The following is a 51,297-nucleotide window of genomic DNA, read 5'->3' on the forward strand; positions in this document are numbered from 1 at the left end:
GAGGAGTTCGTCGACGTTTTTCGATTCGGGGACGTGTAGCGTCGGCTGGATGAGATCCGCGAGTTCGAGGTCGTCGGAACTGGTCTCGCCGTAGTTGAGATCCCGGACCAGATCGCGGATGTGGACGACGCCGAGGACGTTATCGAGACTGCCCTCGTAGACGGGAATCCGTGCGTGGCCGCTCTGGATACAGGTCTCGATCGCCTCGTCGATATCGGCGTCTTTCGGCACCGCCGTCATGTCGAGTCGCGGCGTCATCACCTCCTTGACGATCGTGTTGTTAAAGCGGAAGATACGCGTGAGCATCTCGTGTTCTTCTTCCTCCAAGACGCCCTCGCGTTCGCCGGACTCGATCATCTCCTGAATCTCGTCACGGGTGACGTACGGTGATTCGATCGCACCGGTCGAGCCGATGAGCCTGTTGACCTGCCGCGTGAGGTAATCGAAGAGGACGATCAGCGGGAACAGCAGGTACTCCGTGGCCTTCAACGGCTTCGAGATGCGAACCGCCCACGACTCGGTGTTCTCGACGGCGTAGGACTTGGGAACGCTCTCGCCGAACAGCAACACGAGCGCCGTGATCCCGAACGTCGCCAGCAACACCCCGGCCAGTCCGCCGAAGTGGATCGACAGGATCGCCGTCGCGATCGAGGACATCGCGATGTTGACGATGTTGTTGCCGACGAGGATCGTCACGAGCAACCGATGTGGGTCGTCCTTGAGCGTTTTGACCAGCCGTGCACCCCTTACCTCGTCCTCGATCATCCCCTCGAGACGGTGTTTCGGCAGGTTGAACATCGCGATTTCGGACGAGGAGAAAAACCCGGAGAGACCGATGAGGATGGCGACGGCGATCGCACCGAGTATCGTCACCATCGACTGGGCGACCTCGACACCCACGACCGGAACTTCGTAGGCGTCCAACGGAACCTCGAGCAGGGGAGCCAACGCCATTGATGTACAGCGTTATCACCCGATCGGTTAACCGTTTACCATTTTCGGGTCCGCTTTCCGCCGACGACACGTTTACCCGCGCGTTTCCCGAACGAACGTGTATGGAACCGTCCGCCGACCGCCCGATCACGTTTTACCGGCTGCAAGGCTGTCCGTACTGTGAACGCGTGACGCGGCTGTTAAACGAGTACGATCTCGAGTATCAGTCGCGGTTCGTCGAACCGATGCACTCGAAACGGGACGTCGTCAAACGCGTCGCCGGCGTCCGCACCGTCCCGGTCATCGTCGACGACAACACCGGGATCACGATGGCCGAGAGCGCGAACATCGTCGACTACCTCGAGTCGACCTACGGTTCGGCGGACGCCGAGCCCGACACTGCGGACACGCCTGCGGGGGGTGACGCCTGATGCCGGAGTTCGAGGTCGTCTCGCTCGAGTCGACGGACCACGTCGAACCGGGCGACGACGCGCCCGAGTTTACCCGACCGCTGGTCAACGACGAGTACTGGACGGACCGGTCGCTGTCGGGGCTGGTCGCCGAGGGACGAACCATCCTCGTTTTCACCCCGATGACCGGCTCGTTTCTCGCCAAGTACGTCTGGGACGAACTCCACGAGCGCGGCTGGGACGACCGCGAGGAGCGGGTCGTCGGTCTCACGGCGTCGACTCCCTACGGCGTCAAGCGATTTCTCGAGGCTAACGACTACCCCTTCGCCCTCTTTGCCGATCCCGGCAACGAGGTCGCACGCGCGTACGGGATCGCCCACGACCTCGACGGAATGGCAGGCATCAGCGAACCGCGGCTTGCCTTCTTTGCTATCGACGAGCAGCGAACGATCGAGGGCGCGTGGGTCGCGACCGAGTGGCCCGAGTTCCCCGAGTACGACGCCCTCGAGTCGGAACTCGGTCTCGAGTGACGACGGTACGTTTTTTCCCGTGCCGATGCGAGTCTCCGGTATGGGCGGAAACGCGGATGCGAACGTGGACGGTAACGTGAGCGAGACCGCCCTCGAGCGGGCCGCGACGGCGATCCGCGAGGGGGAGCCGGTCGTCTATCCGACCGAGACGGTCTACGGACTGGGCGTCGACGCCGTCGATCCCGACGCGGTCGAGCGCGCGTTCGAGATCAAGGGGCGCGACCGGTCGAAACCGATCTCGCTTGGGGTCCCGCGGTTCGAGACGGTCCGTAAGCAGTACGTTCACGCGACCGAGCGCGAGCGGGCCTTTGCCGAGCGGTTCCTTCCCGGCCCCGTCACGCTCCTCTGTGAACGCCGCGACGTCGTGCCCGACGTGCTCACCGCCGGCCGCGACCGGGTCGGGATCCGGATCCCGGACTGTAAGCCGGCATTGGAGTTGCTCGAGCGCGCCGAACGGCCGATCACGTCGACCAGCGCCAACGTCAGCGGCGAGCCAAGCGCCCGCCGGGTCGACGACATCGGCGAACGGGTACGCGAGGCGGCGGTCGTCGTCGACGGCGGCGAAACCCCGGGAACCGAGAGTACGGTCGTCGATCTCTCGACCGAGACGATCCACCGGCGGGGCGCGCTGGCCGACGAGATCGAGGACTGGCTCGATCGCCACTAGTCCGTGAACCCGAGCAGCGAGCGGAGCGTCCGGGTTCTGACGCCACAGTCGGAGGCGAACTCACAGGCGGTACACTTCGAGCGGTTGCTGGTCCGTGGCGGTGGGCCGTCCAGTTCCCGAACCGTCCGGAGCACGCTCCGGTACCTCGCTTTTCGTCGCGTCGTCAACTCGACGGATCGCACGACGCCGTAGGCAGGGTACTCGATCCAGGCCCGATCGATCGACGTTCGGTGCTCCCAGGCCAGCGCCTTGGCGGCCGCGACAGCATGGACCGACTGCGACGACCAGACCCCGTGTTCCGGCGGTTCGCCTGCGGACACGAGTGCGGGTTCGATCGGGTCCGCGAGTACCTTGTGGACGATCCCGCGACAGCGACGGCCGGTCACAAGCACGGCCTGTGCCCGGGGCTCGAGCAGTCGCGTCCAGTGGCCGTCGTCTTCGAGGGTCCGTTTGGTGGCCGCCAGCCGATCGCGGTACCGGGCCGGAGCGACGGCGATCGGTTCGTCCTCGAGTACGCCCGACGGGGAGTCGAGCAACCCCTCGTAGCGGGTTGCAAGCGCCCGGATCGCATCGACTTCCGGCGGCGGCTCCCGGTCCTCGTCGCGGGTCCGTCGATAGTACCACTTCCGCGGACAGTAGGCGGCGGTCCGGAGGTCACTGAACGAAACGCGGTCTACTGGCACGGGGCGTCTGGCCGCCCGTTCCTCCAAGAAGGTTCGGATCGCGTTCGGACGAGGTTTCCGGCCGGTTGAACGGGCCAGTCCGGGAACGAACTGCCGGAACCGAAGCCCGAATCCTCCAGTCGACGTCCCGGCTATCGTTTCGGAGCTAGAAATCGACGTCGGTCTCCATTCCCTCGGTCGCGTCCTCGAGTCCGTCCTCGCGGACGTCGGTCGTCATGCGGCCGGTGAGTTCGGCGTCCGCGAGGATGCTGTCGAACTCGTCGCGGTAGCGGTCGTTTGCGGTCCGTGACTGGTCTTCAGCCTGCGCGACGCGTCGGTACCGCCGGATCTGCTCCTCGCTGACGTCGTACTCGTCGGCGAGCGTGGCGTCGTCCTCGTCCCGGTCGCGGATCGCCGCGAGGTCGACCTCGTCGGCGTCGTCCTCGTCGAAGAGGTGCAATGACAGCCGCGCCTCGAAGACCTCGTCCGGATCGACGCCGAGTTCGTCGGCGACCGCCTCGTCGCTCGTTCCGTCGTAGAAGGCTCTCGCCACCTCGATCAACTCCTCGGTCGAAAGCGCCGTCTCGAACCCGTATCGCTCGCGCATCTGGGTCACGACGCTCTCGAGTCGCTCCTCGTCGGAGCGCTCGTCCCGCTCGAGGGAGCCGCGGGTGTTCTCCTGGGATTCGGTGACCGTTTCCTCCCCGTCGGTGACGTCGGTGAAGATATCCCGGAGCTCCTCGGTTTTTTCGTTCATGCGTGGACACTCCCGACGGGCGGCTATTTAAGCCTGTTGCCAGATAGCGTTGGGCGGGAATCGAACACGGATGACAATTATGAACTCGAAATCGCGCGAAAATTTTCGCGGGACGGCAACGGGGTCGACTGCGGGACGGGGTGACAAGAATTAAGTCACAGCCATGCACGTGCTTGTATATGAACGTGGTAGCCCAGACGGAGGTGGCGAGGGAGACGTACTGGGGGATCAGCGACACCGGGTACGCGGTGTTTTACCTGCTGGCGTTTACCGCCATCGCCGTGTTCCTCTACGGTGTCTATCAGCGGTTCAGCCGGTACGCCGAGGGCGACGACGACTCGTTCGCTCGGCTGGACGACCTCTCGAGTCGGATCGTCAACGCGTCCAAGATCGTCCTCTCGAACGAGAAACAGTTTAACAGGGACCTCTACGGCGGCCTGATGCACTCCTTTATTCTGTGGGGCTTCCTGACGCTGTTTATCGCGACGCTGATCCTGATGGCCGAGGAGTACGCCGCCAAGAAACTCCTGCACCTCTCGTTCTGGGACGGTGACTTCTACCTCGCCTACCAGTTCATCGTCGACGCGCTGGGGCTGCTTTTCGTCGTCGGTATCGGGATGGCGATCTACCGCCGGTACTGGGTCCGAAACCACCGCCTCTGGGGCCGTCATACCTCCACCGAGGACGACGTTTTCATCTGGACGCTGTTCGCGCTCGGGGTCGGTGGCTTCCTGCTCGAGGGACTGCGCGTGTACTCACAGGGACTGCCCGACCACGAGATCGTCAGTTTCGTCGCCTACGGGATGGCGCTTGGCTTCGAGGCGATCGGGCTACCGACGCTGGGTGCCGAACAGGCGGGCCTGAACGGTGCCGGTCTGAACGTCGAAAACCTCCACTGGCTGGCCTGGTGGTCCCACTCGCTGATCGCGTTTTTCTTCATCGCGTGGGTCCCTTACGCCAAGCCGTTCCACATGATCTCCTCGTTCGCGAACGTCGTCACGCGCGACGAGAATGCCGGTAATCGCCTGCCGAACGTTCCGTCCGACCTCGACGCGACCAACGCCGAGTCCATCGACGACTTCACCTGGAAGGAACTGCTCGATCAGGACGCCTGTACCAAGTGTGGCCGGTGTTCGTCGGTCTGTCCCGCGAAGGCGTCCGATCGCCCGCTGGATCCGCGCAACGTCATTCTCGACCTCAAACGGTACCGTGAGGAACTCGAGGCCGGCGGCGAGGAGAAGCCGATCATCGCCGACGGCGGCACGAGCGTCATCAACACGGAGACGATGGAGTCCTGTATGGCCTGTATGGCCTGTATGGATGCCTGTCCCGTCGAGATCGAGCACCTCAAGAGCTTCACCCGACTCAACCGCCAGATGACCGATCAGGGCGACGTCGCCCCCAGCATGCAGGACGTCTTCCAGAACGTCATGCAAAACGGCAACACCTTCGGCGATTCGCCCCGGGACCGCGGCGAGTGGACGGAGGAACTCGAGTTCGACGTGGCCGACGCCCGCGAGGAGGAGGTCGATTACCTCTGGTACGTCGGCGACTTCCCGAGCTACGACGAGCGCAACAAGCAGGTCGCCCGCTCGCTGGCGACCATTCTGCAGGAAGCCGACGTCAGCTTCGGCATCCTCTTCGACGACGAGAAGTACGACGGCAACGACATCCGCCGGGTCGGCGAGGAACTGCTCTACGTCGAACTCGCCGGCCACCACGTCGAGACCTGGGAGGAGTGTGAGTTCGACAAGATCGTCTGTACCGACCCTCACTCCTACAACACGTTCAAAAACGAGTATCCGGAACTCAACTTCGACGAGTTCGCCGACGATCCGATGATGCCCTTCGAGTACACCGACCAGTGGAACGCCGATGGAGAAATCGACGTCCTGCACTGGACGCAGGCCGTCGAGGAACTCGTCTCCGAGGGCAAACTCGACCTGAACGGCGACGAACTCGACTACACCGTCACGTACCACGATCCCTGTCATCTTGGCCGGTACAACGACGAGTACGAGGCTCCGCGTGAACTCATCAAAGCCACGGGCTGTGAGCTCGACGAGATGCCCCGTAACCGCGACGACTCCTTCTGTTGTGGCGGCGGCGGTGGCGGCCTCTGGATGGACTTCGAGGAAGAACCCAAACCGAGCGAGGAACGTATTCGCGAAGCGCTCGAGGACACCGACAACGGTCCCGACGTCGAGAAGTTCGTCGTCGCCTGTCCGATGTGCATGACGATGTACGAGGACGGCCGCAAGACCGGCGGCTACGAGGACGAAATCGAGATCGTCGACGTCGCCGAACTCATCGTCGAAGCGATCGGAAAGGAAACCGAGGCGAACCTCGAGGTCGCTGCCAACTGAGGGACCGGCTACGCGCCCGTTTCTCAGCCACTGGATTGTCCGGTCGGAGGGCATCTCCATCGTCGTTCTCGAACCGGCGTTTCCACGCTGTAGAATATATCTTCCCCTGAAAATTATGGGAAATAAATAGATGAAAAGTTATATCTCACTTGATTCTCATTTGTCGGCTGATGTCGGAGTTAGAAACCACGAGCGAGTTTACGGGAGACGCCATCTGGATCCTCATCGGGGTCCTCTGTTGTCTTCCCTACGGCGTGTACTACTATTTCAGCAACAAAGAGACCGTTTGGATCTGCCCGGACTGTCAGGAGACGGTCAAGGTCGGTGCCTCGACGTGTAAACACTGTAACGAGGACCTGAACCAGTACCAGTAGGATGTGGAATCCGATCCGGGTGGTCGTACAGCGACTCGGAGAACGCGATCCGCTGTTGTTAGCACACCATCCGACCTGTGAATACTACTCCCACCACACGTTCGAGCTCTACGGCCAGCGTGTGTGTATGGGCTGTTTTATCGTCTACCCGGTGGCGATCCTGTCGTTGCTCGCGTTGAGCGTCGTGCGACTCGTTCGACCGGCGCTGGGCCTGTTCGAGTTTCCGACGTCCGCGTTCTATCTCGCCGGGTTCGGCCTCGTGGCACCGATGGTCGTCGGCAAACTCCTTCCCGGAACGCGAACGGCGACCACTCGCATAGCCAGCAAGGCGTTGCTTGCCGTCGGACTCGCGGTGACCGCCTTTCCGTTCGTGTTCCGTCCGGACGCTCGACTCGTGACGGCCGGCCTGTTCGTCGCCTTCCTGCTCCCGTATATCGTCCACAAGGGGCTGACGGCGACCGACGACTGTCAGGGCTGTCCGGAGGCCGCGGACTTTCCCAACTGCTCGGGGATGTCGTTCGACGGGGAGTACCGCTATCAACCGGACGATACCGAGGAGTGAGTGATCGTCGGGTTCCGGCCGGCGATGCAGTCACAGACCCACCGGGGACGCGCCGATCAGTCCTCGATCTCGATCGCCGGCCTTCCGGGTTCGGCGTTTTTCAGCACGCTCTCGTCGGCCTCGTCGGCGCGAACCACCCGGACCGGCGCGTCGAACTCCCGTTCGAGCAGCCACGCGGCGGCCTCGAGCGCGTCGTGTTCTTCCTCGGGTGCGAGCGTCCGCTCGAGGGCTTCCCGCTCGACCTGCAGATCCTGTCCGAAACTGGCGGCGGCGTCGCCCTGCTCGCGGATGTGTGACTCGCCCATGAGTTCGCCGATCAGGTTGTCGGCGTCGCTTTCGATCGCGATCTCGAGGGCATCGTACTTCCAGTCGGGGGCGATGACGACGTCGATCCGCTGGGGATCCTCGATCCCGGCCACGTCGATGATGTCCCGCACGTCCTCGCGGGTGTTCTCGACCAGCCGCCGGCGCTTTTCGACGCGGTCGCGGTCGACGTCGGCGGTCGGCCACCCGGCGTCGACCACGAAGCCGTCGTGGCCGAGTTCGTCCCACAGCTCCTCGGTGAGGTGGGGTGCGACGGGCGCGAGCAGCCGAACCACGGCCGACAGTCCCCGCTCGTAGGTTTCCGCGTGGGGGTCAGTGTAGTCGGCGTACTGACGGAGCGTCCGCACGAGGTCCTGCGTCTCCCGCAGCGCGCGGTTGAACGTCAGGTCCGCGTACTCGTCGGTAGCGATGGCGACCGTCGCGTCGATTTCGGCGTCGACGTAGCTGGCGACGGCGTCGTCGTCGCCGTCCGGTTGCTCCGCGGCGGCGTCTTCGACCATCCCCTTCAGCCGAGCGAGGAAGGCGTAGGTCGAGCGGACGCCCTCCTCGCTCCAGTCGAAGTCGCGTTCGGGCTGGGCGGCCTGCATCATGAACAGCCGCGCGGTGTCCGCGCCGTACTCCTCGACGATGCGCTGGGGCGAGACGACGTTGCCCTTCGATTTGGACATCTTCTCGCCGTCCAACTGGACCATCCCCTGAGCCAGCAGGTTCGTAAAGGGCTCGCGGTGCTCGAGTCCCTCGTGGTCGGCAAGCACCTTGGTGAAAAACCGCGAGTACAGCAGGTGCATCACGGCGTGTTCGATGCCGCCGACGTACTGGTCGACCGGCATCCAGTCGTTGGCTCGCTCGCGGTCGAACGGCGCGTCATCGAGGTCCGGCGAGACGTACCGCAGGAAGTACCACGAGGAGTCGACGAAGGTGTCCATCGTGTCGGTCTCGCGGGTCGCGCCGGCCCCACACTCCGGACACGTCGTTTCCTTCCACTCCTCGGCGGCGTCTAACGGGTTCCCGGTCGTGTTGATGAAATCGGGCAGTTCGACCGGCAGCTCTTCCTCCGGGACCAGCACGGGACCACAGTCGTCGCAGTGAACGACCGGAATCGGCGTCCCCCAGTAGCGCTGGCGGGAGATCCCCCAGTCGCGAAGCTGGTACTGCGTGGCCGCCTCGGCGCTTGTGATCTCCTCGGTCAGGCGCTCGCGGGCCGTCTCGCTGTCCAGCCCGGAGTAGTCGCCGGAGTTGATCAGGACGCCGTCTTCGGTGTAAGCCGTCTCCTCGATGTCGGGTGCTTCGGGGTCCTCACCCGCCTCGGGTTCGGGGGCGATGACCGGGACGATGTCCAGATCGTGTTTCTCCGCGAAGGCGTGGTCGCGTTCGTCGTGCCCGGGCACGGCCATCAACGCGCCCGTGCCGACATCGGAAAGGACGAAGTCCGCGACGTAGACCGGAATCTCGTCGCCGGTGACGGGGTTCGTGGCCGTCAGTCCGGTCGCAACGCCGTTTGGCTCGTCGCCTTCGGGATCGGCCTCCGCCTCGATGAAGCGCCGAACGTCGTCGTCCTCCGTGGCGAGTTCCTCGCTGATCGGGTGGTCGGGCGCGAGCGCGAAGAAAGTCGCGCCGTGGATGGTGTCGATGCGGGTCGTAAAGGCCGTGACCGGACCGTACCCCTCCACATCGAACTCGACCTCGGTCCCGTGCTGGCGGCCGATCCAGTTGCGCTGCATCTGGCGCACCGAGTTTGGCCACCCCTCCAGATCGTCGATGTCCTCGAGCAATTCGTCGGCGTACGCGGTGATCTGCAGGAACCACTGGTCGAGTTCGCGCTGTTCGACCGGCGTATCACAGCGCCAGCACAGTTCCGCCTCGCCTTCGACCTGCTCGTCGGCGAGGACGGTCTCGCAGTGGGGACACCAGTTGACCTCGGCGTCGCGGCGCTCGACGAGATCCTCCTCGTAGAACCGCCTGAAGAGCCACTGGTTCCACCGGTAGTACTCCGGCTCGCAGGTAGTGACCTCGCGGTCCCAGTCGTAGCCAAAGCCCATCGCCTCCATCTGGTCGCGCATCGTCTCGATGCAGTCGAGCGTCCAGTCCCGCGGGTTGGTGTCGCGCTCTTTGGCCGCGTTCTCCGCGGGGAGACCGAACGCGTCCCAGCCCATCGGATGGAGGACGTCGTCGCCTTGCATCCGACGGAAGCGGGCGTACGCGTCCGTGATCGTGTAGTTTCGGACGTGGCCCATGTGGAGCTTTCCGGACGGGTAGGGGTACATCCCCAGGACGTAGGTCGGATCGTCGACCTCGTCGGGCGTCCGGTAGACGTCCGCGTCGTCCCACGCCTCTTGCCAGCGCCGTTCGACTGCCGCGTGGTCGTATCCCGCGTCGCTCATTAGTTAGGCGTGGGGGCGACGCCGCCCTATATTTTCGCATTACCGATCGGCGTGGCGGCGAAGAACCGGCTGTCTCACGGCCGACCGGGAAAACGGTCGCCGTCGTTACTCGAGGTGGATCGCCGGGCGGAACGGGCGGGCCTGGCCCGCCTTATCGTCGGGATCGACCGGCTCGCCGTCCTCGGCGTAGACCGCGATGTCGGCGTCGAACTCGCGGGCGAGGAAGGAGGCGGCGTCTTCGTAGACCGCACGCTCGTCGATCTCGCTCAGTGTCGCCAGCGTCCCCTCGTCGCGCTCGCGGACAAACTCCACGAGGTCGCCGACGAGATCGTTGACGGCGTCACCCTTCTCGCGCAGGTCGTCGTCTTGCATGATCTCGCTCATGACCGGCCCCCGATCCGGTCCGACGTCCGTCACGGTCTCGAGGGCGTCCCGCTTCCAGTCGGCAGCGACGTAGAGCCGGATCGCCTCGGGGTCGGTGTCGGTCACCGCGATGATCTCGCGGACGTCCTCGAGGACGTCCGCGACCAACCCCTCCTCGGCGACGACGGTCGGGTCCTCGAACTCCGGTATCGGCTCCGGCCACGGCACGGCTTCGGCGGGCTCGCCGGTCAGCCGCTCGTGAAGCTCGTTCGCCATGAACGGGATCACCGGTGCGAGCAGCCGCAGTCGCGTCTCGAGCACCGTCCGCAGCGTCCATCGTGCGCCCGGTCGATCGAGGTCGGTCCGGCGGCGGTACCACTTGAGGCGTTCCTCGAGACGATAGAAGGCGTTCTGGCTGGCGGTGCGGGTCTCGAAGCGGTCCATCGCGTCCGTGACCTCTCGGACCGTCTCCTGCAGTCTGGCGAGCAACCACCGGTCGATCTCCTCCAGTTCCCGCTTGCCGTCCGGACCCTCGATGACGTCGATCGCACGGTCCCAGAACCGCGCTAACTGATCGTGCGTCGAGCCGACCTCGTCGGCCCGCCAGTCGAAGTCCTGCCACGGCTCGGAGCTATTCAGGAGGAAAAAGCGCACGGTGTCGGCTCCGTACTCCTCGATCGCCTCGTCCGGGAGGACGACGTGGCCCTTCGAGGAGCTCATCATCTCGCCCTCGAGCAGCCCCATCCCCATGCTGGTGATCCCACGGGGCCATTGCTCCTCGTCGAACAGTTCCGCGTGGTGGTAGAGGGAGAACGTGAGATGGTTCGAGATCAGATCGTTCGCGGAACAGCGGTAGTCGACGGGGTACCAGTACTCCCACTCCTCGCGCAGTTCCAGCGCGCGTTCGTCGGGGTCGTCTACGGCGTCCGCGCCGTAGAACAGCGTCTCGAAGAAGTCCCGGTCCAGCTCCTCGGGTGGGACGTCCCCGAGCCGGTGGGCGACGGTGTAGTAGGCCATATAGATCGTCGAGTCGCTTAAGGGTTCGATGACGAATTCGTCGTCCCACGGCAGACGGGTTCCGAGGCCGTAGTTGCGGATACAGGGCCACTCCTCGAGCCAGTCGACGGTATTGACGTACTGCTCGCGGGTCGTCTCGGGGATCGCATCGAGGCTCTCGATCGCCCCCAACGCTCTCTCGCTCCAGTTCTCGTCATCGTACCGCAGGAACCACGTCTCCTGCTCGGCGACCTCGACGTCGCCGCCACAGCGACAGATCACCGACTCGTCGAGGTCGTACATCGCGTCGAAGTCGCCCCGCCGGCGGAAGTGGGAATCGAGGTCGTCGCGGACGTCCTCGACGATCTCTCCGGCGAACTCGCCGTAGGCCTCGAGCAGTTCGCCGCGATGAAACTCGCGGTTGTACAGCTCCTGTGTGGCCGCCTCGAGCGCGGGATCGCTCGCGGACTCGATGCCGTGTTCCTCGACGGCGTCTTTCGCGGGGTAGTCGCCGTAGCCCTCGAGGGTCAGCACCGGACGGGGTTCGATCGCCCGGATTTCGTCGGGGTCGACGCCGTCATCGGCGAGGTCGACGGCCCGTTCCTTTGCCTCCTCGAGGGCGATCCAGTCGTCGGGCGAGTGAGCGGGGACGGACATCACGACGCCGGTTGCGCTGTCGGTATCGACGAACTCGGCGGGAACGATGGGGAGTTCCTCGTCCGTGACGGGGTTTCTGACGCGCTTGCCGACGAGGTCCGCGCCCGCGACGGTCTCCTCGACGGAGACCTCCCGGGCTTGCAGATCGAGTTTCTCCGTCGCCTCTTCGGAGACGATCCACGCTTCCCCGTCGACGGTGGCGCGGGCGTAGGTCGCGTCGGGGTCGACGTAGGCGTTGGTGACGCCACGAACCGTCTCGGGTCGCAGCGTTGCCATCGGGTAGACGACATCGTCGTCAGCGCCGTTGAATTTGATCAGGGTGTACTCCTGAAACTCGGCGTCTTCACCCTCGTAGATGTCGTGTGTCGTGACGGGTTGGGCTTCGTTCGTACAGTAGTTGACCGGATGCAGTCCCTTCTCGAGCAGCCCCCGCTCTTTCAGCGTCTCGTACTGCCAGCCGATAAACGCCGCATAGCGGTCGTCGTTGGTCGTAAACTCGCGCCGCCAGTCGATCGACAGCCCGAGTTGCCGCATCCCCGCCTTGTAGTGGTTCTCGATGAAGTAGCGGGCAAACCCCATCGGCGTCTCGAGATCCGCGAGATCCGATTCGGGAACGACGAACGCGTTTGTGAGGCTCTCGATCTGGTGTGTGTCGCCGCTTTGCAGCCGTTCGACGGCCCCGATAATCGGCGTTCCGGTGACGTGCCAGCCGATCGGAAAGAGAACGTTGTCTCCCTGCTGGCGACGGTACCGGGCGTACACGTCCGGGACAGTGTACGTACGGGCGTGTCCGATATGCATTCCGCCGTTCGGATACGGGTACGGAACCGTGACGAAGGTCACGTCGTCCGCGTCTCGACCGTCGGGGTCGGCTTCGTATCGCCCCGACTCGGCCCAGCGGCGTCGCCACTCGGCCTCGAGTTCCTGCGGGTCGTAGCTCATAGCCCCTCATTGTCCATCATCTATCAAAGAAGTAACCCTCGTTCTGGTGTGGGTCTGCGGTTCGACGGTCGTGGTGCCACACCGGCACCTGTCCTTAGAGGACGCCGTCCTCGCTCGCCAGTTCCGTTCGCTCGAGGAATCGGTTGCTCGGCCCGAGATAGACGTCTTTCTCCGGTTCACCGAGATAATATACGGGACGCTCCGATCGCCAGTGACGAACCGTCGGCGTGACTCGGCGGGGGACAGTCGCGATCGCGCTGCACACGCTGGCGTCCCGTGAAGTGATCGACGGTTCGACGGCGCGCTGGGCGATCGCCCACACGGAACGCGGGTCGGCGGCGATCGGTAGCTACTCGATGTCGATTTGCTTCGACTCGTCGGATCCCCTGACCTTCGGCAGTCGAACCGTCAGGACGCCGTCCTCGTAGCCGGCCGATACTTCGTCTTCCTCGACGGGATCGGGGAGGCGAATGCGGCGGTTGGCCGCCTTTCGGTTCCGCTCGCGCCGGAGATACTCCCCGTCCGTCACCGTCGTTTCGTCCTCGCGGTTCGCCTCGAGCCGCAGGGTCCCCTCCGAGAGCGTCAGGTCGATGTCGTCGGTCTCGTACCCCGGAAGATCAGCCGTGACGACGTACTCAGCACCCGTATCCACGACATCGACGGGAACCGATCCCGGCACCTGCAGTCCGCCGCCGGCCATGCCTTCTTCGACCTGCCGACTGACGCGGTCGAGCATCTCCTCTATTTCGTCGAACGGGCTTCGTCGCATACCCGACAGTACGGCCTCGAGTGGGATAAATTCTGCCCGCACCGTGAGGACAGAACCGTCGCGATCCGAGGCGGTCTCCGAGCGCGACTACTCCGGCAGCGTCACCAGTCCGGCCTCGAGCGCATCCCACAGGACGTCGCGTGCGTGGCCGTCCGGATCGACGTGCTCGTAGACCGCCTTGACCTCGCCCTCGGCGAGGAAAAAGGTCGTTCTCGCGGCCGCGCCATCCTCGACGTCGACGTCGAAGGCGGCGGCGAGGTCGCCGTCTGGATCCGCGAGCAGATCGAACTCGAGGTCCTCGGACTCGCAAAACGACCGGTGGGAGTCGACATCGTCGGTCGAGACGCCGTAGACGGCGGCGCCGGCGTCCCGATAGGTCTCCAGTTCCCGCTGGAACTGGTTCGCCTCGATCGTACAGCCCGGCGTCTCGTCGCGCGGATAGAAGTACAGGACCGTCGGCTCCGCGAACTCGAGGGTGAGTTCCTCGCCGTCCTGGTTCCGTGCGCGTACGGTCGGCGCGTCCGAGCCAGTCTCGAGTGGCATACGTGACGGTACTGCGATCGGGCGGAAACGGCTTTCGGTCACTCGAGGAACAGTCGGATCTCGGATTTCACTCGACGACGTGTTCGATGTCGTACGAGCCGAGTCGCCGAACCCAGCCGTTCTCGGCGATGTCCTCGATGTCCTCGATCGCTTCTTTCGTCCGCGATTCGTACAGCCCGGCCTCGATATCGACGTGGAAGACGTAGTCGCCCAGCCGCCGTCCGCTGGGTCGTGACTCGACGCGAGAGAGGTTGATGTCCCGGTCGGCAAACGGCTCGAGCAACTCGAGCAGCAGTCCGGGGTAGTTCGCGTTCGGATAGACGACCAGCGAGGTCTTGCCGCCGCCCTTCGAGCGTTCGGCCGCGGGTGCGATCGCGAAAAAGCGGGTGGCGTTCGAGTCCTGATCCTGAATGTCCTCGGCCAGTACCGCGAGGTCGCCGTCGGCGTTCGCCGGATGGCCGATCCCCGCGATTGAGTGGTCGTCGCGTGCCAACTCGACGCCCTTGGCCGTGCTCGCGACGGCTTCGAGGGTAACGTCGGGGTAGTTTCGCTCGAGGTAGGTCCGACACTGGGCCAGCGCCTGAGAGTGGCTGGCGATGGTGTCGAACCCCTCGCTCTGGGCGAGCAGCGCGTGTCTGATCGGCGTGACGATTTCGCGGACGACGGCGACGTCGTAGTCGGCCAGTGCGTCGAGGCTCTCGGTAACGCTGCCCTCGATACTGTTTTCGATGGGGATAACGCCGCGGTCGTGGTCGCCGGCGGCGACGGCGTCGACGATCGTCGTTACCGACTGGCGAAACTCGATCTCGTCTGCGGCGGTAACGCTTGCCGCCCGGTGTGAGTAGGTCCCTTCGGGACCGAGCGTGACTGTGTTCATCACCCACCCTTTGCCGGGTCGGTGCCAAAAGAGCATCGAGTGTCGGTCACACGGTAGCACGGACCGTTGACCCGTCGGTCGGTCGCCGGTCCGGCTGTCGGTACTGTCCCGGTCGATCTATCGGGCGTCGCGTCGCTCGGCGATGGCGTCGACGAAAACGCTCCGGCCTCGACTCACTCCTCGAGGTGTTCGATCCCCTGTTTCGACACGTTGGCTTCCGTAATCTCGTTTGGCATCCAGTCGGGTTTGTCGTCGGGTGCCGTCTCCTCCCAGGCCCACCCCTCGTAGATGTGAACCTTGTCGGTCCCTTTCTCCCGCAGTCTGAGTTCGACGCGCTCGGCGTCGTCCTCGCTCGAGCCGGGCTCGAGCCGCCGGGCCGCCTTGAGGGCGGCCTGGCGTGGCGTGTTCCCCGAAAAGACGCTCGTCTCTTCCCCGTTCGACTCCCGCAGCGCAAAGTTACGTTTACCGTCTTCACGTACCATGGTTTCGCCTCCGTGTCAAACGAGCACACGACCCGACATAAAGATATCCCCCAAAATCGACCGACTGCGCCGGTATCTTTAAGTCCGCTCGGTCCGCACCGTCCCGCAGTATTCGCAGTCGGTGCGGCGGGCAGTCACTGTCACGACGGTCAGTTCAGTTCAGTTTCCGGAGGAACTCGCCTGTGCGTCGAAAACACTTAAGTATATCCTGCGGCGAAGTTCGTCATAGAATCCCGCGATGGTACGGAAAAAGAAGCTGAGTCCAAGCGGTGCGAAAGACGAAGACGGCAACTACCACAACGTCCATCTGAATCTCCACGAGGACGAACTCGCAGTCGCGGGCATGGATATCGGCGACGAGGTTTTCGTCCGCGTCCGGGACGGCAAGATCATCATCCAAAAGGCCGACGAAGACGAGGTCGAACACGAGTTCTAGCGGACCGTCTTCCCGCGGATTCCACGAACGGCTCTCGCTCCTTTCCCCTCGAGACGCCAGTTTTCGGCTGTGATTCGATTTCCGGTCGTGACCCGGACCGCTCGGGGTCGCCGTTTGTCGCGTCGGCCGCTGAAAAACCAAAATCAACTACGTTCTGATACGTAAAAATACCCTTTCCAGATACATTCACTCATTCTGCTAGCTATATGTTCGGAATTATCGTGGGCAGACCGTGTGGGGTGGACCCACGATAGCCAATGTCAAACAAAAGTAACCGATCGGAATCACCACGACGTTCCGACCGAACCATTGGGACTACCGCTGACGCCGCGTCCGACATCGACGACGCGTTCTCGGACAGCGCCATCGACCGACGGACGTTCCTCAGTCTCTCGGCTGCGACGGGGACCGCGCTCGCGCTCCCCGGGGCCGCGACTGCGGACGTCCGGGACGAGCCGATGACCGACGAGTACGAGTTCGTCGTCAACCACACCCCCGACGAGTACGAGGCACCGACTATCATCGAGTTCGCCGACCGGGAGGCGCTCGAGGCGTTCGCCGACGAGTACGAGGAGACGCCCGATCCCGAGCGTCCCCGGCCGCCGAAGGCCGTCACCCGCCTCTCGCCGACGCCGGCCGCACACGCACATCTCACCGCCGACGAGGTCGCCGACGTCCTCGGGTTCGACGGGATCGAACGAATGGACTTCTCGCCGGGTGCGAACCCGTGGTGGAAGATCGAGGCCCCGTACGAGAGCGGCGTCTTCCCGTCGGTCGAGCAGGCACGGAACTACGTCTCGTACGCCGAAACCGTTCAGGGACTCGAGCATATCGCGGCCGAGCATCCCGACCGAGTCCGCGTCCAGGCGGTCAGCGAGTCGCCGGGCTGGAACAACCAGTACACCGGCACGGACCCGGATCCGAAACCCGTCTACGTCGCCGAGGTCGCGAAAAACGTCCGCGACAGGGAGTCGTTCGACGGGAAGCCGAAGGCGGTTTACTCCCTCTCGATCCACGGGGACGAGCGGGCCGGGGTGGAAAGCGGGTGCCGATTGATCGAGGATCTCGCGGCGGGGCGAGCCGACGAGTTCGAGCCGTTGCTCGAGGAGATCGCCCTCGTGTTCCTGTTTACCAATCCCGACGGCTGGGTCTCGCGGCGGCCACAGACCGAGATTCCGTGGATCGACGACCACGACACGAACTTCCAGCGCGGGAACGCGCGCCGTTTCGACGGCCAGCAGATCGATACGAACCGGCAGTATCCGACGATCGGCTGGGTAAACCCCAGCTTCCGGCCGGCCGAACCCGACGGTGCGCCCGAGGAGTTCTTCGACCTGGTCCCGGACGCGCTCGGGATCGTCGAGCACTTCCGCGGGTACGACAACGTGGCGTTCCTCTGTGATTACCACGGGATGTACACCGCGGATCACATGGTGTTCAACCTCGAGACGAACGCGCCGTTCGACCACGACGGGACTCACGATCTGGACGAGGTCAACCGCCGAATCGGCGAAGGGATGCAGGCCCACTGGGGCGACGTCGACGCGATCGCGGACGACATCGCCACGGCCGGCGAGGAGCGGTACGGAACCCCGTTCGTTCCGACGGGTGACAGCTTCGACGGCTTGTTCGACTGGGGATCGATCTACGATTCGCTCTCCTACCAGATCACCGGCAGCCTCCTCGGCTGGGCCGGGCAACCGGAAGCGTTCGGCGGACTCGGTGCGATCACCGTCGCTCCGGAGATCATTCTCTCGAACCACGTCGCCGACGCACAGATGGAGTGGAAACCGTACTGGTCGCGCCACTACGTCACGGCCTACCGGATCTCGATGCGCGAACTCGCCGAGATGACCGCCCGCGAGACGAGCGCGACCATCGCGACCGGCGGGCAAAACACCGCCTACGTCACCGCGGACGAACTCACCCGGTCATCGGCTGAGCTCCCCCACACCGACGGTGCCGAACACGGCCACGGACAGGACTCCGAGACGACGGTACAGCGGAGTCACGACGTCGTTCATCCCGGACCCGACACACAGTCCGCGGTCGGTACCGAGACGACCGACGAGACACACTCGCTGTTCGTCCACCTCGACGGCGTTCGCCACGCTACCGAGGGGACGGTTCGCCTCAGAAGGCCAAACGGTTCCGTCGTCCGCGAGATCGACCTCTCCGCGAAGGCGGACCCGGCCGATCGAACGGCTCGCAAACACGACTTCGAGGAACTGTTCGTCAGGCGACCGCAGGCTGGCCAGTGGGCCGTCGAGGTCGAAAGCGACGTCGAAATCCGGGTCACGACGACGCGGCTCGAGACCGAGGGTGAGATCCCCGATCCGAAGGAGGTCCTCGGCTACGAGCAACGCGAGTACAGCGTCGATCCGATGCAGTTTTTCGCCGACCTCGAGCCGTACCTCGAGGACGGCTGGATCGACGAGCTTCCGGTCAGTGCCGTCGGTGACGGGCAGTTGGTCCGGAGTGACTCGACGGGGCGTCGCTGTGACAAACTCGTCGTCTCACACGACGTCGGGATCGACAACCCGCTGTACGTCTCCATGATCGAAACGTTCCTCTCGGTCGGTGGCGATCTGGTCCTTACGGATACGGGCGTGAACCTGCTCGGCGAACTCGACGTCGGCGAGGCCGCAGCCATCGATCACGAGGATATCCACGACACCGTCGTCCCGTTTGCGAACCTCGAGAACAGGGACTTCGACCATCCGCTCCTGGCGGGCGTCCGGCCCCGACAGCAGGAGGTCTGGAAGGGGTCACAGCTCGGGTACACCACCGGCGTCGACCAGCCAGCGACGGTCGTCGACATCGACGCGTTCGAGGACGCCGGCGGCAACGTCGCCGGGACCTTCACGCGGTGGACCGAGGTCGACGGCACCATGCGACCGGTCGAACCCGGCGTCGGCGCTGGGATGCTTTCGGCTGGCGACTCCGAGATCGCGGTCCTTGGCTCCGTGCTCCCGCCGGCCCAACAGACGGAGCTTCACCCGTTCGGCATGGCGGACTACGCCGTCTCGTTTATGGGCCACACGCTCGTCTGTAACGCGCTCGGCTTCGAACAGCGGCGGTACGTCGACGGCGAACTCGTCCGCACCTACGGCGACATCCGGTAGGCCGACCTCGTGGGTTACCGCAGCGCCGCGAGGTCGAACTCGAACCCGGCCGCGGGCACCTCGAGATCGTGCTCGACGAGTACTTTCGGGTGGAACTCGCCGATGACACCGACTGGTTCGCCGTCGATGACGACGCTTGCAGTTCGACCCGAGATGAAGGATGGGTGTTCGACGGGTGGCGTCTCGAGGTCGACGTCGAACCGGCGGGCCAGCGCTTGGAGACGGGCTTTGGCGTCCTCGTAGCCGGCCTCGTGGCTCGCCAGAACGGCCCCGATCCGTCGCCGTTCCGCGACGCCGGTGTTCTCGCTCTCATCAACGGCGGCGGTAAAGCCGATCTCCGCCAGCTGCTGCGGGTACGCGCGGTGGGTGTTTCGCTCGAGGACCATCAACAGCGACGGCGTGACCCACGTCCGAAGCATGGTGTAGTCCTCGCTGTAGGGTTCCTTGATCGTCGGTGCCGGGGTGAACCCGTAGGGCCGACCGTCGTAGACGTCGGGAATCCGGTCGAGCATCCCCTCGAGCGGCCGTTCTTCGAACGCGATCCCTTCGTCTCGTGCGTGTTCCGCGCTCGCGGCGTCATCGGCCGTGACCAGGCTACTGGCGTCCGCCCCGTACTCGCGCATCATGCGCCAGTAGTTCTCGGTTTCGTTGCTCATGTGGAAGTTCAGCATGTCCTCGAACCCGAGTCCGACAAGCTGGGTGCGGACGGCTCGCTCGAGCCGGGAGCGTTCGTGGCGGCCGCCGACGGTACCGACGTCGGGGTACCGGGGCTCGAGGTCGTTGAACCCGTAGGCCCGGCCGAGGTCGTCGATGACGTCCAGCGGATGGAGCACGTCGACGCGGTAGGGCGGGACCGTCACCTCGTAGACGAGGTCGCCGTCCTCGCTTTCGTCCGGCTCCGCCTCGAGACCCGAGCGCTCGGCCAGGTCGGTCACTTCGTCGGGGTCGAGATCGATCCCGAGGATCGTCTCGATGCGCTCGTGGGCGACCGTCTTCGTTTTCGTCGAGAGGTCGGGACGGACGATCTCGTGGTCGGGGTATTCGATCCGTACGTCCTCGAGCGTGGCCCCACGGGCGGCCAGCGCGTAGCAGACGATGTTCAGCATCTTGTCGATCGTCCACTGATCGGTGCCGGTCATCTCGACGAACAGATCCCGCGAGTCGGTGGTGACCTCGGTGCGGCGGCCGTTGATCACCGGCGGGAACGAGAACAGCCCGAGGTCGTCGTAGATCGCCGGATAGCGTTCGTACTCGCTGACGAGGTCGGCGTAGGTCTGGCCCGTCTGGTGGTCCTCGAGCACCTGTGCCGGCGTCATCTCCGCGTCCGCGTCGAGGGGGACGAACGTGTCCTCGTCGGGTTCGAGGCCGACGTACTCGATCGTCGGGGTCCCCTCGGTGGCGGGGCTGCCCTTGAGCATCGTCAGATCGTGGATCCCGATCGCGCCTTTCGCCCGCTTGCGGCCCATCGTCGCGTGGAGCTTCTCCTGCAGTTGAATGAGCGACTCGAGGGCCGTCTCGTCGAGATCGACGTTGCGAACAACCGCGCCCGTGACGTACGGCCGGTCGTCCGGCACCGACTCGTCGACCTCGATCGTCCACTCGGCCGTATTCGTGGATGGAACGTGGACGCCGCGGGCGTCGCCGTACTGGTAGCGCATCGAGCGCGCCACGCCCTCGACCGAGAGCCGATCGAGCCGATCGGGGGCGAACTCGAGTTCGAACTCGCCGTCCTCGGTGCGGCCCTCGAACTCGAGGCCGAGCCCGAACAGGTCGTCCTTCAGCTCGTCGTCGCTTTTCTCCTCGCGACCGGTCAACCCGCGCAGTTCGTCGGGATCGATGTCGACGGTTGGCATCAGTAGCTCACCTCCGCGTTCCGCAGGAACTCGAGATCGGCCAGCGTCCCGTGGAGGTCGCGGATGTCCTCCGCGCCGGTCGTCAACATGGCGAGTCGCTCGAGGGCCAGTCCCCAGGCCATGACGTCACAGTCGACGCCCAGCGGCTCGAGCATCTCCTCGCGGAAGATCCCGGAGTTACCGATCTCGATCAGTTCGCCCGTCGTCGGATGCGTGCCGAACAGCTCGAAACTCGGCTCGGTGTAGGGGTTGTAGTGGGGTTTGAACTGGATATCCTCGATGCCGAACTGGGCGTAGAACTCCTCGAAGGTACCCATCAGATCGCGCACCGAGAGGTCCTCGGCCATCACCCACCCCTCGATCTGGTAGAACTCGAGCAGGTGGGTCGCGTCGAGCGTATCGTTGCGGTAGGCCTTCTCGACGCTGAAAAAGCGCGCCGGCGGTTCGATCTCGCCGATTCCCTCGCCCGAGAGGTACCGCGTCGAGAGGGAGGTCGTATGCCCGCGCAAGGCAAGCGCCCGCGCGAAATCCTCATCCCACGGGGAATGATACCCCTCGCCGTCGTCGCCGACACCCTCCTTGTGGGCGCGCTCGACGGCCTCGACGAGCTCTTCGGGCAACTCGTCGATGTGGCTGGGCCGTTCCAGCGCGAACCGGTCCCAGTGCGTTCGCGCAGGGTGGTCCTGCGGCATGAACAGACAGTCGTTGATCCAGAAGTCCGCGTCGACGTGGGGACCGTCCATCTCCTGAAAACCCATGCCGACGAGGACGTCTTTGACGCGTTCTGCCATCTCCCGCAGGACGTGGACCGAGCCGCCCTCGAACTCCTCGGCGTCGGCCTCGACGTTGTAGTCGGCGAACTCGACGGTCTCCCACTCGCCGCTCGTGAGCAGTTCCGGCGTGACCTGCCCGACCGTCTCGGCGGTTTCGACCCCCGCCATCAGCTCCGTGACTCCCTGATCGGTCAGGGTTACCCCCCGGACGGTCGTCTCCGTGCGCTCGAGCAGGCCCCGACGCTCGAGCGACTCGAGCGTGTCGGCGTCGGCTTCGACGCTGTCGGCCGCGACCGCGTCCGCGTCGGCCAGCGTCTCGAGCGCGGTCGCCTCCGGATCCGCCGCCGGATCGGCGTCCGGGTCCGCGGTGATCTCGCCGCTGTCGATCGTTCCATACCCTTTGCGGGCGTAGTTCGACAGCGCGATGTCGACCGCGTCGCCCTCGAGCCCCGAGGCCCCGATGACCTGTCCCATCGAAACGGACCCGTCGTCCGCGCCCGCCTCGAGTGCGGCCTCGTAGAGCCGGATTTCGGGGAGCGTGCTGTCTGCATACTCACGCCCTTCGTCCGTGAGCGTGACCGTTTCGTCGACGCGTTCCTCGACGGCGACCAGCCCCTCCGACTCGAGTTCGAAGGCCGCCCCGGTGACGGTCTCTGGCGGGAGATCGGTCGCCTCGGCGAGGGCGTCGACGGCCGTCGCCTCGTCCGCGCTCGCGGCCTCGAGGACCGCGACCTGTGGTTCGGGAAGTTGCATTCGCTTGTTCGTATGGCTGGGTGGTGGTCAGTTAGCGGTTCCGACTCGGCTCGGGAGCGCTCCCGTCGCCGACGCGACGGACGGTTTCGCCGCGGCCGCCCGGTGGCGGCGGCCGCGGGTCCACCGTCCCGACTTAGCTGCGGAAAACGAATCCGAACCCCGGACGCTCGCGCTGTTGCTGTTCGCCGACGCCGACACGAATCCGGGATTCGAACGTCATACTCGTTCGATGCGGAAGGAAACCCAAAAGCGTTGCGGGACGGTGACACTGCTCGCAACGCAGGCGGTCGCTCCGGAATCTGTTCTAGCACATGAAATACAACCGAACCGAAAAGATCCTGAAGCTGGTTGCCGAAACCCGACCATGTCACCGTCCGTCACCCGCAAACGCGGATCTTCGTCCGGGTCCACCGCCGTCAACGGTCTCGTCGGCGCGCTCGTCGCGATCGTGCTGTCGTTTATCCCCTTTTCGACGCTGCTTGGCGGACTCCTCGCGGGATATCTCGAGGGACGTGACCCGTCTTCCGGTGCGATCGCCGGTGTCGTCGCCGGAATCGTCTCCGGCCTCGCTAAGTTCGTGTTGTTCCTCACGTTCGGCGGTCTCCTCTTCGGGTTCGTCGGTGCACCGATGGGGGCGGCGCTGGGCGGGTTCTTTCTGGTCGCCGCCCTCTTTTACGTCGCCTCGACGGTCGTGTTCGCGTCCCTCGGCGGCGCGGTCGGGTCGATCTTGAACCGCGAGTTCGGCGACGACATCGGCCGCGTCTGACATCCACGCGACGCCCGATCGATCTCGATCACCCGTTCGAGACTCGCGTCGTCTCGAGCGAGCCGGCATCGACCCAGACGAACCCCGACTGCTCGGCGGCGGCTTTCGCCTCCTGAACCGCCCCGGGGTCGAACTCGTCCTCGAACTCGATGCGGGTCTCTGCGCTTTCGGCCGCCGGCAGCTCCGGCAGGAACTCCTCGTCCTCGAGCAAGCCTTTCACGGAGACGGCTCCGCCCGCGCCGAGTGCGGCCCCGAGCGCTCGATACCGGTCGTCCTCGGTTTCCCACTCGATATCGCTGTCGAACGCGTCGTTCGATACTCGCTCCGTCTCGATCGTCCCCGAGAGCGTTCCGAACCCGTCGTCGGCCGATTCGTCGGTCCCGGTTTCTCCGCCCGTTTGCGTCGGTCGGTCGGCCCTCGAGTCGGTGCCGGACTCCGTTCGGGAACCGGTCCCGGCCGTCGTCGCCCCGTCAGCATCCGATTGCGCCGCGTCGTCGTGGACCCGCGAGACCGCCGGCGAACCGCCACACAGCTCGAACCCGTCCGCCTCCGTCGCCGGCGGTGACGTGGCCCTCGACTCCGTCGCCGACCCCGCTCCGTCGTCGACCCCGCCGGTACTCGAGTCAGCCCCGGATTCGACGCCGTCCTCCGCTTCCTCGATGAGGTCGGAGACGGCCGTCGGCGTGTGACTCCCGTCCCGCTCTCGGTTTCGGGTCCACGCCGGCCACGGTTCGTCCCCGCTTCGACCCGGGGCCGGACTCGACTCGCCCGGCACGTACGCCTCGAGCCCGTACTCGGGAAGCAGCGGCCGGTCGATCGCCCGGATTCGAGGACCGTACCGCTCGCGGAGTCGCTCGAGTTCGCGTTCGTCGATCAGGGCGGCCTGCCAGCGGTCGACGCCGGTCGACAGCGCCACGAACTGAGCGTCGGTTCCCGAAAGCACCGACGCGTTCAGCGCCTGCAACACGGCGGGGGCGTTGTCGGTTCCGAGCGGCGTTTCAGGGTACGTCACCGACGTCTCGCGCCGGCGGCCCTCGGGATCGGTCGCCCGAAGCTCCAGTCGACGCGCTCCGGTCCGATCGATCTCGAGCGTCCAGCCGATCGACTCGAAGACGGTCGTCACCTCGCGCTCGAGATGTTCGGCGGCGTATCGCGCGGCACAGCTGATTCCGCGGTCGCTGTTTGCGATCGTCCGTCGGAGGACGGCCGTCCGATCCCGGCCGTCGGAGAGGACGTCCGCGAGGGCCGTCTCGAGCGCGACGTCGTCGGCCGCGGTCCCGGCCGGTCTGATGTCCGCTGCCGTCACGCCGAACGCGCCGAGCACGTCGGCACAGACCAGAAGCTCGTCCGTATCACGGGGCGGACGTGGAGGGCGGGGCATCCGTCAGACACTACCACGAACGCGCGTAAATATTTTCGTCAGACGGAGGGGCGAACGATACGCTGCCGGATTTCCGGCGCAGGCCGACGGCTCCACTCCTCGCGCGAGCGGCAACGCGTTCGCTCGGTCAGCCCCGCCGCGGCGATTCGAGTTCGATGTCCGCCTCCTCGAGCAGGTCCGCGACTTCCTCGCGTTTCTCCTGGTGTTCCGCGAGGAACTCCCGCATCAGCTGGGCGGCCTGTTCCTTGCAGTCGCCACAGAGTCGCTCGCCGCCGACGCACTCGTCGTAGACGCGCTTTGCGAACTCGTCGTCGTCGCCGGCCAGCAGGTAGGCGTACAGTTCGTAGACGGGGCACTCGTCGGCGCGACCGCCCTTCTCGCGCTGTTCCTCGGCGGTTTCGCGGCCGCCGGTCGTCGCCGCTTTCACCTTGTCGTAGCCGTCCCCGGGATCGTCGAGCAGGGAGATGTGCGAGGCCGGCACCGAGGAGGACATCTTGCCGCCGGTGAGTCCGGTCATAAAGCGGTGGTAGATCGACGACGGCGGGCGGAACCCGTAGCCGCCGTGGTCGACCTCGATCTCGCGGGCGAGTTCCGCGGCATCGTCGGGATCGATCTCGAAGGCGTCGATGTGGTTCTCGTAGACGCGTTTCTCACCGTCGATGGCGTCGATCAGCGCCTCGAACGCCTCGTCGGTCGCGCGACGGTCGAAAAAGCGGGTTCGCGGGCGGATCGGCTCCATCCCCGCCTCGTTCAACTTCGTGAGGACGGTATCGAGCGTACTCGCGTCGACTGCAAGCTCCGACAGCGGCGTCTCCTCGAGCGACTCGGCGACGTGGACACACCGCAGTCGGTCGTCGTCGAAATCGGCGGGATCGAGGCGCTCGTAGAACTCCGCGACGAGGGCGCGCTCGTCGGGCTCGAGTTCGAAGCTGGCGTACGCCCGCGAGACCTTGAAAAACCGCATCCGCTCGGCCAGATCCCGGGCCAGCCGGACGTGGGGGTCCTGATCCGGTCCGACGGGGATGACGGTGGGTTTGGGTTCCTCGAGTTGCGGGTAGAGGATGTCGGCCATCTGGGTGACGACCGACTGCATGTGCGAGACGTCGGTCTCGCCGTCGAAGCCGTAGATCGCCTGAAACTCCGAGAAGTTGGCGTCGGCCCCGAGGTCGAACGCCAGATCCTGCAGCTGTCGGTTCGTCGACTGCCGGTAGAGGGTTCCCTCGTCCGGATCGAACCCGAGCGCGAGCAGGGAAAGCAGGTAATCGCGGGCGTGTCCGTCGATCTCCTCCCAGCTCATTCCGCGGGCCGAGTTGGCCTCGAGATCGGCGATCAACGCGTAGGCGTCGGCCCCCTGCCGTTGGTGCCAGATGATCTCGTCGAAGACGAGCTTGTGGCCGATGTGGGGGTCGCCGGTAGGCATGAACCCCGACAGCACCGCCGCGGGTTCGTCGTTTTGTAACGCCCGCGCGACGGGTCGATAGTCGCGGTGGCCGAAGATGACCCCACGACGCATCAGGTAGTGTGGGTTCGGCACCTCATCGAGGACTTCGTCGAACTCCTCGATGCCGAACTCTTCGAACAGCTTGCGGTAATCGGAGACGGTCGAGGAGCCCCACGGGTCCAGCGCGACGTCGTCGGCTCCGGCGGTTCCGCCGTCGAAACGGGGTTCCGACGCGGATGGCTCACCGCCGTCGGGCAACGGTTCCCCTGAGTCGGACTCCTCGAGTGGGTCGTCTCCGGTCATTACCACCGTTTTGGCGCTCGCGGGCGCAAAAGCCTTCGCCTTCGCGGTGCGGCCAGTTCCTGCCCGACGCGCCGGGCCGTTCGGCCGATCCGGCCCGCTACCGTTCGGTTCGGCTCCGATCGAGCGGCCGCGTCCCCGACCGCAGCGTCTCGAGGCGATCGGCCGGTTCCGCGCCGGCGAGCAACACGACCGCGAACACGGAGTCGCCGTCGGGACGGGGGGCATCGCCGCTCAGGATCCCCGCCGAACCGGTCGTCGACTCCAGAACCGAGCGGCCGTCGGCGATCGCTTGCCGGTTGAGCCACGCGGGCGGCCCGCCGACGACGAGCATCGCCCGGTCGGCGTTCGAGCGCTCGCACTCGAGGGTGAGCTTGCCGTGCAGGGCCTTCTGGATCGACGTCTCGACGGCGCTGATCGCCGTGCTCGTGTCGACGCTTGGCTCCGAGGAGAACAATCCGAGGCCGAATCGGGAGCCGCCGTCGTCGGTTTCGACCTGCTGGGTGCCGTAACCAAGCGTTGCGATCGCCGTTTCGCTCCCGAGAATGCGGCCGACGTCGTTGGCGTCGATGACTGTCTCGGCCTCCGTCGACGTGTTTTCGCCGGCCGCGGCGGCGAACAAGGCCGCAACGCGCGTCGCGAACTCCCGGTTGAGTCGATCGCGCGCATCGGCGACGGTTTCTCCGGTCCGCAGCCACGCGTCGTTGTCGAAACAGATGATCGCGTCCGCGAGCCCGTCGAGTCGCTCGAGCGATCTGATCGCGTTCTCCGCCGCGAGCGGGCGGGGGTCGCCGCCCTGGCCCGGAGCGTCAGCCGACGGTTCGAACTCGCGGTCGGCAGGTATCGTCGCGAGGACGTAGACGGGTTTGTCGTACAGCGTCTTGAGATCCGAAACGAGCGGGGCCACCGTGCCGCCGCCGGTCGCGCCGCCGAGTCCGACGGAAACGAGAAACGCGTCCGCGACCGACGGTCGGCCGTCGTCTACCTGCCGGCTCAGTTCGTTGACGTGTTCCTCGCCGACGGTACGCCCCCGCTGGAGATTTCCGTCGAGTCCGTTTCCGACCGCCTGTCCGTACCGATGGCGGTGTGTCTCGGGGATCGTCGAGAGCGCCGTCACGTCCTCGCCGTCGGTATCGAACGCGAAGGCGTCGCCGACGAACGAGTGGTCGTCCGGGTCGACCGCCCGGAGCGTATCGGCGATCCGACAACCCGCGCCGCCGACGCCGATCACCTCGAGGTGCATAGGTAACCGTATCGACTGTCGGGGTTTTCACGGTTCCGTTCACGTCGGCCCGGTCAGGGTGTCAGCCGCTCGATCGACCACCACTCGATCCCGGCTCCGGCGTCGTCACGGCCCTGTTCGCCGAGCAGCGCGAAAACCATCGTCTTGCGAACGCCGTGGGCAAGCCGAACGTCGAGCGCGAGGTCCCGCGGTTCGAAGACGTACTCGTTCGGATGGACCCGGATCAGCAGTTCGGAGTGGCCCAGTTCGTCGACCGACTCGACGTCGGCGTAGGTGCGGAAGTCGGCACCGAACTTATACCCCGTCTTGGGAACGACGCCGCGCTCGCGGAGGGCCGTGTAGACGTGTAGCCGCCGATCGAACCGGTTGCCTTCGACGTCGCGGCCACGCTCGCGGACCGCGTCGGGATCGAGATCGATCGCTCCCCGCTCGGCGAGGTACGCCGCCTCGAGCAGCGAACACTGGATCGTCGGTCGGTCGTACTCCCGCCCCTCCAGTGGCTGTCCGTAGAACGCCCGCTCGTACAGGTCTTCCGGCGGATCCCAGACGACCACCCGGTCCGCGAGCAGGTCTGCCCCACAGTCGTCGGGCAACGGTGCATCCGACGACCCCCGGGGATCCCTGGGATTGACGTCGAAGTAGGTGATCTCGCTTTCCTCGTCGACGACCGCGAGAACGCCGTCGGTGAGTTCGTTCGCGGGGATGTCGGTTCGTTCGCCGATAACCTGCAGTGCGTACGCGATGTCGCCGTCGCCGGGGCCTTTCCCCCGCGGGAAAACGGCGAAGTCGACGTCGCCGTCCGGCGGATCGGCGAGCCACGGGCTCGCGGCCGGCGAGAGGTAAAACCCCCGCGACCGCAGGTCCGCGTAGACGAGAAACCGGACGCCGAATTTCGTGCCCGGCTCTCGCGCCGCGAACGCCCGAAAGCCGAGTCGCTCGCCGCTCTCGTCGTCGACGACCGCCTCGAGATCGCCCCGGTAGAGCAGGTGCGCCGCCTCGACGGGTGCGAGGGCGATCTCGTTCCCCTCCAGCGGGTATCCGTAGCCCCGCGAGTCGTGATAGCGCTGGCGCGCGTCGCCGCCCACGCGAACGACGCCCGCCTCGTCGTCGAACCGCCCCTCGAGTGACATACCCGGGGCTTGGCCGGCGGACACTAAGTGGCTGCGGATCGCAGCCGGTTTCAGTCGTCGCTTGCGGCGTCGGCTTCGGACGCCCCCTCGAGTATCCGTTCGCAGGCCGTATCGAGACAGCGGGTTCCGGTTCCCGTTTCGAAGGTTGGGAGGCCACAGGCACATTCGCCGTTGACGACGCCGGCCGGCATCGCGAAGCCGGTGTCGCAGTCGGGATAGTGTTCACAGCCGGCGATGAGCCCGCCGCGCCGGAGCACCCGGAGTGCGCCGTCGCAGTTCGGCTCGGGACAGTCCCACTCGCGGTCGAACGCCTCCCGGACGGCCGCGTCGAGCGACTCGCAGTCCCGGTCGAGACAGACGTTGAACGCGAGGCCGCGCTCGACCCGCATTCGGGGGAGGCCACAGTCGCAATGACACTGGTCGTCCCGAACCGTCGCGTCCGTCGGCACGCCGTAGCTGTCGCCACAGCCGACGCAGTGGACGCCGCTCGAGCGAACGAGCGCGCCGCCGCAGTCGGGACACTCCCCGACGGGCGTCCCTGCCGCCGAGGTCGGGTAGTGGGCGAAGCCGTCCCGGTCGTGGGCGGCGAGACGAAGGGTCCGTGTGCCCTTCTTCGCGACGAGCGTGAACCCGTCGGCGCGGTCGCTCGAGACGCTGTCGGCGCGGGTGAGCCACGCGACGGGCTGGTAGCCGTCGGCGTCGTGGACGAGGACGGTGTTGTCGGGCTTGACGAGCGTCGTCACTCGGCCGCGGTACTCCGCCCGATCGTCGGCTTCGGTGATGACGGTACAGTCGCCCGCGAGCACGCGGATCGCGTCGTCGATCATGGGGGCGTTGGCCGCGGGATCACAGTTAAACTCGCGGGTGGCTCGTTCCCGCCGCCGGAATCCGGTCGGATTTAGTAGGTGTACCCGCGACGGATACGCGTGGCCCGTCCAACGCTGATCGTCTACTGTGGTCTTCCCGGCGTCGGCAAATCCGTCGCGTCCGGCTACACTGCCGACCATCTGCCGGCCGAGCGGTATCGAAGCGACGAGGTTCGAAAGCGACTGTTCCCCGATCCGTCCTACACCGACGCGGAAACTGACGCCACCTACGAGGAACTCCTCGAGCAGGCCCGGGCGAGCCTCGAGGCCGGCACGAACGTCGTCCTCGATGCCACGTTCCAGTCGAAACGCTACCGGGAGCAGGCGGCGGAGATCGCACGGGCGACCGACGCTGCCGTCGCGTTCGTGCGCGTGACCTGCGACCTCGAGATCGTCAGAGAACGCATCGACGCCCGAACGGACACTATCAGCGACGCCACGTTCGAGCAACACCTGCAACTGCGGGAGTCGTTCGACTCGCTCGAGCGCGAGCACCTCGTCGTTGACAACTCGGGGTCGCTCGAGGAGACCTACCGACAGATCGATCGCGCGGTTCTGTGACCGCGGCCGGCGACGAACCCGACCGTCGCCACGACGGGGACATACCGCAACACACCACATCCCCGGCCGAGACCATCGTGTCTAAGACCCCGCTCTCACGAGTGTTCCGACATGACGACGATCAAGGATAGCGTCCACGACTACATCGAACTCGGTTCGACGGCGGCGGCGCTTCTGGATACCCCACAGCTACAGCGGCTCCGCGAGGTCCGCCAGCTGAGTACCGTGCAACTCGTCTATCCGTCGGCGAACCATACCCGGTTCGAACACAGCCTCGGCGTCTATCACCTCGCCTCGAGAGCGGCCGACCGGCTCGACGTCGACGAGCCGCTTGCCGACCGGCTTCGGGCGGCGGCGCTGGTCCACGATGTCGGCCACGGCCCGTTCGGCCACCAGACCGAGGCCGCGATCGAGCGCCATCTGGGTCGCCATCACGACGAGATCGAGTGGCTGCTCACGGACAGCGAACTCGGGACCGCTCTCGAGGAGCGCGGTCTCGACCCCGAGGCGGTCGCGGCGACGGTCGACGGTCGCGGCCCGCTCGGTGAACTCATTTCGGGATCGCTCGACGTCGATCGGATGGACTACCTCGTCAGGGACGCCCACCACACCGGGGTCCCCTACGGGACGATCGATCATGCGCGGCTGCTGTACGCGCTCCGGATCGTCGACGGCGAACTCGCGCTCGAGGCGGGCAACGTCGCGACGGCGGAAAGCGCGCTGATCGCCCGGACGCTGATGAACGCGACCGTCTATCGCCACCACGTCTCCCGTATCGCGGGCGCGATGCTCGACCGGGCGAGCGAGCGCGTCCTCTCGGACGGCGTCATCGACCCCGGGCGGTTCGCCCGGCTGACCGACGCCGAACTGCTCGCGACGCTTCGCGAGCACGATCCGACGGCCGATCTGGCGACGCGGCTCCGTGAACGACGGCTCTACAAGCGGGCCGTCTGGGCCCGGCGAGGGGACGTTCCCGATCGATTCCGCGGACTCGAGTACGATCGCACGCGCGCACTCGAGCGCGAGATCGCCGCGACCGCCGGCGTCGATCCGGCGACCGTCATCGTCGATAGCCCCTCCGAACCGAGTTCTCCCGAGTCCAGAGCCCGGATCGTCGTCGACGGCGAGCTCCAGCGCCTCGAAGAGCGCTCGTCGCTCGTCGCTGGGCTCGACGCCTGTACCCGCGAGATGTGGCGACTCGGCGTGTACACACCCCAAGCCGACGTCGACGCGGTCCGCGATGCGGCGGAAACGGTGCTCGAGGTGGAGAGCACCGTTCCGGCCTGAGCCGCGCCTTCTCGCCACCCACGGGGTCGTTGAAACTGCTACAGCCGATCCGACAGCCGCTCGCCCCGAGCGAGAAACCGCTCGCGGATCTCCGCGACGGAATCCGACCGGAGATCGTACCCGAGATCGGGCGACCGGTCGGTCCAGGAGCCGTCCTCGAGCAGGGAACTGGCTTCGTAGGCCAGCAGCCGATCGTCCGCGGCCATCACCCGCGTCCACTCGTCGTCGCTCGGCGGGTCGACGCCGACGGCGTTCCAGACGGCGTCCAGAACGCGCCCCTCGATATCGTCGAACAGGTCGTACTCGGCTTTGAGCGGGCGCGGGACGTCGCCGAGATACGCTTCCCCCGCGTCGTGGAAGAGTCCGAGCAACTGCAGCCGCGGCTCGTCGTCCGGCAGTTCATGACTGACGTGGATCGAGTGGTGTGCGACGCTGTAAAAGTGCCGGCAGTGACCGCCGAACCGGCAGGTGTGGGCCAGCGCTGCGGCGATATCCCGGCGGCGAACGTCGTCAGGATCGGGGTCTAGCAGGTCGAACCGACCGCCCGTGTACGTCTCGACGACGGCACCCTCCCACGGATCAACCATCTGGTTTCGGCGTCAGCCGGATCGATAATAACGGTGCCGGTTCGATAGCCGGCCGTCGAGTCGGCCGCACCGCCGCTCCGTTCGCATCTCCGGGCGAGCGCTACTCGGTCGGCGACCCGGGCGTGTCAGCGCCGTCCAGCCGTCGTTCGTACTTCTCGAGTGCGTCCTCGAGCGCCTCGCTCGCGTCGATCTCGAGCGAGTCGGCGAGGGCCAACAGCGCGAACAGCGCGTCGCCGAGTTCGTCCGCGCTGATCTCGAGGTCCGCCGGTGTGTCCCCGTAGCCGGTCGACTCGGCTGCGTCCTTCGCGAGCTCGCCGACCTCCGATGTGAGATCGAGCAGTCGGTATTCGGGCGGCGTCTCGAGTCCGTGTCGCGCGACGAAGTCGGCGACTCGTCGTTGTTCGTCCATACGTCCACCTCCTCGAGCTGCGGGAAAAACGGCGCGAAACCGACCGCCACTGGGTCAGTCGAGACACACGTACGTTCGTGTCGCGCCGACCCCCTCATGCGGCCGGATCGTCGTCGTGATGGTCCTGAGGATGTCGTGGGTGTCCTCGCCCTCGAGTTCGATCATGACGTCGAAATCACCCGCGATGACGTGCGCCTCGACGACTCCCTCGGTTCCGCGGGCCGTTCGACACACCTCTTCGGCCATTCCGGTCGCGGCGTCGACCGTGGCGAATGCGCGAGCCATTCCATCGCTGCTTCGTGACGGAACGGCAAATAACGAAAGCGTCCGAATTTCATGTCGGACAGAAACACAATCGCTATACGCTGTCCGACCTCCCGCGATGGTATGGGAAACTCGCTCGACACGGTCGAACGGACCGCTATCGAGGCCTGCAGGGTCGGTGGTGCGTTCCTGCGGGACTCCTATCGGAACGGGGAGACGGACGTCGATCCGGGCGAACACGACGTGAAATCGAGCGCTGACACGGGCTCGGAGCGACGGATGCTCTCGGTGATCGAATCCCGGTTTCCGGACCATCCGATCGACGCCGAGGAGTCCGGTCGCCACGGCGGGTCAGGCCCGTACGAATGGGTCGTCGATCCGCTCGACGGGACGAACAACTTCGAGTCCGGCTTGCCGTCGTTCGCGACGGCCGTCACGGTCCTCGAGACGGACGGCGCTCCCGATCCGCGACCCGTTCTCGGCGTCGTCTACATCCCGCTTCTCGATGAGCTGTACGTGGGCCGACGGGACGGCGGCGTCCGGTACAACGGTCGGCCGGTCAGCGCCGATCGCGGCCGCGCGCTCGAGCCGTCGACCGCGACCGTCGTCACGGTGATCGGCCACGACGTGAAACGGCAGCCGGACCGCCGCGCGGTCTCCGCGTCGATCGATCGTGCCGTCGAAAAACGGTGTAAGCGCCGGCTCGAGAGCTGGAGTCCGACGGTCCACTGGGGGCTGCTCGCGCGCGGTCGGCTCGACGGGATCGTGTGCTATCGACCCGATCGGGAGGAACAGGCCCTCGGGGAACTGTTCGCCGACGAAAGCGGACTCGAGACCGAACGCGGCGACGACTGGTTCGTCGCCGGCGTGACTCGGGAGACGTTCGACGCGCTTCGGGAGATCGTCGCGGAAACGACGGACGATACCGATCGGTGAGCGTCTCACCCGGCGCTCGAGTCCGGGGAAGCGCCGTCGTTCGTCCGCGGCGGGGCGTCGGAGCCGGGAGCGGCCGTTCCGTTTCCGTGTTCGCCCTCGAGCGGACGCCCCGGTTCGCGCTCGGCACCGATCGATCGCCCGACGTCCTCGCCGCCGATCGAGCGTGCGATCGCCGCGGGTTCCGGACCGGCGAGTTCGCCGACGCGCGCTCTCGTCGCCCGAATCGACTCGACGTCGACGCCGCGGTCGGCGAGCGCGGATTCGGGAAGTCGGGTTGCGGTGGTCTCGGCCGCTTCGATCCGGCGTTCGACGGCCCGGGCCTCGGCGACGACTTGTGCGACTTCCGCACGGTAACGTCCCTCGCCGAGGTCGCCGCTCTCGCGGGACTCGTTTAACGTCTCGAGCCGCTCCTCGAGTTCGGCGAGTCGCGTTCGGCTCTCGGCGAGGTGTTCGTCGAGGACGGCCGCTTTCGTCTCGTTGCGCTCCGCGTTCGCGATCCGGGCGCTGTAGGCCCGTTCCGAAACGTCTCCCTCTAGTTCGGCGTTTTGGACGCCGACGACGCCGATAAGGTGTTCTCCGGGTGCGATCGATTCGGTCTCGTCGGTGCCGGTCGGCGTCTCCTCGTTCGTGACGGGACTCGCCGCACCGAGCGGCGCTGCGACCGTCACGACGAGGACCGCGACCAGCGCGATCGATGTGGGTCGGTTCATTGGTAGCTGGTCTCGTCGTTCGGTGATAGGGAGTCGATACTGTGACGGCGGGTCAGCGACGATTTCGACGGTTCAACGCCGTTTTCGATCGGCTCTCGGCCGTCGGTTTCGTCGACCTCCGCGGCGGCGTGCTCGAGCGGGCGGTTCCGTGACACGGCCGAGCGCGTCATGCCGTCCCGTCACCTCCGGGGTTCGCTTCGTCCTCGTCGGGCAGCGACAGCACGTTTTCTCGCCCCAGCCGGAACGACTCGAGTTTCCCGTCCTCGCGCAGTCCGCTGACGACCTTGCTGGTTTTCGCGTCGGTCCAGCCGAGTTCCTCGACTACCGTCTGCTGTTTCATCCGGCCGCCGTGGTCCCTGAGCAGCCGGAGCACCTGTTCCTCGTTGCTGAGCAGTTCCGGCTCCGGCGACCCGGTGGCGCTCGAGGCCGGCGTATCGACCGCCGCTGTCGCGGGATCGGCGTCCCGGTCCGGTTCCCGGTCGGTCGTCCGTTCGCTCGAGGCCGCGGTGCGAGTGTGATACCACCACGCCCCGGCGATACAGAGCCCGGCTGCGAGGACGGCAACGGTCGCGAGGACCGCGACGCTTGGCCCCGTTCCGCCGTCGACGACGGTGAGCTGTGGCTCCCCGGAGACGAAATCGGTTTCGTCGCCGCGCCAGATCACGGCGCGTTCGCGTCGATCGTCGGGATCGGGCGTGACCGACGCGAGTTCGTAACCCGCCGGCCACTCGAACAGCAACCGCGTGCCGTCGTCGAGATAGATCCCTTCGATCGCGTCGCCCGCACGGAGGGTCTCGCCCTCGACGGCGGCGAACCCGTGCCAGCGGAACGTGTACCTGACGACGCCGTACTCGCGGGCGAACGACTGCCGCTCGGCGCTTGCGTCGAAGCCGTCGGCGGTCATTTCTCGCCCCGTGGCGTTGCTTGCGGTGGCGACGGTGTCGTTCATCCGGCGGGTGAACCCCTCGAGATGTTCGTCCGGGTTCTCTCGGATCTCGGCCCGCAGCGACTCGAACGCCGCCGCGCTCTCGTTGTCGTCGAGTCGAACCCAGAACTCGAGGGTCCACTCGGCGGTTCCGTTCGGCTCGAGTGCGAGATCCATTCGGACCTCGTTCGCGTCGATCTCGTCCTGTTGGATCGCCAGCGGCTCGAACGGGGGGTTGCCGGCGTCTGTGGCCGAAACGGCGGCCGTCATCGGCCCCACGAGAAGCACCGCGACGACCGCGACAGTCACGCCGACGCGAACGTTCATACCGCTCGATTCCCGTGCCATCGGTTAAACCACACGAAATCCGCGTTTTTCGACAGTTCAGTGATAGTAGCGGTATCGACGATCGGGTTCGGACGGCCGGGCGGCGTGAACGCCACGCCGGCCGTCCGGTAGGGTGGAGGGAGGGCGTCAGCGGGATCCCGACGGTCGACGCCGGGGAGTCGATGCGCTCAGGTACCCGGCACGCCGAGGGCCGTGACGGCCTCGATGCCGAGCACCTCGAGGGCGGCACGGGCGACGACCGCAGCCGCCCAAGCGGCGACGGCGACCGCGACGGCCCGCAGCCAGCCGAGCCGATAGCGCCGCTTGACGACGGCGACCGCGACGGCCCGCAGCCAGCCGAGCCGATAGCGCCGCTTGACGACGGCGACCCACGCGAGGAGGGCCAGTGCGCCGCCGACTATCGGTATCGGCTCGAGCACCGCCCACGCCAGCGCGCCGAGCAGCGCAGTCAGCACCGCGCTGGCATAGACGGCGGTATCCGCGTGGCCGTCGGTCGCGACCTGAACCCCGGCGTGGAGGGCGGCCCCGCCGAGCAACAGGCTCACGACGACCGTCACCGACCCGGTGTCGACGCCGACCGCGGGCAACGACGCGTCGGGGTACGCGTGCATGTGACCGGAGCCGATTATTCGTCGCTCCGCTCACCGTCCTCGTCCGATGTCGTTTCGTCGTCACCGCTCGAGTCGGATTCGTCGTCGCTCGCGTCGTCAGCGTCCGCACCCGGGGTCACTTCGCTGACGGCGTCACCGAGCGATCCGTCGAGCGTGCCGCTCAGGAACGACGAGATCCGCTCGTGGACCGCCGAGACGTGGTCGGGAACCTGCTCGGGGAGGTCGACGGTCGGTCCCTGTCCGTCGCGCTCGTCGACATCGGCGATGCCGTTCCCACCCTGCTTGCCGGGGTCGGCCGCCCGCTGGTCGATGTCGTCCGCTCCCGCGTCGACGGACGCGGGCGCGTTTCCGGGCGCTGCAGCCGCGAGGCCGGTGGTCGCGATCAGTACTGCGCATCCGATTGCGATGAGCGTCGGTCGTTTCATAGCTTGCATCCGACGTTCGGGTATCGGATCGACTTGAAGGGGGGATGCCGTGAACACGCCTTTCGGTCGTTTGAACGGATTTGAACGACGTTTTCGTCGGATTCCGGCCGATTTCTCCCGTCTGAACCAGAGCGGGACGACGAGCGTGCATCGGGCGGCGTTTCGGCGGCGTCCGTTCGAGGCCACCGTTCGCGCGCTCTCGTCTCGATGGCGTCTCGGGACGGCTCGAGTCGACGGGGAAACACATGCACAAGGCGTTTCCGCCGGGCTGCCGAGCAACCACGTATGGTGGATACCACCGCCGAAATCGTGCTGTTCGACGGCTTCGACGAACTCGACGCGATCGGTCCCTACGAGGTGTTCGAGAACGGGGCACAGGCCGGTGCGTCCCTCGAGACGCGACTGGTAACGCTCGAGGAGACCGACATCGTGACCGCGAGCCACGATCTGCGCGTCGAACCGGAGGGGACCCTCGGACAGCCGGACATCCTGCTGGTTCCCGGCGGCGGCTGGACGGCCGCCACCGAGGGGGTCCGTGCCGCCGTCGAGGACGGCCGGCTCCCCGACGCCGTCGACGAGCGGTATACCGAGGGCGCGACGGTCGCGTCGGTCTGTACGGGTGCGATGATCCTCGCTGAAGCGGGCCTGCTCGAGGGCCGACCGGCGACGACCCACCCGGTCGCGGTCGACGACCTCGACGCGTCAGCGGCGAACGTGGTCGACGAACGGGTCGTCGACGACGGCGACGTGCTGACCGGCGGCGGCGTCACCTCGGGGATCGATCTGGCTCTGTGGCTCCTCGAGCGGGAGTTCGGCGCGGACGTCGCCGACGACGTAAGCGAGGAGATGGCCCACGAGCGCCGCGGCGAAGTGTTCGGATAGCCCGCTCGACTACCGTCGGATAAGTAATATTTTTACGACGAAGTTGCTAGTGAATATATGGCCCTCTCTCGCCGACGGCTGCTCGGCGTCCTCGGCGGTACCGGGATCGCGGCCGGTACCGGCGTCGCCTGCGCCGCTTCGAACGGAACCCCGATCGTGATGCTCAACAACAAGACCGATCGCGAGCGAACGGTTACGGTTACGCTCGTCGGTACCGACAGCGGTACCGTCCACGTCGACGAAACGGTGCGTATTGACGTCGACGACAGTCGCGCGGTTTCCGACTTCGATATCGACGAACCGGTCACTGCGACCGTAACGACGGACCACGGACTGGAACGCAGTTTCCGGTGGGATCGGGTCGACCCCGGGTACGCGCTCTCGGTGGACATCCAGCCCGACGAAATCGGCTTCGCCGTCGCACGCGTCCCCTAACGGGAGGGCGGTCCTCTCCGATCCCGCGAAACCGACGAAAACCGCTCCTGACCAAACGGCTATACGCCATGCCCCGGTACCCCGGCTACATGAACGCAGTGTTGTTCGACATGGACGGCGTGCTCGTCGACAGCGAGGACTACTGGGTCGCGTTCCAGCGCGAGGACATCCTTCCCGCGGCCGTCCCGGAGCAGGACGTCGACGTCGCCGAGACCAGCGGCATGAACTACCGCGAGATCTACGACTACCTCGAGACCGAGTACGGAACGGCCATCTCCCGAGAGGCGTTCGTCCGGCGGTTCGCGGCGGCCGCCGAGGAAATCTACACCGAGCGTGTCGACCTGCTCGAGGGCCTTCACGATCTGCTTTCGGAGCTCGAGGCGGCGGGCATCCCCACCGCGCTGGTCTCCTCGTCACCCCACGACTGGATCGCCATCGTCACGGAACGGTTCGACCTCGAGGACTCGTTCGATCACGTGATCAGCGCCGACGACATCGACGCGGCGAGCAAGCCCGCACCCGACGTCTTCGAGTACGCCGCGGCCGAGGTCGGCGTCCCCGCCGAGGAGTGTCTCGTCGTCGAGGACTCCGAGAACGGGATCGAAGCGGCCGCCAGAGCGGGGACGCTCGTCGTCGCCTACCGGATCGACGCCCACGGCGATATCGACCGTTCGCCGGCCGACGAGGTCGTCGACACGCCCGCCGAACTCCGGGCAGCCGTCCTCGAGCGGACCGATCGCTATAGTAGCCACTGAAAGTCAATGCACACCCGATCGCACGAGAGCTGGGCGATCGGTGTGTAAATCGTTTCAGTTGTTACTAGCGGTGCAACTTCTCCTCCACCGGTCGGGATTGATATCGACAATCGAGCGGCACGGAACGACCTTCGGTCGGTCGGAGCCGCCCCCATCCCCAAAACACTTTTACTATCTAATAATTGTGGTGTGTATGAAACGGCGTGCAGCCATCACTGCCACAGGTGTCGCCCTCTCGGCGCTCGGCGGCTGTCTCCTCGAGTCCGATTCGACGACGTCGAACGGTAACGAGACGGATTCGGAGCCGACCGACGACGAGTCCAGCGAACCCGTCGATCTCGAATTAGCGGGGTATCCGCCGGCTGAGTACGACTGTGGGGATCGGACGCGACCGCCGGCCGATCAGGACCCCTCCAGCGAGGACGCGCCACCGCTCGAGTATCCGTCCATCCCGTCGTCGCTTAGCGACACATCGGTCACCGAGTACGCGAGCAAGTTCGAACGCGCGTACATGCGAAACAAGCTAGTCAAAAAATACGGCGATCGGCTGCTTTCCAGCCCGGGATCGTCCTCCGGAACCGTCCTCGCCACGGATTTGGAGGGGTACTACGTCGAGGTCGACTACTACATGTCCTATTCGGTCGCGTCCGAAGACGGCGAGGAAGTCTCGGACGGTCCCCAATCACTGTCGGTCTACTATATCACTCCCGAGGCGGTGTTCAGAGACCGGCGGACGGGCGGGCCAAACGAGGATTTGCTCGCGCGGATCGACCTCTCGAGGCGCGACAGTCTCGTCGCCTGTTCGGCGTGACTCCCGGGGCGCTCGACGTCCGGCCGTTTACTCGACCGATACCGTTCGCGTCTCGGCGGCGGGGACGAGCGGCACCTCGGGAAACGCCACGCTGACGGTAAACTCGAGCTCGTCCGCGTCCGCGCCGAAAACCCCGACCGGGACGGTCTCCTCGTCACGGAGGTAGGTCGCGGTGCTCGTCATCTCGACGCCGTTTACGGTGACTCGAATTCCCGCCCGGGCCGCCTCGCCGACGTTTCGAACGGTCACCTCCCGGACCTCGTTTTCGCCGGTCGCGACGGTCTCGGGGAACGAACCCCACTCGAGTTCGATCGAGGGGAGCGACTGTGCCCCCTCGGAGACGCGTTCGGCGACCCCTTCCGAGAGCCCGGCGTCGACGAGGCCGTCGACGCCCGCGTCGACGACATCCCCCGGGGTCGACAGCCCCTCCTTCGCGAGTTTGCTCGCCCGGCCCGACGCGACGCCGTCGATCGCGGTCAGCCCGACCGCGTCCTCGGCGACCCCGTTCTCGATTCGGGCCTCGACGCGCCGGGCGAGGTTCGCCGCGTGCGGGCCGACGAACCGGTCGAGGAACGCGCCAAGCGCCGACACGAGCCGCGTCGCGTTCTGCCGGATGACCCAGGCGTCGCTTCGCAGTTCCGACGGCGTCGTCCCGCTGGTCGCGCTCCGGACGATCGCGAGCACCTTCCGCTCGCCGGCCTCGAGATCGTCGGTCTCCTGACCCACGAGTACCGCGTCGATCGCGTCGCGTTCGTCCTGTCGGGCCGACACGGAGTCGAACTCCTCGGCGGTCGCAATCGTCTCGAGCACGTCGTCGGTCCCGATCTCGATCTCGCCGGCCGCGACCCGGTCACACAGGGCGGCGAACTTCGCGGCCGTCTCGAGACGCAGGTAGTACTTCGAGGCGAGCACGCCGCGTGGCGTGGCTTCGATCGAGAGGTCCTCGCCGGTCTCGACGAAGCCCCGATCGACCAGTTCCTCGAGCCGATCTCGAACCCGCTGGCGGAGGTTCGGAAAGTCGTAGTCGTCGGGTTTGGACTGCCCACGCACGTAGTAGAAGGTCGTCTCGAGCCAGTCCATTACGTCCTCGAGATCGGTGATCGTCCCCATCGCGATCTCGGCGTTGAGATGCGTCTCGAGGCTCTCGGCCAGTCGGGACTCGATCTCCTTTCCATCGCGGAGCAGCCGCCGGTACTTGTCCGCGTCCGCCCGGTCACAGATCACCCAGCCGTAACCGACATCGTCGTACCCCGGCCGCCCGGCGCGGCCGAGCATCTGGAGCACGTCGAGCGGACTCATATCGACTTCGCCCTCGAGGGGGTCGTGGAGCTTCGTATCCCGGATGACGACACATCTCGCCGGGAGGTTGACCCCCCAGGCCAGCGTCGAGGTCGAAAACAGGAGTTCGATGCGTCCGTCCTTGAACCACTCCTCGACGAGATCCCGGTCGTTTTTCGACAGCCCCGCGTGGTGGAAGGCGACCCCGTCAAGCACGGAGTTGCGGAGCGTGTCGTTCTCGAGGTCCTTCGACTCGGTGTGGAAGTCGTAATCGCCGCGGGCTCCCATCGGCACGTCCCGTTCCGCGATCTCGTCGCGGGCCTTCTTGGCCGCTTGGACGGTATCCTGTCGGGAGGAGACGAACACGAGCGCCTGACCGTCCTCCCGGAGGTGTGGCTCCGCGAGATCGAGCGCGCGATAGAGCCGGCGGTACTTGTCGGCGAAGGTGTTTTCGCCGTGCGTGTAGGTTTTGACGCCCGCGTTGAGGTCGACGGGACGGTACTCCTCGCCGAACTCGAAGGTCGTCTCCTCGGGGGCGTCGAGCCACGCCGCCACGTCGTCGACGTTCGGCATGGTCGCCGACAGCGCGACGATGCGCGGTTCACAGAGCCGCCGCAGCCGCGAGATCGTGACCTCGAGCACCGACCCCCGGCGATCCGCATCGAGCAGGTGTACCTCGTCGATGACACAGACGTCGATGTCGGTGACGAAGTCGTACCGGCGCGAGTCGTGTTTTCGGGTCGCCGAGTCCAGCTTCTCCGGGGTCATCACGAGGATGTCCGCCCGACGCGCGCGCCGCGGGTTCAGGTCGCGTTCGCCCGTGACGACGTAGACCGAGTAGTCGAGCGCTTCGAAGCGGTCCCAGTCGTCTTCCTTTTCGTTGGTCAGCGCACGCAGGGGCGCGATAAACAGGGCCGTCCCGCCGTCGGACAGCGCCTTGCAGATCGCCAACTCCGCGAGGGCGGTCTTGCCAGACGCCGTCGGCGCGCTTGCGACCACGTTCTCGTCGCTCTCGAGCAGTGCGGGCAGGGCCTCGCGTTGCATCCGGTTGAACTCCTCGAAAGCAAAGGCGTCGGCGAACTCGGGGAGAACCTCGGCGACCTCCATCACACGGATACCGGGGGTGTCGGGTCAAAGGCGTTTCCTTCGAGTCGCGTCGGCTATCACAGGTCGACCAGGGCGGCGATCACCGCGCCGGCGGTGGCAAACACCAGCGGGTAGAGGACGCCGAGTACGAACGCGGGCACGGGCTGTGGTGCGAACGCTATTCCGACAACGAACCCTTCCGAACTCGATTCGGTGACGAATGCCCCCAATCCGATAACGAGGGCGTACCCGATCGTGACGGGGGCGGCGACGATGACCTCGTCACCGAGTTCGTCGACGTTCGACCGGACGACCAGAAGTGCACCGGTTGCAAGGAGCAACAGCGGTGGAACCGCGTACAGGAGCGTGGCGCTCGTACTGCCCGACTCAGCGATGAAGTCGACGGTTCCCGCCGTGCCGAACGAACCGACCGAGCCATTGGCCTCGATATCGACTAGGTGCGCGTTGTAGAAGTACCAGGCGACGCCTTTCCACGTGGCGATGCCGTCGCCGACGACTTCGTTCGCTTCGCCGGCGATCATGGCGTAGGTCACGAGATACCCGACCGCGGCGGTCAGCACTCCCGTTCCCGCACTCGCCGCGATACTCGAGCGCCGCGAGACGATTCCGTCCGAGTCCGTTGACTGTTGGCTCATCGTATCGGATACGGACGCGGTTGATACAATGGGTCTTGTGATTCGATCCTTGTGATCGGACTCGTGGACCGCCCGCTTTCAGCGCCTGACGACGGAAGTCTGCGCTATCGACCCGTATCAGAGAGCCGAACCCCCGGGCGTTTCCGCGAGTTGATCACTCAACAGCTGCGAGGCTTGCTCTGGGTCGGGAACTCGCTCGAAGGTCAGTTCCGGATCGCCGGAGCCGGCGGTGAAGACGGTCAGATCGCCGTACCCCAGCAGGCGACCGAGCGCGGTCTGGCTGAGGCTCGTGTTCTGGATGCGATCGTGTCGAAACTGGGTGACGCGCCGCGAGACGATGCCGCGTTTCTTGTAGAGTTCCGCGGAGGTGATGACGTAGCGCGTGTTCGTCCAGACGAGATAGCGAGCGAGTACGACCGCTGTCCCGACCAGTGCTACGAGCAGGCCGACGATCGTCAGGGGCCCGACGCCGTCGGTCGCGCTCCAGCCGGCGATGGCAAAGCCTGCGAGGGCGACCCCGATCCCGACCGGGACGCCGGTACCCATCGCGACTGGGTGGGGACGACTCTCCCAGACGACCTCTTCGCCGTCGCTGATGTGAAACCAGTCGGGCGTCGAGCCGACCGTCATCGCTCGCCGCTATTCCGTTCACTTCCGTAAAGCTGTCGCGGCGTGCCATCTGGCGAATCCGTTCGAGACCGTGGGCTGTCAACGGACCACCACAGTTTTCACCGCCGGAGGGAATGTTCGAATATGAGCAGCGCACGCAAGCCCGACTGGCTGAAGATGCAGCCGCCGTCGGGCCGGGAGTTTACCGATATCCGGAAGACGCTGCGCGATCGGGATCTCCATACCGTCTGCGAGGAGGCCAACTGCCCAAACCTCGGGGAGTGTTGGTCCGGCGGTGCCGGTACCGGCGACGGCGAAGGCGGGACGGCCACCTTCATGCTGATGGGCGACCGCTGCTCCCGAGCCTGTAACTTCTGTGACGTCGAGACCGGCGGGATGGAACCGCTCGATCCCGACGAACCCGAAAACGTCGCCGAGGCCGTCGCCGAAATCGGGCTGGACTACGTCGTCCTGACCAGCGTCGACCGGGACGATCTGCCCGATCAAGGGGCGGGCCACTTCGCCGAGACCATCCGCGAGATCAAGGACCGCCACCCCGGTATCCTCGTCGAGGTACTCATCCCCGACTTCCAGGGCGAGGAACACCTCGTCAGGAAGATCATCGACGCCGATCCGGACGTGATCGCCCACAACGTCGAGACCGTCGAGCGATTGCAGTGGCCGGTGCGGGACCGACGCGCGGGCTACGAGCAGTCGCTATCCGTACTCGAGCAGGTCGATCGCGAATCGGACATCTACACGAAGACCTCGATCATGCTCGGCCACGGCGAGTACGACCACGAAGTCTACCGGACGCTCGCGGACTGTCGGGAACGCGGCGTCGATATCGTGACGCTTGGGCAGTACCTTCGACCGTCCCGGAGCCACCTCGAAGTCAAACGCTACGCCCATCCCCACAAGTACGAGACGTGGCGACGGGTCGCCGAGGAGGAACTGGACTTTCTCTACTGTGCCAGCGGTCCGATGGTCCGCTCGTCGTACAAAGCCGGCGAACTGTTCGTCGACGCCGTCCTTCGCGAGGGCAAAACGGTCGACGAAGCGCGACGGGACGCGCGGGCGGGGGCCCGGAGCTAACCGCGACGGATTCGTTCCCGACCGTACGGGCGCAGTACGAACCGAGAGTCGACGGCGTCGAACCCTCGTTTTGAGGCGCTTCTCGTGGTGATCTCCTGTAGTTCCACGAGTCGGACGCACGGAAATAGCCGGTTCGTCCAGTCTCGCCCCACTCTGCGAACACTGATTGGACAATTGGTGTGGTATTCGTTCATAGGTCTATTTATGTCCACTTACGTCTGGTGTTGTCCGATATTCGGTGATGGCTAGGCAAGAATTCCTTTGATAGTAAACTATTTACGAAAATCCTTTAACGCAAGCGATAATTCACTAGGGTATGCGCAGGTGGGTCTACCCGTGAGTACGATACAGCGCGATCCCCAACAGCGAGTACAGGTACTCGACGAAACCGGTCGCGTCCTCGAGGGGGCCGACGTGCCCAACCTCTCCGAGGACCAGCTCGTCGAGATGTACGAACAGATGCGGTTGGCCCGGCATTTCGACCAGCGAGCGGTGAGTCTCCAGCGTCAGGGGCGGATGGGGACGTATCCACCGCTTTCGGGGCAGGAGGGTGCCCAGATCGGCAGCGCACACGCGCTCGCCGAGGAGGACTGGGTCTTCCCCAGCTACCGCGAACACGGCGCTGCGCTGGTTCGGGGGATGTCGCTCGAGCGGACCCTGCTGTACTGGATGGGCCACGAACGGGGCAACGTGATTCCCGAGGACGTCAACCTCTTTACGGTCGCCGTCCCCATCGCGACCCAGATTCCTCACGCGACGGGGGCCGCCTGGGCCTCGAAGCTTCGCGACGAGGAGAAGGCGTTTCTCTGTTACTTCGGCGACGGTGCCACCTCGGAAGGGGACTTCCACGAGGGACTGAACTTCGCGGGGGTCTTCGATACGCCGAACGTCTTCTTCTGTAACAACAACCAGTGGGCGATTTCCGTTCCCCGAGAGCGCCAGACGGCGAGCAAGACGCTCGCCCAGAAGGCGACGGCCTACGGCTTCGAGGGCGTTCAGGTCGACGGCATGGACCCGCTCGCGGTGTACAAAGTCACCCGCGACGCGGTCGAGAAGGCCAAAAACCCCGACGACGACGAACTCCGACCGACGCTCATCGAGGCGGTCCAGTACCGCTTTGGTGCCCACACGACCGCGGACGATCCGTCCGTCTACCGGGAGGACGAAGAGGTCGAACGCTGGAAGCAAAAGGATCCGATTCCGCGGCTCGAGACGTACCTCCGGAACAACGGCATCCTCGACGACGAACGGGTCGACGCGATCGAGTCCCGCATCGAGGACGAGGTGGCAGACGCGATCGACGCCGCGGAATCCGTCGAGCGTCCCGAGCCGGAGGAGATCTTCGCACACGTCTACGAGGGGATGCCAAAGCGACTTCAGGACCAACTCGAGTGGTTCGAATCGATCCGCGAGCAACACGGCGACGACGCCCTCTTGGAGGGATAATATGGCTGCAGAATCGCAAAACCTCACCCTGGTACAGGCGGTTCGGGACGGACTGCAAAGCGAGATGGAACGCGACGACGATGTCGTCGTGATGGGCGAGGACGTCGGGAAAAACGGCGGCGTCTTCCGCGCGACCGAAGGGCTGTACGACGAGTTCGGCGAGAACCGCGTCGTCGATACGCCGCTTGCCGAATCGGGGATTATCGGTACGGCAGTCGGCATGGCTGCCTACGGCATGCGCCCGGTCCCCGAGATCCAGTTCCTCGGGTTCATCTACCCCGGTTTCGATCAGATCGTTTCGCACGCCGCGCGCCTGCGGACGCGCTCGCGAGGACGATTTACGTGCCCGCTGGTCATCCGTGCCCCCTACGGCGGCGGGATCCGCGCCCCGGAACACCACTCCGAGTCCTCGGAGGCGATGTTCGTCCACCAGCCCGGCCTCAAGGTCGTCGTTCCGTCGACGCCATACGACACGAAGGGGCTGTTGGCGAGTGCCATCCGCAGTCCCGACCCGGTGATGTTCCTCGAGCCCAAACTCATCTATCGGGCGTTCCGCGAGGAAGTCCCGGACGAGTCCTACGAGATCCCTCTCGGTGAGGCGGCCGTCCGCCGCGAGGGGTCCGACATCTCGGTGTTCACGTGGGGGGCGATGACCCGTCCGACCGTCGAGGCCGCCGAAAACCTCGAGGGGGAGATCGATGTCGAGGTCGTCGACCTGCGGACGCTGTCGCCGCTCGACGAGGAGACGATCGTCGAGTCGTTCAAGAAGACCGGCCGCGCGGCGGTCGTTCACGAAGCGCCCCAGACGGGCGGACTCGGTGCGGAGATCGCCGCGACGATTCAGGAGCAGGCCCTGCTCTATCAGGAGGCACCGGTCGAGCGCATCACCGGCTTCGATACGCCGTTCCCGCTGTACGCGCTCGAGGACTACTACCTTCCCGAACCCGCCCGCATCGAATCCGGGATTCGGGACGCGATGGGGTTTTAACATGGTTCGCGAATTCGAACTTCCGGACGTCGGTGAAGGAGTCGCTGAGGGTGAACTGGTCTCGTGGCTCGTCGAGGCAGGCGACACGGTCACGGAAGATCAGCCGGTCGCCGAAGTAGAGACCGACAAGGCACTCGTCGAGGTTCCCTCGCCGGTCGACGGGACGGTGCGTGAACTGCACGCCGAGGAAGGCGAGATGGTTCCCGTCGGGACGGTCATCATCTCCTTCGACGTGGAAGGGGAAGCCGAGAGTGCCGAAGCCGAACCGGAACCGGAGTCGGAACCGGCCGACGGGTCGGCCGGCAGTCCCGAAGCTACGGGGAGCGAGATCGACGAGGCCGCCACGCCGGACGACCGCGTGTTCGCGCCACCGCGCGTCCGTCGCCTGGCTCGTGAGGAGGGCATCGACCTCTCCGAACTCGAGGGAACCGGCCCCGGCGGTCGGATCACCGCGACCGACGTTCAGGCCGTCGCCGCCGACGGCCCGACCGGCGCTGGCCAGGACGAAACCGATACGGCCGTGGACTCGGAGTCTGACTCGAGCGCCGCCGAACCGACCGCGGGAACGGCGTCCGCTTCTGCAGCCTCGAGTCCCGCCGGGACGGCGACCCAGCCGCCGGCACAGGTCGAGTCCGCCGACCGTGACACGACCCTCGCGGCTCCCGCGACCCGTCGGATCGCCGAGGAGGAGGGCGTCGACATCGACGCCGTCCCCGCGGTCGAGGAACGCGACGGCGAGGCGTTCGTCACGCCCGAGGCGGTCCGGGAGTACGCCGAGGCCCAGCGACAGGCCCAGGCGGCCGACCGGGAGGCGATCGAGGCCGGCGAACCGGTCGGCGAGAAGGGCACGGACTTCGCTCCCGGCGAGCGCGAACGCCGTGAACCGTTCCGCGGCGTTCGCAAACGGATCGCCGAGGCGATGGTCGAATCGAAGTACAGCGCGCCACACGTCACCCACCACGACGAGGTAGACGTCACCGACCTCGTCGAGGCCCGCGAGGAACTCAAACCGCGCGCCGAGGATCGCGGCATCCGGCTGACCTTTATGCCGTTTATCATGAAGGCCGTGATCGCGGCGCTCAAGGAGTACCCCGAGATGAACGCGGTCATCGACGAGGAAAACGACGAGATCGTCTACCGCGACTACTACAACGTCGGGGTTGCCACTGCGACCGATGTCGGACTGATGGTGCCGGTCGTCGAGAACGCCGATCGGAAGGGGCTGCTCCAACTCTCCTCGGAGATGAACGAACTCGTCCAGAAAGCCCGCGAACGGTCGATCAACCCCGACGAACTGCAGGGGTCGACGTTCACGATCACGAACATCGGCGGCATCGGCGGCGAGTACGCCACGCCGATCCTGAACTACCCCGAGTCGGGGATCCTCGCGATCGGCGAGATCAAGCGCAAACCCCGCGTCGTCACCGACGACGGAACCGAGTCGATCGAGCCACGCTCCATGATGACGCTGTCGCTGTCGTTCGATCACCGATTGATCGACGGCGCGGTCGGCGCGAAGTTTACCAACACCGTAATGGAGTACCTCGAGAATCCCGAACTGCTATTGCTCGAGTAACCATGAGACTGCATACAATGGTACGACCCACCACGAACGTATCGAACGGAGGACGGAACTGATGGTCGTCGGAGACGTCACCACCGGAACGGACGTACTGGTCATCGGCGCAGGGCCCGCGGGGTACGTCGCCGCGATCCGCGCGGGACAACTCGATCTCGACGTGACGCTCGTCGAAAAGGAGGCCTACGGCGGTACCTGTCTCAACCACGGGTGTATTCCCTCGAAGGCGCTGATCACCGCGTCCGATCTCGCCCACGAGGCCGGCTCCGCCGAAGAGATGGGGATTCACGCCGATCCCGCCGTCGACCTCGCGAAGATGGTCGACTGGAAAGACGGCGTCGTCGATCAGCTCACCGGCGGCGTCGAGAAACTCTGTAAGGCAAACGGGGTCAATCTGCTCGAAGGGACCGCGACGTTCGAGGACGACCAAACCGTCCGGGTCTCACACAGCGGCGAGGGACAGGGGTCGGAAAGCCTCTCGTTCGAACACGCGATCGTCGCGACCGGCTCACGCCCCATCGAGATCCCGAACTTCGATTTCGGCGACGATCCCGTCCTGAACTCGCGGCAGGCGCTTGCCCTCGACTCGGTTCCCGATTCGCTCGTCGTCGTCGGCGCTGGCTACATCGGGATGGAACTGGCGAGCGTCTTCGCCAAACTCGGGACCGACGTGACGGTCATCGAGATGCTCGACTCGATCCTGCCCGGCTACGACGACGATCTCAAACGGCCCGTGAAACAGCGGGCGACCGATCTCGGGATCGAGTTCGAGTTCGGCTACACCGCCTCGGAGTGGCACGACAACGGCGACACGATCCGTGTCGTCGCGGACCCCGCCGAACAGGCGGCCGCCGACGGGGGACAGGCAGAAGCCGTCGAAGCTGAGTCACTCGAACTCGACGCCGAGAAAGTGCTGGTCGCGGTCGGCCGCGAACCCGTCTCCGACACGCTGGCTCTCGAGTCGGCCGGCGTCGAGACCGACGATCGTGGCTTCATCGACACCGATTCGCGGGCGCGAACGAACGTCGAGCAGATCTTCGCCGTCGGCGACGTGGCCGGCGAACCGATGCTCGCACACAAAGGGAGCATGGAGGGCCAGGTCGCCGCGGAGGTCATCGCCGGCGAACCCGCAGCCATCGACTATCAGGCGATGCCCGCCGTCGTCTTTACGGATCCGGAGATTGCGACGGTCGGGATGACCGAATCCGAAGCCGAAGACGCCGGCTTCGAAACCACCGTCGGCAAGTTCCCCTTCCGCGCCAGCGGTCGCGCGCTGACGACCGGCGAGAGCGACGGCTTCGTCAAGATCGTCGCCGACGACGCCGAGGGGTACGTCCTCGGAGCCTCGATCGTCGGTCCCGAAGCCTCCGAGCTGATCGCCGAACTCGGCCTCGCGATCGAACTCGGTGCGACGCTCGAGGACGTCGCCGCGACGGTCCATACGCATCCGACGCTCTCGGAGTCGGTGATGGAGGCAGCGGAAAACGCGCTCGGACACGCGATTCACACGCTGAATCGGTAATCAGCCCTCGTCGTCTCTTCTTCGCTCGCTCGTCACGTTGAGCGACCGGATGCAGGTGTGATCGGATCGACTACCGATGCGTCACTGGACGTACAGCGAATAGGCGATCACGAGAAAGCCCGCCAGAACGAGCAGGCTCTCGAGCAAGATTCCCAACGTGAGCGGAACCTCGAGCAGTTCATACAGCATTCCTGCGAGGACGAGTCCGAGGGTGACGAGTCCGAACCCGGCTGCCAGATAGCCGAGTGCGCGCTGTCGCGTCCGTCGATACGCCTTGAACGCGAAGTACGTGATGATCCCGCCGACCACGAGAACCAGCGTCTTGACGACCGCCAGCGCGAGGGCGGTTTCGATGGATCCGGTATACAGCGGGGTCATGTTTCCTTGCGCACCTCCGACCACAGCTCGGCGAGCCGTTCGTCGGCCGTCCGGGCCGGCCGTTCGATCTGCACCGACAGGCTTCGATCGTCCTCGAGTACGAGCGTGATCTCGTCGAACGCGATCGAGTATTTGCTGGCGTGGTGGCCGTCACGGCGAATCTCGGTCGACTCCTCCAGTAGCGTCGATTCGGTCAGTAACTCGAGTTTTCGATACAGCGTCGATTGTGGGATCTCACACCGACTGGTTAACTCGGAAGCCGTCATGGGTTCCTCCAGATTCCGGATGATCTCACGGCAGTCGGGATCGTCCAGCGCAGAGCAGATCTCTTCTGCGGACGGCGTCGACTCCGAACCGATCGGGTCCCGGACCATTCGTACGTCCCTTACGACGCACGTGGTTTATCGCCATCGATGCGACCTGCACCCCACGTAAACGGCCGTCCGAACGTGTTCGATACGGGCGGCGTTCCGACTCAGGTAACAGCGAGAAAACACCTCGCCAGGTGGGCCCGAAGGTTTCTTGCGCGTGCGCGCTCGAGTGCAACCCGCGCGGGTATCATCCGGTCCGACCGCGTCTACGAGGAAGGGATGACTGGCCGACCTCCGCCCGCGTTATACTGTTTCCTGTAGCGACTCGCTTTCACGAGCTGGTCGTTCCGACAGTGTTTCCGCCTCGCGTTATATCAGTGATTAACTGGTGGAAAACCGTCGCATGGTATCGGCTTCCGATGACGTTCTCGTTCGACGGTCTTATATATGTACCCGGCACTCGATACTAATGCGAACGACGTGGCGCACGCCGCCACGTTCCCTCCGGCCGTTCCCCGGCACGGAGGTAGGCACTACATCCGTCTTCCGTACACTGTCCCGTCGGATTGATTCGACGGCTTTATACGTGTAAGGGCACTCCGAATTGGATGTGTTCGTGATCGGTGTTCCCGGTCACGACGGTCCGTTGCCCTTATATGTATACGGGCACTCAGATCGGATCGCAAACACCTCGCCGGATGCGGATTCCGGCGCGGTCGCGATCCGTTGCCCTTAAGTGTG

51 protein-coding genes (1 of these 51 running past the window's edge) are annotated in these 51,297 nt (G+C 65.7%); 21 read left to right on the plus strand and 30 right to left on the minus strand.

What is annotated here, in order from left to right; all coding sequences use genetic code 11:
- On the minus strand, positions 1–954 hold the 5' portion of the coding sequence (locus TX80_RS17090; RefSeq protein ID WP_049924466.1) for a hemolysin family protein. Its footprint begins 456 nt before the window's first position; only the first 954 of its 1,410 coding nucleotides appear in the window; its start codon is at positions 952–954; its stop codon lies off the left edge, out of view.
- Positions 955–1,055: 101 nt separating this feature from the next.
- Between TX80_RS17090 and TX80_RS17095 the strand changes: the two genes are divergently transcribed.
- Genes TX80_RS17095 through TX80_RS17105 form a run of 3 tightly spaced genes read left to right on the plus strand, consistent with a single transcriptional unit; the run spans position 1,056 to position 2,540 of the window.
- Complete coding sequence (locus TX80_RS17095) at positions 1,056–1,364, plus strand: glutaredoxin family protein (RefSeq protein ID WP_049924556.1); 309 nt, start codon at positions 1,056–1,058, stop codon at positions 1,362–1,364.
- Positions 1,364–1,873, plus strand: coding sequence for a redoxin domain-containing protein (locus TX80_RS17100; RefSeq protein WP_049924469.1), 510 nt, complete (start codon positions 1,364–1,366; stop codon positions 1,871–1,873). Before TX80_RS17095 ends, TX80_RS17100 begins: the two co-directional genes overlap by 1 nt.
- Positions 1,874–1,913: 40 nt before the next feature.
- Positions 1,914–2,540: an L-threonylcarbamoyladenylate synthase gene (locus TX80_RS17105; protein ID WP_049924470.1), complete on the plus strand. Its 627-nt coding sequence runs from the start codon at positions 1,914–1,916 to the stop codon at positions 2,538–2,540.
- On the opposite strand, the gene TX80_RS17110 is transcribed toward TX80_RS17105, so the two are convergent.
- Positions 2,537–3,223 (minus strand): CRISPR-associated protein Cas4, encoded by a 687-nt coding sequence (locus TX80_RS17110; RefSeq protein ID WP_049924471.1) that lies wholly within the window; start codon positions 3,221–3,223, stop codon positions 2,537–2,539. The two genes, TX80_RS17105 and TX80_RS17110, sit on opposite strands and share 4 nt — an antisense overlap.
- Positions 3,224–3,368: 145 nt before the next feature.
- Positions 3,369–3,959 carry a hypothetical protein gene (locus TX80_RS17115; RefSeq protein WP_049924472.1) on the minus strand — a complete coding sequence of 197 codons (591 nt, stop codon included), beginning with the start codon at positions 3,957–3,959 and terminating at the stop codon, positions 3,369–3,371.
- Positions 3,960–4,138: 179 nt separating this feature from the next.
- On the opposite strand from TX80_RS17115, the gene TX80_RS17120 reads away from it, so the two are divergent.
- The 3 genes from TX80_RS17120 to TX80_RS17130 all read left to right on the plus strand — a co-directional run bounded on the left by TX80_RS17120 (position 4,139) and on the right by TX80_RS17130 (position 7,261).
- Positions 4,139–6,325: a heterodisulfide reductase-related iron-sulfur binding cluster gene (locus TX80_RS17120; protein WP_049924473.1), complete on the plus strand. Its 2,187-nt coding sequence runs from the start codon at positions 4,139–4,141 to the stop codon at positions 6,323–6,325.
- Positions 6,326–6,495: 170 nt separating this feature from the next.
- Positions 6,496–6,699 carry a hypothetical protein gene (locus TX80_RS17125; protein ID WP_049924474.1) on the plus strand — a complete coding sequence of 68 codons (204 nt, stop codon included), beginning with the start codon at positions 6,496–6,498 and terminating at the stop codon, positions 6,697–6,699.
- 1 nt (position 6,700) lies between these two features.
- Positions 6,701–7,261 carry a hypothetical protein gene (locus tag TX80_RS17130; protein WP_049924475.1) on the plus strand — a complete coding sequence of 187 codons (561 nt, stop codon included), beginning with the start codon at positions 6,701–6,703 and terminating at the stop codon, positions 7,259–7,261.
- A 56-nt stretch (positions 7,262–7,317) separates the two neighbouring features.
- Here the strand turns inward: TX80_RS17130 and leuS (TX80_RS17135) are convergent, their stop codons facing one another.
- From leuS (TX80_RS17135) to TX80_RS17165, 7 genes are all read right to left on the minus strand, one after another.
- The gene (gene leuS / locus TX80_RS17135) at positions 7,318–9,966 is read right to left on the minus strand and encodes a leucine--tRNA ligase (protein ID WP_049924476.1); all 2,649 of its coding nucleotides are present in this window, start codon (positions 9,964–9,966) and stop codon (positions 7,318–7,320) included.
- A gap of 105 nt (positions 9,967–10,071) precedes the next feature.
- On the minus strand, positions 10,072–12,924 hold the full coding sequence (gene leuS / locus TX80_RS17140) for a leucine--tRNA ligase (RefSeq protein ID WP_049924478.1): 2,853 nt from the start codon (positions 12,922–12,924) through the stop codon (positions 10,072–10,074).
- 94 nt (positions 12,925–13,018) lie between these two features.
- The gene (locus tag TX80_RS17145; RefSeq protein WP_049924479.1) at positions 13,019–13,246 is read right to left on the minus strand and encodes a hypothetical protein; all 228 of its coding nucleotides are present in this window, start codon (positions 13,244–13,246) and stop codon (positions 13,019–13,021) included.
- A gap of 27 nt (positions 13,247–13,273) precedes the next feature.
- Positions 13,274–13,693 (minus strand): Hsp20/alpha crystallin family protein, encoded by a 420-nt coding sequence (locus tag TX80_RS17150; RefSeq protein WP_049924480.1) that lies wholly within the window; start codon positions 13,691–13,693, stop codon positions 13,274–13,276.
- A gap of 87 nt (positions 13,694–13,780) precedes the next feature.
- Complete coding sequence (locus TX80_RS17155; RefSeq protein WP_049924482.1) at positions 13,781–14,236, minus strand: peroxiredoxin; 456 nt, start codon at positions 14,234–14,236, stop codon at positions 13,781–13,783.
- Positions 14,237–14,303: 67 nt separating this feature from the next.
- Complete coding sequence (gene pheA, locus TX80_RS17160) at positions 14,304–15,113, minus strand: prephenate dehydratase (protein ID WP_049924483.1); 810 nt, start codon at positions 15,111–15,113, stop codon at positions 14,304–14,306.
- Between the two features lie 173 nt (positions 15,114–15,286).
- On the minus strand, positions 15,287–15,595 hold the full coding sequence (locus tag TX80_RS17165; protein ID WP_049924485.1) for a non-histone chromosomal MC1 family protein: 309 nt from the start codon (positions 15,593–15,595) through the stop codon (positions 15,287–15,289).
- A gap of 238 nt (positions 15,596–15,833) precedes the next feature.
- On the opposite strand from TX80_RS17165, the gene TX80_RS17170 reads away from it, so the two are divergent.
- Entirely contained in the window at positions 15,834–16,031 is a 198-nt protein-coding gene (locus TX80_RS17170; RefSeq protein WP_006066039.1) for a hypothetical protein, read from the plus strand.
- A gap of 257 nt (positions 16,032–16,288) precedes the next feature.
- Positions 16,289–19,156: a M14 family metallopeptidase gene (locus TX80_RS17175; protein ID WP_049924486.1), complete on the plus strand. Its 2,868-nt coding sequence runs from the start codon at positions 16,289–16,291 to the stop codon at positions 19,154–19,156.
- A gap of 14 nt (positions 19,157–19,170) precedes the next feature.
- Here the strand turns inward: TX80_RS17175 and pheT are convergent, their stop codons facing one another.
- Positions 19,171–21,009: a phenylalanine--tRNA ligase subunit beta gene (gene pheT, locus TX80_RS17180; RefSeq protein ID WP_049924487.1), complete on the minus strand. Its 1,839-nt coding sequence runs from the start codon at positions 21,007–21,009 to the stop codon at positions 19,171–19,173.
- Positions 21,009–22,535: a phenylalanine--tRNA ligase subunit alpha gene (pheS, locus tag TX80_RS17185; RefSeq protein WP_049924488.1), complete on the minus strand. Its 1,527-nt coding sequence runs from the start codon at positions 22,533–22,535 to the stop codon at positions 21,009–21,011. Before pheS ends, pheT begins: the two co-directional genes overlap by 1 nt.
- 364 nt (positions 22,536–22,899) lie before the next feature.
- On the opposite strand from pheS, the gene TX80_RS17190 reads away from it, so the two are divergent.
- Positions 22,900–23,301 (plus strand): DUF5518 domain-containing protein, encoded by a 402-nt coding sequence (locus TX80_RS17190; protein WP_195893106.1) that lies wholly within the window; start codon positions 22,900–22,902, stop codon positions 23,299–23,301.
- A 28-nt stretch (positions 23,302–23,329) separates the two neighbouring features.
- On the opposite strand, the gene TX80_RS17195 is transcribed toward TX80_RS17190, so the two are convergent.
- From TX80_RS17195 to TX80_RS17215, 5 genes are all read right to left on the minus strand, one after another.
- Entirely contained in the window at positions 23,330–24,682 is a 1,353-nt protein-coding gene (locus TX80_RS17195; RefSeq protein WP_049924489.1) for a hypothetical protein, read from the minus strand.
- Positions 24,683–24,809: 127 nt separating this feature from the next.
- Positions 24,810–26,426 (minus strand): tryptophan--tRNA ligase, encoded by a 1,617-nt coding sequence (locus tag TX80_RS17200; protein ID WP_049924490.1) that lies wholly within the window; start codon positions 26,424–26,426, stop codon positions 24,810–24,812.
- A gap of 97 nt (positions 26,427–26,523) precedes the next feature.
- Complete coding sequence (locus TX80_RS17205) at positions 26,524–27,666, minus strand: tubulin/FtsZ family protein (RefSeq protein ID WP_049924491.1); 1,143 nt, start codon at positions 27,664–27,666, stop codon at positions 26,524–26,526.
- Between the two features lie 53 nt (positions 27,667–27,719).
- On the minus strand, positions 27,720–28,796 hold the full coding sequence (gene endA, locus TX80_RS17210) for a tRNA-intron lyase (RefSeq protein WP_049924492.1): 1,077 nt from the start codon (positions 28,794–28,796) through the stop codon (positions 27,720–27,722).
- A gap of 50 nt (positions 28,797–28,846) precedes the next feature.
- The gene (locus TX80_RS17215) at positions 28,847–29,623 is read right to left on the minus strand and encodes a DNA topoisomerase I (RefSeq protein ID WP_049924493.1); all 777 of its coding nucleotides are present in this window, start codon (positions 29,621–29,623) and stop codon (positions 28,847–28,849) included.
- A 99-nt stretch (positions 29,624–29,722) separates the two neighbouring features.
- Between TX80_RS17215 and TX80_RS17220 the strand changes: the two genes are divergently transcribed.
- Positions 29,723–30,223, plus strand: a complete 501-nt coding sequence (locus tag TX80_RS17220) for an AAA family ATPase (protein WP_195893107.1) — start codon at positions 29,723–29,725, stop codon at positions 30,221–30,223.
- 111 nt (positions 30,224–30,334) lie between these two features.
- The gene (locus tag TX80_RS17225) at positions 30,335–31,510 is read left to right on the plus strand and encodes an HD domain-containing protein (RefSeq protein WP_049924494.1); all 1,176 of its coding nucleotides are present in this window, start codon (positions 30,335–30,337) and stop codon (positions 31,508–31,510) included.
- Positions 31,511–31,548: 38 nt separating this feature from the next.
- Here the strand turns inward: TX80_RS17225 and TX80_RS17230 are convergent, their stop codons facing one another.
- The 3 genes from TX80_RS17230 to TX80_RS17240 all read right to left on the minus strand — a co-directional run bounded on the left by TX80_RS17230 (position 31,549) and on the right by TX80_RS17240 (position 32,791).
- Entirely contained in the window at positions 31,549–32,097 is a 549-nt protein-coding gene (locus TX80_RS17230; RefSeq protein WP_049924495.1) for a hypothetical protein, read from the minus strand.
- A 100-nt stretch (positions 32,098–32,197) separates the two neighbouring features.
- Positions 32,198–32,506 (minus strand): MazG nucleotide pyrophosphohydrolase domain-containing protein, encoded by a 309-nt coding sequence (locus TX80_RS17235; RefSeq protein ID WP_049924496.1) that lies wholly within the window; start codon positions 32,504–32,506, stop codon positions 32,198–32,200.
- A gap of 54 nt (positions 32,507–32,560) precedes the next feature.
- Complete coding sequence (locus tag TX80_RS17240; protein ID WP_049924497.1) at positions 32,561–32,791, minus strand: Lrp/AsnC family transcriptional regulator; 231 nt, start codon at positions 32,789–32,791, stop codon at positions 32,561–32,563.
- Between the two features lie 102 nt (positions 32,792–32,893).
- Here TX80_RS17240 and TX80_RS17245 point away from each other — a divergent pair, with 102 nt between their 5' ends.
- Positions 32,894–33,706: an inositol monophosphatase family protein gene (locus TX80_RS17245; RefSeq protein WP_049924498.1), complete on the plus strand. Its 813-nt coding sequence runs from the start codon at positions 32,894–32,896 to the stop codon at positions 33,704–33,706.
- A 5-nt stretch (positions 33,707–33,711) separates the two neighbouring features.
- Here TX80_RS17245 and TX80_RS17250 read toward each other — a convergent pair whose 3' ends face one another.
- The 5 genes from TX80_RS17250 to TX80_RS17265 all read right to left on the minus strand — a co-directional run bounded on the left by TX80_RS17250 (position 33,712) and on the right by TX80_RS17265 (position 36,725).
- Positions 33,712–34,416, minus strand: coding sequence for a hypothetical protein (locus TX80_RS17250; protein WP_049924499.1), 705 nt, complete (start codon positions 34,414–34,416; stop codon positions 33,712–33,714).
- Positions 34,413–34,586 (minus strand): hypothetical protein, encoded by a 174-nt coding sequence (locus TX80_RS19165; RefSeq protein WP_154658695.1) that lies wholly within the window; start codon positions 34,584–34,586, stop codon positions 34,413–34,415. Before TX80_RS19165 ends, TX80_RS17250 begins: the two co-directional genes overlap by 4 nt.
- Complete coding sequence (locus TX80_RS17255; protein ID WP_049924500.1) at positions 34,583–35,668, minus strand: DUF7343 domain-containing protein; 1,086 nt, start codon at positions 35,666–35,668, stop codon at positions 34,583–34,585. The genes TX80_RS19165 and TX80_RS17255 overlap by 4 nt, the downstream gene beginning before the upstream one ends.
- A 188-nt stretch (positions 35,669–35,856) precedes the next feature.
- Positions 35,857–36,300 carry a hypothetical protein gene (locus TX80_RS17260; protein ID WP_049924501.1) on the minus strand — a complete coding sequence of 148 codons (444 nt, stop codon included), beginning with the start codon at positions 36,298–36,300 and terminating at the stop codon, positions 35,857–35,859.
- A gap of 14 nt (positions 36,301–36,314) precedes the next feature.
- Positions 36,315–36,725, minus strand: coding sequence for a hypothetical protein (locus TX80_RS17265; RefSeq protein WP_049924502.1), 411 nt, complete (start codon positions 36,723–36,725; stop codon positions 36,315–36,317).
- 285 nt (positions 36,726–37,010) lie between these two features.
- Between TX80_RS17265 and TX80_RS17270 the strand changes: the two genes are divergently transcribed.
- From TX80_RS17270 to TX80_RS17285, 4 genes are all read left to right on the plus strand, one after another.
- Entirely contained in the window at positions 37,011–37,607 is a 597-nt protein-coding gene (locus TX80_RS17270; protein ID WP_049924503.1) for a DJ-1/PfpI family protein, read from the plus strand.
- Positions 37,608–37,664: 57 nt separating this feature from the next.
- Positions 37,665–38,042 (plus strand): hypothetical protein, encoded by a 378-nt coding sequence (locus TX80_RS17275; protein WP_049924504.1) that lies wholly within the window; start codon positions 37,665–37,667, stop codon positions 38,040–38,042.
- Positions 38,043–38,131: 89 nt separating this feature from the next.
- The gene (locus TX80_RS17280; RefSeq protein WP_049924560.1) at positions 38,132–38,797 is read left to right on the plus strand and encodes an HAD family hydrolase; all 666 of its coding nucleotides are present in this window, start codon (positions 38,132–38,134) and stop codon (positions 38,795–38,797) included.
- Between the two features lie 193 nt (positions 38,798–38,990).
- Positions 38,991–39,608, plus strand: a complete 618-nt coding sequence (locus TX80_RS17285; RefSeq protein WP_049924505.1) for a hypothetical protein — start codon at positions 38,991–38,993, stop codon at positions 39,606–39,608.
- A 27-nt stretch (positions 39,609–39,635) separates the two neighbouring features.
- On the opposite strand, the gene TX80_RS17290 is transcribed toward TX80_RS17285, so the two are convergent.
- The 3 genes from TX80_RS17290 to TX80_RS17300 all read right to left on the minus strand — a co-directional run bounded on the left by TX80_RS17290 (position 39,636) and on the right by TX80_RS17300 (position 43,258).
- A complete protein-coding gene (locus tag TX80_RS17290; protein WP_049924506.1) occupies positions 39,636–41,993 on the minus strand; it encodes a DEAD/DEAH box helicase in 2,358 nt (785 codons plus the stop codon).
- 56 nt (positions 41,994–42,049) lie between these two features.
- Positions 42,050–42,628: a hypothetical protein gene (locus TX80_RS17295; protein WP_049924508.1), complete on the minus strand. Its 579-nt coding sequence runs from the start codon at positions 42,626–42,628 to the stop codon at positions 42,050–42,052.
- A 117-nt stretch (positions 42,629–42,745) separates the two neighbouring features.
- A complete protein-coding gene (locus TX80_RS17300; RefSeq protein WP_049924509.1) occupies positions 42,746–43,258 on the minus strand; it encodes a PH domain-containing protein in 513 nt (170 codons plus the stop codon).
- 75 nt (positions 43,259–43,333) lie between these two features.
- Here TX80_RS17300 and lipA point away from each other — a divergent pair, with 75 nt between their 5' ends.
- From lipA to lpdA, 5 genes are all read left to right on the plus strand, one after another.
- Complete coding sequence (gene lipA, locus TX80_RS17305; RefSeq protein ID WP_268258156.1) at positions 43,334–44,332, plus strand: lipoyl synthase; 999 nt, start codon at positions 43,334–43,336, stop codon at positions 44,330–44,332.
- Positions 44,333–44,668: 336 nt separating this feature from the next.
- Complete coding sequence (gene pdhA, locus TX80_RS17310) at positions 44,669–45,778, plus strand: pyruvate dehydrogenase (acetyl-transferring) E1 component subunit alpha (protein WP_049924512.1); 1,110 nt, start codon at positions 44,669–44,671, stop codon at positions 45,776–45,778.
- Position 45,779: 1 nt separating this feature from the next.
- Positions 45,780–46,766 carry an alpha-ketoacid dehydrogenase subunit beta gene (locus tag TX80_RS17315; protein ID WP_049924513.1) on the plus strand — a complete coding sequence of 329 codons (987 nt, stop codon included), beginning with the start codon at positions 45,780–45,782 and terminating at the stop codon, positions 46,764–46,766.
- Position 46,767: 1 nt separating this feature from the next.
- Positions 46,768–48,342 (plus strand): dihydrolipoamide acetyltransferase family protein, encoded by a 1,575-nt coding sequence (locus TX80_RS17320; RefSeq protein ID WP_049924514.1) that lies wholly within the window; start codon positions 46,768–46,770, stop codon positions 48,340–48,342.
- 61 nt (positions 48,343–48,403) lie between these two features.
- Positions 48,404–49,867, plus strand: a complete 1,464-nt coding sequence (lpdA, locus tag TX80_RS17325) for a dihydrolipoyl dehydrogenase (protein ID WP_049924515.1) — start codon at positions 48,404–48,406, stop codon at positions 49,865–49,867.
- Positions 49,868–49,948: 81 nt separating this feature from the next.
- Here the strand turns inward: lpdA and TX80_RS17330 are convergent, their stop codons facing one another.
- Positions 49,949–50,245: a DUF7521 family protein gene (locus TX80_RS17330; protein ID WP_049924516.1), complete on the minus strand. Its 297-nt coding sequence runs from the start codon at positions 50,243–50,245 to the stop codon at positions 49,949–49,951.
- Complete coding sequence (locus TX80_RS17335) at positions 50,242–50,619, minus strand: winged helix-turn-helix domain-containing protein (protein WP_049924517.1); 378 nt, start codon at positions 50,617–50,619, stop codon at positions 50,242–50,244. The genes TX80_RS17330 and TX80_RS17335 overlap by 4 nt, the downstream gene beginning before the upstream one ends.
- Positions 50,620–51,297 lie beyond the last annotated feature (678 nt).

It is taken from the genome of Halopiger djelfimassiliensis (assembly GCF_000455365.1).
GTDB classification, from domain to species: domain Archaea; phylum Halobacteriota; class Halobacteria; order Halobacteriales; family Natrialbaceae; genus Halopiger_B; species Halopiger_B djelfimassiliensis.

What these genes read in the sequence shown, in the direction of transcription:
- TX80_RS17335 (WP_049924517.1), bottom strand. Translation starts at nt 50,619, where the DNA reads ATGGTCCGGGACCCGATCGGTTCGGAGTCGACGCCGTCCGCAGAAGAG.
- TX80_RS17225 (WP_049924494.1), top strand. Translation starts at nt 30,335, where the DNA reads ATGACGACGATCAAGGATAGCGTCCACGACTACATCGAACTCGGTTCG.
- TX80_RS17165 (WP_049924485.1), bottom strand. Translation starts at nt 15,595, where the DNA reads ATGGTACGTGAAGACGGTAAACGTAACTTTGCGCTGCGGGAGTCGAAC.
- TX80_RS17200 (WP_049924490.1), bottom strand. Translation starts at nt 26,426, where the DNA reads ATGACCGGAGACGACCCACTCGAGGAGTCCGACTCAGGGGAACCGTTG.
- TX80_RS17245 (WP_049924498.1), top strand. Translation starts at nt 32,894, where the DNA reads ATGGGAAACTCGCTCGACACGGTCGAACGGACCGCTATCGAGGCCTGC.
- TX80_RS17270 (WP_049924503.1), top strand. Translation starts at nt 37,011, where the DNA reads ATGGTGGATACCACCGCCGAAATCGTGCTGTTCGACGGCTTCGACGAA.
- pheT (WP_049924487.1), bottom strand. Translation starts at nt 21,009, where the DNA reads ATGCCAACCGTCGACATCGATCCCGACGAACTGCGCGGGTTGACCGGT.
- TX80_RS17190 (WP_195893106.1), top strand. Translation starts at nt 22,900, where the DNA reads ATGTCACCGTCCGTCACCCGCAAACGCGGATCTTCGTCCGGGTCCACC.
- TX80_RS17155 (WP_049924482.1), bottom strand. Translation starts at nt 14,236, where the DNA reads ATGCCACTCGAGACTGGCTCGGACGCGCCGACCGTACGCGCACGGAAC.
- endA (WP_049924492.1), bottom strand. Translation starts at nt 28,796, where the DNA reads ATGTCACTCGAGGGGCGGTTCGACGACGAGGCGGGCGTCGTTCGCGTG.
- TX80_RS17275 (WP_049924504.1), top strand. Translation starts at nt 37,665, where the DNA reads ATGGCCCTCTCTCGCCGACGGCTGCTCGGCGTCCTCGGCGGTACCGGG.
- leuS (WP_049924476.1), bottom strand. Translation starts at nt 9,966, where the DNA reads ATGAGCGACGCGGGATACGACCACGCGGCAGTCGAACGGCGCTGGCAA.
- TX80_RS17175 (WP_049924486.1), top strand. Translation starts at nt 16,289, where the DNA reads ATGTCAAACAAAAGTAACCGATCGGAATCACCACGACGTTCCGACCGA.
- TX80_RS17315 (WP_049924513.1), top strand. Translation starts at nt 45,780, where the DNA reads ATGGCTGCAGAATCGCAAAACCTCACCCTGGTACAGGCGGTTCGGGAC.
- TX80_RS17215 (WP_049924493.1), bottom strand. Translation starts at nt 29,623, where the DNA reads ATGATCGACGACGCGATCCGCGTGCTCGCGGGCGACTGTACCGTCATC.
- TX80_RS17240 (WP_049924497.1), bottom strand. Translation starts at nt 32,791, where the DNA reads ATGGCTCGCGCATTCGCCACGGTCGACGCCGCGACCGGAATGGCCGAA.
- TX80_RS17235 (WP_049924496.1), bottom strand. Translation starts at nt 32,506, where the DNA reads ATGGACGAACAACGACGAGTCGCCGACTTCGTCGCGCGACACGGACTC.
- TX80_RS17130 (WP_049924475.1), top strand. Translation starts at nt 6,701, where the DNA reads ATGTGGAATCCGATCCGGGTGGTCGTACAGCGACTCGGAGAACGCGAT.
- TX80_RS17230 (WP_049924495.1), bottom strand. Translation starts at nt 32,097, where the DNA reads ATGGTTGATCCGTGGGAGGGTGCCGTCGTCGAGACGTACACGGGCGGT.
- TX80_RS17260 (WP_049924501.1), bottom strand. Translation starts at nt 36,300, where the DNA reads ATGCACGCGTACCCCGACGCGTCGTTGCCCGCGGTCGGCGTCGACACC.
- TX80_RS17170 (WP_006066039.1), top strand. Translation starts at nt 15,834, where the DNA reads ATGGTACGGAAAAAGAAGCTGAGTCCAAGCGGTGCGAAAGACGAAGAC.
- TX80_RS17125 (WP_049924474.1), top strand. Translation starts at nt 6,496, where the DNA reads ATGTCGGAGTTAGAAACCACGAGCGAGTTTACGGGAGACGCCATCTGG.
- TX80_RS17115 (WP_049924472.1), bottom strand. Translation starts at nt 3,959, where the DNA reads ATGAACGAAAAAACCGAGGAGCTCCGGGATATCTTCACCGACGTCACC.
- TX80_RS17265 (WP_049924502.1), bottom strand. Translation starts at nt 36,725, where the DNA reads ATGAAACGACCGACGCTCATCGCAATCGGATGCGCAGTACTGATCGCG.
- TX80_RS17120 (WP_049924473.1), top strand. Translation starts at nt 4,139, where the DNA reads ATGAACGTGGTAGCCCAGACGGAGGTGGCGAGGGAGACGTACTGGGGG.
- pheS (WP_049924488.1), bottom strand. Translation starts at nt 22,535, where the DNA reads ATGCAACTTCCCGAACCACAGGTCGCGGTCCTCGAGGCCGCGAGCGCG.
- TX80_RS17280 (WP_049924560.1), top strand. Translation starts at nt 38,132, where the DNA reads ATGAACGCAGTGTTGTTCGACATGGACGGCGTGCTCGTCGACAGCGAG.
- TX80_RS17195 (WP_049924489.1), bottom strand. Translation starts at nt 24,682, where the DNA reads ATGCCCCGCCCTCCACGTCCGCCCCGTGATACGGACGAGCTTCTGGTC.
- TX80_RS17100 (WP_049924469.1), top strand. Translation starts at nt 1,364, where the DNA reads ATGCCGGAGTTCGAGGTCGTCTCGCTCGAGTCGACGGACCACGTCGAA.
- TX80_RS17320 (WP_049924514.1), top strand. Translation starts at nt 46,768, where the DNA reads ATGGTTCGCGAATTCGAACTTCCGGACGTCGGTGAAGGAGTCGCTGAG.
- TX80_RS17150 (WP_049924480.1), bottom strand. Translation starts at nt 13,693, where the DNA reads ATGCGACGAAGCCCGTTCGACGAAATAGAGGAGATGCTCGACCGCGTC.
- TX80_RS17095 (WP_049924556.1), top strand. Translation starts at nt 1,056, where the DNA reads ATGGAACCGTCCGCCGACCGCCCGATCACGTTTTACCGGCTGCAAGGC.
- pheA (WP_049924483.1), bottom strand. Translation starts at nt 15,113, where the DNA reads ATGAACACAGTCACGCTCGGTCCCGAAGGGACCTACTCACACCGGGCG.
- TX80_RS17105 (WP_049924470.1), top strand. Translation starts at nt 1,914, where the DNA reads ATGGGCGGAAACGCGGATGCGAACGTGGACGGTAACGTGAGCGAGACC.
- leuS (WP_049924478.1), bottom strand. Translation starts at nt 12,924, where the DNA reads ATGAGCTACGACCCGCAGGAACTCGAGGCCGAGTGGCGACGCCGCTGG.
- TX80_RS17290 (WP_049924506.1), bottom strand. Translation starts at nt 41,993, where the DNA reads ATGGAGGTCGCCGAGGTTCTCCCCGAGTTCGCCGACGCCTTTGCTTTC.
- TX80_RS17300 (WP_049924509.1), bottom strand. Translation starts at nt 43,258, where the DNA reads ATGACGGTCGGCTCGACGCCCGACTGGTTTCACATCAGCGACGGCGAA.
- TX80_RS17250 (WP_049924499.1), bottom strand. Translation starts at nt 34,416, where the DNA reads ATGAACCGACCCACATCGATCGCGCTGGTCGCGGTCCTCGTCGTGACG.
- TX80_RS17295 (WP_049924508.1), bottom strand. Translation starts at nt 42,628, where the DNA reads ATGAGCCAACAGTCAACGGACTCGGACGGAATCGTCTCGCGGCGCTCG.
- TX80_RS19165 (WP_154658695.1), bottom strand. Translation starts at nt 34,586, where the DNA reads ATGACGCGCTCGGCCGTGTCACGGAACCGCCCGCTCGAGCACGCCGCC.
- lpdA (WP_049924515.1), top strand. Translation starts at nt 48,404, where the DNA reads ATGGTCGTCGGAGACGTCACCACCGGAACGGACGTACTGGTCATCGGC.
- TX80_RS17205 (WP_049924491.1), bottom strand. Translation starts at nt 27,666, where the DNA reads ATGCACCTCGAGGTGATCGGCGTCGGCGGCGCGGGTTGTCGGATCGCC.
- TX80_RS17285 (WP_049924505.1), top strand. Translation starts at nt 38,991, where the DNA reads ATGAAACGGCGTGCAGCCATCACTGCCACAGGTGTCGCCCTCTCGGCG.
- TX80_RS17255 (WP_049924500.1), bottom strand. Translation starts at nt 35,668, where the DNA reads ATGAACGTTCGCGTCGGCGTGACTGTCGCGGTCGTCGCGGTGCTTCTC.
- TX80_RS17330 (WP_049924516.1), bottom strand. Translation starts at nt 50,245, where the DNA reads ATGACCCCGCTGTATACCGGATCCATCGAAACCGCCCTCGCGCTGGCG.